Origin of the sequence: Neorhizobium descurainiae, assembly GCF_051400715.1 — a bacterium.
Taxonomy (GTDB): domain Bacteria; phylum Pseudomonadota; class Alphaproteobacteria; order Rhizobiales; family Rhizobiaceae; genus Neorhizobium.
In genome coordinates this window covers 1-56,680 of record NZ_JBLFFK010000030.1, presented here as the reverse complement: position 1 = coordinate 56,680, position 56,680 = coordinate 1, and the positions used below count along the sequence as shown (strand labels likewise).

The 56,680-nt window shown below is 60.7% G+C and carries 49 protein-coding genes and 4 pseudogenes; 20 read left to right on the top strand and 33 right to left on the bottom strand.

Annotated elements, in window-relative coordinates; all coding sequences use genetic code 11:
- Positions 1 to 6 precede the first annotated feature (6 nt).
- From ACMGE0_RS30590 to ACMGE0_RS30515, 16 genes are all read right to left on the bottom strand, one after another.
- On the bottom strand, positions 7 to 567 hold the full coding sequence (locus tag ACMGE0_RS30590) for a hypothetical protein (RefSeq protein ID WP_436819652.1): 561 nt from the start codon (positions 565 to 567) through the stop codon (positions 7 to 9).
- Between the two features lie 129 nt (positions 568 to 696).
- Complete coding sequence (locus ACMGE0_RS30585; RefSeq protein WP_436819651.1) at positions 697 to 1,359, bottom strand: transcriptional regulator; 663 nt, start codon at positions 1,357 to 1,359, stop codon at positions 697 to 699.
- Between the two features lie 644 nt (positions 1,360 to 2,003).
- On the bottom strand, positions 2,004 to 2,966 hold the full coding sequence (locus tag ACMGE0_RS30580; RefSeq protein ID WP_436819650.1) for a LysR family transcriptional regulator: 963 nt from the start codon (positions 2,964 to 2,966) through the stop codon (positions 2,004 to 2,006).
- A 122-nt stretch (positions 2,967 to 3,088) separates the two neighbouring features.
- Positions 3,089 to 5,155: an acetate--CoA ligase family protein gene (locus ACMGE0_RS30575; protein ID WP_436819649.1), complete on the bottom strand. Its 2,067-nt coding sequence runs from the start codon at positions 5,153 to 5,155 to the stop codon at positions 3,089 to 3,091.
- 48 nt (positions 5,156 to 5,203) lie between these two features.
- Positions 5,204 to 6,022 (bottom strand): enoyl-CoA hydratase/isomerase family protein, encoded by an 819-nt coding sequence (locus ACMGE0_RS30570; RefSeq protein WP_436819648.1) that lies wholly within the window; start codon positions 6,020 to 6,022, stop codon positions 5,204 to 5,206.
- A gap of 177 nt (positions 6,023 to 6,199) precedes the next feature.
- A complete protein-coding gene (locus ACMGE0_RS30565) occupies positions 6,200 to 7,276 on the bottom strand; it encodes an ABC transporter ATP-binding protein (protein ID WP_436819647.1) in 1,077 nt (358 codons plus the stop codon).
- Between the two features lie 28 nt (positions 7,277 to 7,304).
- Positions 7,305 to 8,150: a phosphosulfolactate synthase gene (locus ACMGE0_RS30560; RefSeq protein ID WP_436819646.1), complete on the bottom strand. Its 846-nt coding sequence runs from the start codon at positions 8,148 to 8,150 to the stop codon at positions 7,305 to 7,307.
- Positions 8,151 to 8,163: 13 nt separating this feature from the next.
- Complete coding sequence (locus tag ACMGE0_RS30555; RefSeq protein ID WP_436819645.1) at positions 8,164 to 9,525, bottom strand: ABC transporter substrate-binding protein; 1,362 nt, start codon at positions 9,523 to 9,525, stop codon at positions 8,164 to 8,166.
- 144 nt (positions 9,526 to 9,669) lie between these two features.
- Complete coding sequence (locus ACMGE0_RS30550; RefSeq protein WP_436819644.1) at positions 9,670 to 11,013, bottom strand: ABC transporter substrate-binding protein; 1,344 nt, start codon at positions 11,011 to 11,013, stop codon at positions 9,670 to 9,672.
- A gap of 112 nt (positions 11,014 to 11,125) precedes the next feature.
- Positions 11,126 to 11,986, bottom strand: a complete 861-nt coding sequence (locus ACMGE0_RS30545; protein ID WP_436819643.1) for a carbohydrate ABC transporter permease — start codon at positions 11,984 to 11,986, stop codon at positions 11,126 to 11,128.
- Positions 11,976 to 12,926, bottom strand: coding sequence for a carbohydrate ABC transporter permease (locus tag ACMGE0_RS30540; RefSeq protein WP_436819642.1), 951 nt, complete (start codon positions 12,924 to 12,926; stop codon positions 11,976 to 11,978). Before ACMGE0_RS30540 ends, ACMGE0_RS30545 begins: the two co-directional genes overlap by 11 nt.
- A complete protein-coding gene (locus ACMGE0_RS30535) occupies positions 12,923 to 13,876 on the bottom strand; it encodes a hydroxymethylglutaryl-CoA lyase (RefSeq protein WP_436819641.1) in 954 nt (317 codons plus the stop codon). Before ACMGE0_RS30535 ends, ACMGE0_RS30540 begins: the two co-directional genes overlap by 4 nt.
- On the bottom strand, positions 13,873 to 14,895 hold the full coding sequence (locus ACMGE0_RS30530; RefSeq protein ID WP_436819640.1) for an NAD(P)-dependent oxidoreductase: 1,023 nt from the start codon (positions 14,893 to 14,895) through the stop codon (positions 13,873 to 13,875). Before ACMGE0_RS30530 ends, ACMGE0_RS30535 begins: the two co-directional genes overlap by 4 nt.
- Before the next feature lie 10 nt (positions 14,896 to 14,905).
- The gene (locus ACMGE0_RS30525; RefSeq protein WP_436819639.1) at positions 14,906 to 16,072 is read right to left on the bottom strand and encodes a mandelate racemase/muconate lactonizing enzyme family protein; all 1,167 of its coding nucleotides are present in this window, start codon (positions 16,070 to 16,072) and stop codon (positions 14,906 to 14,908) included.
- Positions 16,073 to 16,093: 21 nt separating this feature from the next.
- On the bottom strand, positions 16,094 to 17,227 hold the full coding sequence (locus ACMGE0_RS30520) for a mandelate racemase/muconate lactonizing enzyme family protein (protein ID WP_436819638.1): 1,134 nt from the start codon (positions 17,225 to 17,227) through the stop codon (positions 16,094 to 16,096).
- A gap of 101 nt (positions 17,228 to 17,328) precedes the next feature.
- Positions 17,329 to 18,258, bottom strand: coding sequence for an alpha/beta fold hydrolase (locus ACMGE0_RS30515; RefSeq protein ID WP_436819637.1), 930 nt, complete (start codon positions 18,256 to 18,258; stop codon positions 17,329 to 17,331).
- 465 nt (positions 18,259 to 18,723) lie between these two features.
- Between ACMGE0_RS30515 and ACMGE0_RS30510 the strand changes: the two genes are divergently transcribed.
- The 4 genes and pseudogenes from ACMGE0_RS30510 to ACMGE0_RS30495 form a co-directional block, all read left to right on the top strand.
- Positions 18,724 to 19,782, top strand: coding sequence for an ABC transporter ATP-binding protein (locus tag ACMGE0_RS30510; RefSeq protein ID WP_436819636.1), 1,059 nt, complete (start codon positions 18,724 to 18,726; stop codon positions 19,780 to 19,782).
- A complete protein-coding gene (locus ACMGE0_RS30505) occupies positions 19,775 to 20,671 on the top strand; it encodes a carbohydrate ABC transporter permease (protein WP_436819635.1) in 897 nt (298 codons plus the stop codon). The genes ACMGE0_RS30510 and ACMGE0_RS30505 overlap by 8 nt, the downstream gene beginning before the upstream one ends.
- The gene (locus ACMGE0_RS30500; protein WP_436819634.1) at positions 20,668 to 21,558 is read left to right on the top strand and encodes a carbohydrate ABC transporter permease; all 891 of its coding nucleotides are present in this window, start codon (positions 20,668 to 20,670) and stop codon (positions 21,556 to 21,558) included. Before ACMGE0_RS30505 ends, ACMGE0_RS30500 begins: the two co-directional genes overlap by 4 nt.
- A gap of 203 nt (positions 21,559 to 21,761) precedes the next feature.
- A pseudogene (locus ACMGE0_RS30495) lies at positions 21,762 to 22,057 on the top strand (ATP-binding cassette domain-containing protein); the annotation flags it as partial.
- 422 nt (positions 22,058 to 22,479) lie between these two features.
- Here the strand turns inward: ACMGE0_RS30495 and ACMGE0_RS30490 are convergent.
- The gene (locus tag ACMGE0_RS30490) at positions 22,480 to 22,785 is read right to left on the bottom strand and encodes a DUF1236 domain-containing protein (RefSeq protein ID WP_436819633.1); all 306 of its coding nucleotides are present in this window, start codon (positions 22,783 to 22,785) and stop codon (positions 22,480 to 22,482) included.
- Between the two features lie 231 nt (positions 22,786 to 23,016).
- On the opposite strand from ACMGE0_RS30490, the gene ACMGE0_RS30485 reads away from it, so the two are divergent.
- Positions 23,017 to 23,409 (top strand): DUF1236 domain-containing protein, encoded by a 393-nt coding sequence (locus tag ACMGE0_RS30485; protein WP_436819632.1) that lies wholly within the window; start codon positions 23,017 to 23,019, stop codon positions 23,407 to 23,409.
- 474 nt (positions 23,410 to 23,883) lie between these two features.
- On the opposite strand, the gene ACMGE0_RS30480 is transcribed toward ACMGE0_RS30485, so the two are convergent.
- The 3 genes from ACMGE0_RS30480 to ACMGE0_RS30470 all read right to left on the bottom strand — a co-directional run bounded on the left by ACMGE0_RS30480 (position 23,884) and on the right by ACMGE0_RS30470 (position 27,586).
- Positions 23,884 to 24,138, bottom strand: coding sequence for a helix-turn-helix domain-containing protein (locus tag ACMGE0_RS30480; RefSeq protein ID WP_436819631.1), 255 nt, complete (start codon positions 24,136 to 24,138; stop codon positions 23,884 to 23,886).
- A 125-nt stretch (positions 24,139 to 24,263) separates the two neighbouring features.
- On the bottom strand, positions 24,264 to 26,474 hold the full coding sequence (locus ACMGE0_RS30475) for an amylo-alpha-1,6-glucosidase (RefSeq protein WP_436819630.1): 2,211 nt from the start codon (positions 26,472 to 26,474) through the stop codon (positions 24,264 to 24,266).
- 17 nt (positions 26,475 to 26,491) lie between these two features.
- A complete protein-coding gene (locus ACMGE0_RS30470; protein WP_436819629.1) occupies positions 26,492 to 27,586 on the bottom strand; it encodes a glycosyltransferase family 4 protein in 1,095 nt (364 codons plus the stop codon).
- 232 nt (positions 27,587 to 27,818) lie between these two features.
- On the opposite strand from ACMGE0_RS30470, the gene ACMGE0_RS30465 reads away from it, so the two are divergent.
- Positions 27,819 to 29,369, top strand: coding sequence for a phospholipase D-like domain-containing protein (locus ACMGE0_RS30465; protein ID WP_436819628.1), 1,551 nt, complete (start codon positions 27,819 to 27,821; stop codon positions 29,367 to 29,369).
- Positions 29,370 to 29,598: 229 nt separating this feature from the next.
- Here ACMGE0_RS30465 and ACMGE0_RS30460 read toward each other — a convergent pair.
- Positions 29,599 to 29,800 (bottom strand): annotated as a pseudogene (locus tag ACMGE0_RS30460) (transposase); the annotation flags it as partial.
- A 544-nt stretch (positions 29,801 to 30,344) separates the two neighbouring features.
- Between ACMGE0_RS30460 and ACMGE0_RS30455 the strand changes: the two are divergent.
- Both ACMGE0_RS30455 and ACMGE0_RS30450 read left to right on the top strand, forming a co-directional pair.
- A complete protein-coding gene (locus ACMGE0_RS30455; protein ID WP_436819627.1) occupies positions 30,345 to 31,562 on the top strand; it encodes an MFS transporter in 1,218 nt (405 codons plus the stop codon).
- Positions 31,563 to 31,625: 63 nt separating this feature from the next.
- A complete protein-coding gene (locus ACMGE0_RS30450) occupies positions 31,626 to 32,372 on the top strand; it encodes a DUF899 family protein (RefSeq protein WP_436819626.1) in 747 nt (248 codons plus the stop codon).
- Between the two features lie 303 nt (positions 32,373 to 32,675).
- On the opposite strand, the gene ACMGE0_RS30445 is transcribed toward ACMGE0_RS30450, so the two are convergent.
- Both ACMGE0_RS30445 and ACMGE0_RS30440 read right to left on the bottom strand, forming a co-directional pair.
- Entirely contained in the window at positions 32,676 to 33,650 is a 975-nt protein-coding gene (locus tag ACMGE0_RS30445; RefSeq protein WP_436819625.1) for a helix-turn-helix domain-containing protein, read from the bottom strand.
- 376 nt (positions 33,651 to 34,026) lie between these two features.
- On the bottom strand, positions 34,027 to 34,989 hold the full coding sequence (locus tag ACMGE0_RS30440; protein WP_436819624.1) for an aldo/keto reductase: 963 nt from the start codon (positions 34,987 to 34,989) through the stop codon (positions 34,027 to 34,029).
- Between the two features lie 263 nt (positions 34,990 to 35,252).
- On the opposite strand from ACMGE0_RS30440, the gene ACMGE0_RS30435 reads away from it, so the two are divergent.
- From ACMGE0_RS30435 to ACMGE0_RS30420, 4 genes are all read left to right on the top strand, one after another.
- On the top strand, positions 35,253 to 35,705 hold the full coding sequence (locus ACMGE0_RS30435; protein WP_436819623.1) for a nuclear transport factor 2 family protein: 453 nt from the start codon (positions 35,253 to 35,255) through the stop codon (positions 35,703 to 35,705).
- A gap of 26 nt (positions 35,706 to 35,731) precedes the next feature.
- A complete protein-coding gene (locus tag ACMGE0_RS30430; protein WP_436819622.1) occupies positions 35,732 to 36,781 on the top strand; it encodes a Bug family tripartite tricarboxylate transporter substrate binding protein in 1,050 nt (349 codons plus the stop codon).
- A 99-nt stretch (positions 36,782 to 36,880) separates the two neighbouring features.
- Positions 36,881 to 37,327, top strand: coding sequence for a tripartite tricarboxylate transporter TctB family protein (locus tag ACMGE0_RS30425; RefSeq protein ID WP_436819621.1), 447 nt, complete (start codon positions 36,881 to 36,883; stop codon positions 37,325 to 37,327).
- A 4-nt stretch (positions 37,328 to 37,331) separates the two neighbouring features.
- Positions 37,332 to 38,837, top strand: a complete 1,506-nt coding sequence (locus ACMGE0_RS30420; RefSeq protein ID WP_436819620.1) for a tripartite tricarboxylate transporter permease — start codon at positions 37,332 to 37,334, stop codon at positions 38,835 to 38,837.
- Positions 38,838 to 39,501: 664 nt separating this feature from the next.
- Here the strand turns inward: ACMGE0_RS30420 and ACMGE0_RS30415 are convergent.
- From ACMGE0_RS30415 to ACMGE0_RS30405, 3 genes are all read right to left on the bottom strand, one after another.
- Positions 39,502 to 40,701 (bottom strand): patatin-like phospholipase family protein, encoded by a 1,200-nt coding sequence (locus ACMGE0_RS30415; RefSeq protein WP_436819619.1) that lies wholly within the window; start codon positions 40,699 to 40,701, stop codon positions 39,502 to 39,504.
- A 153-nt stretch (positions 40,702 to 40,854) separates the two neighbouring features.
- Positions 40,855 to 42,129, bottom strand: a complete 1,275-nt coding sequence (locus ACMGE0_RS30410) for an MFS transporter (protein WP_436819618.1) — start codon at positions 42,127 to 42,129, stop codon at positions 40,855 to 40,857.
- Positions 42,086 to 43,612: an FAD-dependent oxidoreductase gene (locus ACMGE0_RS30405; protein ID WP_436819617.1), complete on the bottom strand. Its 1,527-nt coding sequence runs from the start codon at positions 43,610 to 43,612 to the stop codon at positions 42,086 to 42,088. The genes ACMGE0_RS30410 and ACMGE0_RS30405 overlap by 44 nt, the downstream gene beginning before the upstream one ends.
- 44 nt (positions 43,613 to 43,656) lie before the next feature.
- On the opposite strand from ACMGE0_RS30405, the gene ACMGE0_RS30400 reads away from it, so the two are divergent.
- A complete protein-coding gene (locus ACMGE0_RS30400) occupies positions 43,657 to 44,151 on the top strand; it encodes a MarR family winged helix-turn-helix transcriptional regulator (protein WP_436819616.1) in 495 nt (164 codons plus the stop codon).
- A 192-nt stretch (positions 44,152 to 44,343) separates the two neighbouring features.
- Here ACMGE0_RS30400 and ACMGE0_RS30395 read toward each other — a convergent pair whose 3' ends face one another.
- Positions 44,344 to 45,276: an NmrA/HSCARG family protein gene (locus ACMGE0_RS30395; protein WP_436819615.1), complete on the bottom strand. Its 933-nt coding sequence runs from the start codon at positions 45,274 to 45,276 to the stop codon at positions 44,344 to 44,346.
- A gap of 103 nt (positions 45,277 to 45,379) precedes the next feature.
- Between ACMGE0_RS30395 and ACMGE0_RS30390 the strand changes: the two genes are divergently transcribed.
- The 3 genes and pseudogenes from ACMGE0_RS30390 (at position 45,380) to ACMGE0_RS30380 (ending at position 47,975) form a co-directional block, all read left to right on the top strand.
- Positions 45,380 to 45,781 carry a winged helix-turn-helix transcriptional regulator gene (locus ACMGE0_RS30390; protein ID WP_436819614.1) on the top strand — a complete coding sequence of 134 codons (402 nt, stop codon included), beginning with the start codon at positions 45,380 to 45,382 and terminating at the stop codon, positions 45,779 to 45,781.
- Positions 45,782 to 45,879: 98 nt separating this feature from the next.
- Positions 45,880 to 46,386: pseudogene (locus ACMGE0_RS30385) on the top strand (HEPN domain-containing protein); the annotation flags it as partial.
- 770 nt (positions 46,387 to 47,156) lie between these two features.
- Positions 47,157 to 47,975: an IclR family transcriptional regulator gene (locus ACMGE0_RS30380; protein WP_436819613.1), complete on the top strand. Its 819-nt coding sequence runs from the start codon at positions 47,157 to 47,159 to the stop codon at positions 47,973 to 47,975.
- A 291-nt stretch (positions 47,976 to 48,266) separates the two neighbouring features.
- On the opposite strand, the gene ACMGE0_RS30375 is transcribed toward ACMGE0_RS30380, so the two are convergent.
- The 5 genes from ACMGE0_RS30375 to ACMGE0_RS30355 form a co-directional block, all read right to left on the bottom strand.
- Positions 48,267 to 49,358 carry an ABC transporter ATP-binding protein gene (locus ACMGE0_RS30375; RefSeq protein WP_436819612.1) on the bottom strand — a complete coding sequence of 364 codons (1,092 nt, stop codon included), beginning with the start codon at positions 49,356 to 49,358 and terminating at the stop codon, positions 48,267 to 48,269.
- A gap of 22 nt (positions 49,359 to 49,380) precedes the next feature.
- On the bottom strand, positions 49,381 to 50,256 hold the full coding sequence (locus ACMGE0_RS30370) for a carbohydrate ABC transporter permease (protein ID WP_436819611.1): 876 nt from the start codon (positions 50,254 to 50,256) through the stop codon (positions 49,381 to 49,383).
- Entirely contained in the window at positions 50,249 to 51,121 is an 873-nt protein-coding gene (locus ACMGE0_RS30365) for a carbohydrate ABC transporter permease (protein WP_436819610.1), read from the bottom strand. Before ACMGE0_RS30365 ends, ACMGE0_RS30370 begins: the two co-directional genes overlap by 8 nt.
- Before the next feature lie 74 nt (positions 51,122 to 51,195).
- Entirely contained in the window at positions 51,196 to 52,437 is a 1,242-nt protein-coding gene (locus ACMGE0_RS30360) for an ABC transporter substrate-binding protein (RefSeq protein ID WP_436819656.1), read from the bottom strand.
- 123 nt (positions 52,438 to 52,560) lie between these two features.
- Complete coding sequence (locus ACMGE0_RS30355) at positions 52,561 to 53,316, bottom strand: SDR family NAD(P)-dependent oxidoreductase (protein ID WP_436819609.1); 756 nt, start codon at positions 53,314 to 53,316, stop codon at positions 52,561 to 52,563.
- A 134-nt stretch (positions 53,317 to 53,450) separates the two neighbouring features.
- On the opposite strand from ACMGE0_RS30355, the gene ACMGE0_RS30350 reads away from it, so the two are divergent.
- From ACMGE0_RS30350 to ACMGE0_RS30335, 4 genes are read left to right on the top strand one after another with little or no spacing between them, the layout of a single operon-like run.
- Positions 53,451 to 54,302, top strand: a complete 852-nt coding sequence (locus tag ACMGE0_RS30350) for a DUF6772 family protein (protein ID WP_436819608.1) — start codon at positions 53,451 to 53,453, stop codon at positions 54,300 to 54,302.
- Positions 54,302 to 54,640, top strand: a complete 339-nt coding sequence (locus ACMGE0_RS30345) for a hypothetical protein (protein ID WP_436819607.1) — start codon at positions 54,302 to 54,304, stop codon at positions 54,638 to 54,640. The genes ACMGE0_RS30350 and ACMGE0_RS30345 overlap by 1 nt, the downstream gene beginning before the upstream one ends.
- Before the next feature lie 2 nt (positions 54,641 to 54,642).
- Entirely contained in the window at positions 54,643 to 55,473 is an 831-nt protein-coding gene (locus ACMGE0_RS30340) for an HpcH/HpaI aldolase family protein (protein WP_436819606.1), read from the top strand.
- On the top strand, positions 55,470 to 56,339 hold the full coding sequence (locus tag ACMGE0_RS30335; protein ID WP_436819605.1) for an SMP-30/gluconolactonase/LRE family protein: 870 nt from the start codon (positions 55,470 to 55,472) through the stop codon (positions 56,337 to 56,339). Before ACMGE0_RS30340 ends, ACMGE0_RS30335 begins: the two co-directional genes overlap by 4 nt.
- 225 nt (positions 56,340 to 56,564) lie before the next feature.
- Here the strand turns inward: ACMGE0_RS30335 and ACMGE0_RS30330 are convergent.
- Positions 56,565 to 56,680 (bottom strand): annotated as a pseudogene (locus ACMGE0_RS30330) (IS3 family transposase); the annotation flags it as partial.

The window sequence follows — 56,680 nt, the reverse complement described above, 5'->3', positions numbered from 1 at the left end:
GCGCGGTCAGCGTTGGAACCGCTCCAGCATCTTTTTCAGTTGTGCATTCTGCAGCAGAAGCTTGCGCGCCAGTTGCTCGCGGAGCAGCCTGATCTCTTCATCAAGGCCGATGGCATTGTCAGAAACGGTGGGGACGCCTGGAGAGGGCGGCGGAATGGCTTCACCCGTCGCCGCTGTCTTGCCCCGTCTGCGGCGCTTTCGCGTTACACCTTTGCCAGTCGGCGGGGGTTTTTGTGCGTCGCGTGCGACCCTACCGGCGTCATTGGATAAGGCCGGACCAGTCGCCTCCACGGGCCCGGCGCCTTCGATATCCGCCGCGCCATGAACACCAATTGCCGCCTCTTCGGAATGATCTTGATCCGCTGGGACCGCCTCCGATTGGTCGTGAGGGACCAGCTTTTCATCGACCCGAGGTTCCGCAGCATTCAATCCATCATCGGCTGCCGTTTCTGTCGGCTTGGCGATGGCCAATACGTCCGGCTTCACATCATCGGTCGAGCCGTGTTCTTGGCGCTGCTGGCGTCGCGGTGACACCAGCCGAGCAAGAAGTTTCCAGGGGGACGCCATTTATTCGACCTCGAATTCTAATCCGCATGCAGGCTGCGCGCAAAAGCGTTGGCGGCAGGATTACTGCCACCAAAATGTTCATCCCGATAAGCATGAGAATGCGGCCAGCGCTTGGCCGAATGCTGCCGATCAACCGAGGTTGAGTCGCTTTCGCAGATCGGCGTTTTCAGCACGGAGCTTCTCGGCCAACAGCTTGCGCAGTCTTTGGTTTTCCTCCTCCAGCTGCAGAAGATCCGCAAACTCATCAACTGCCGCCACAGACGGTGCGGTCGCTTCCTGAACAGCCTTCGGAGCACGTTTGACAGGCACGCGCCTGGCGCTCGCCGCACCTTCGTCAGACTTTGCCTTACGCCCTCTCTTCTGCTTTCCAGCTGCGGCATTCGAAGCTGCTGCCGGTTGCGCCGAAACAGCAGCTGAAGCCGTTTCAGGCGCCGCCTTCCTGCCGCGCGGTTTGCGCTCCTTCTTCGCTACATCAAGCGCCGCTAAGGGGGGCGTGTCAGCATCAGTCATCGTATTGTTTTCGTCGGCCATTATGGTCTCCTGTAAAGCCGATGCATTTGTCTCCTGCTCAATCGGCACTGTCAACATCGCCTCGGCCTGATCTTCTCCAGCAAAAGACATCCCGCTGCTGCTAGTTGGAGAAGCTTCTGGCCAAATTGGCATTGCCTCGCCCTGCAGATCTTGTGCAACGGACTTGAGATCCATGTCTCCCCAGATCGAGTTCGGGTGTGAATTGAGTTTCCGTCGACCAGATCGATATTCGACGGCAAAGCTGCGCTGGACTTTTTTCACTTTGAGAGGCCTTAGGTGTCTGCGGTGATGTTTCGGCGATGTTTCAGCATCGCAACGGGCAAGAAATAGCGAGTACCACGTTGACGGTCCAGGTAAATGACCTGTAGTGGCCTACCGCTTTTGATTCATTGGGATAGCACGGGTGCTATACTGACTGATTGCAGGTGGTGTCGGAGGCGCAGATGGACCGGATATGTCGGGTATTTCCCATTCTCTGAACACGACCGGTGGGTTTTGAGCGGCATCCCCGTCGTCTTGCGCAACACTGGCATCTTGAACCGCATCAACATAGTTCTTATGCCGTCCGCCACGGTTACGACGATCTGGAATTGGCGATGTCTCGCCCGTTTCGCAAGCATGGGCGTCAGTTTCAACATGAAGCTGCCCCTCCCTGACAACTGGTCCCGAACCGTTGTTGAGCCAGTCGATCGATCCCTCAACTTCGCGCCGACCTCGCCTGCTGACCCACCGGATTGGCCGACCCGATCCAGTTTCAAACGCTCGTCAGGCTTCGCCTGGATAGTCGTTCTTCAGCAAGTCCGCGGTCGCCGGGGAATTGGAGGGACTGTCCTTGTGTATTGCAATATCGTGCGGCGCGGCAAACCGCAACGGAATAAGAGAAAGACGTTCCCGAGGCGCACCGTTTATCGAGCCTTCATCCCGGCGAGGTCTATTACATTATTCCTGCGCGCCGGGCGCTCCTCGGATTTTTGAACTAGTGGGAGCTTCAGAGTACTAAGCGACAATATAGCCAAAAAGCGCGCGTTCAGTCGCGAGAGCGGCCGTCCCCCGTGATAGATCACCTGCGGCCGGATGACAATTGCGGGCCGGAAAGCCTTGACCACCACGTCATGGACCCGATCGGCGTTGAAGAACAGCGGCTCGACAATGGCAATACCGACGCCCGCTTCCACCAGCGAATAAGTCATTAGCGAGTGATTACATTCGATACGGGTTCGCGGCTTGACGCCGGCCCGCTCGAAGGTTTCGGTAATCAGCAGCCCGCAGGGGGAATGGGGATTGACGGAGATGAAGGCTTCCCCATCGAGATCCTCCGGAGTGATCTCGCCCTTCTCCGCAAGCCGATGGCTGCGCGGTACCACCGCGACGATCTCGGTGACGCAGAGATCCTTGACCATCAGCGCCGAATGGCCGATCGGCCCGTAGAGAATGCCGAGATCGACTTGCTGGCGCGCAACCCGGTCGACCACCTGCTTGGTCGGCAGAACCTTGAGCCCGATATTGACGCCCGGCCGCTGCTTCATGAAAGAGGCGATCGGCGCCGGCAAAAGCTCGGTCGCAAGCGTGGGAATGGAGGCGATCTTGATGCGCCCCGACAGGCTGTCCTTGAGCTCGATCGCCGCACGGCGGGCGAATTCGACGTTCTCGAAGATGTTGTCGATGATCGGGAACAGGGCCTCCGCCTCCGCGGTCGGCTGAAGCCCGCCGCTGGTCCGCTGGAAGAGCTGCATGCCGATCTGGTCCTCGGTATGGCGGATGAACCGGCTGATCGCCGGCTGCGAAATCCCGAGCAGCCGGCCCGCACCGGTCATGCTGCCGGTGCGCATGATTGCCCAGAATATTTCAAGTTGGCGCATGTTCAGCATAAGTGCTCCTCCCAGACCACTTTTAAAGCGCGCCACGCCGGAACGGACGCGAGCCGGTGCGCTTCAAGCTCTTAGTTTGGGATGCGGACGCTCCTATCGTCCACATCCCATGGATAGTCTCTTCAGCTCGTCGCCTTGCGGGGTACGACCAGTCCGTCGACCGCCATCACGCCGGCCTTGCCGATGACCAGCGGATTGACGTCGACCGCCTCGATGCGATTGCCGGCCCACAGCCCAAGCGCCTGCAACGAAAGTAGGGTATCGACCAGCGTATTGAAGGACCTGAGCGATGTCCAACGCGGACTTTGCAGAACCCGGCCGAGCGGACTTGCGGCGAGTTTCTTCTCGATCGTCGCGCGGCTTGCCGGCATCGAGAAAATGGTGATGTCCTTGAGCGCTTCCGCGTAGATGCCACCAAGGCCGGCCAGCAGAATCGGCCCGACATCCGGCGACCTGGTGACGCCGGCGATCGCCTCGATCTCGCCCTTGACGAAGCTTTGGACCACCGTGCTGGCGGGCGAACCCATGCTGCCATAAGCGGCTCGCAACTGGTCGGCATCGCGAAGGTCAACGCGCACCATGCCGGCATCGCTCTTGTGGGCAAGGCCGGGCACGACGCCCTTCAGCACCACCGGCCAGCCGACCTTTTCAGCCGCGGCAATGGCCTCGTCCAGCGAGGCACAGACATGCGAGGCGACGGTGCGGATGCCGAAGGTTTCAAGGATCGACAGGCTTTCCGGCTCGGTCAACGGCCGGTGGAGCGACAGGAGCGCCTCCTGCTCTGCCGGGACGAAGGGAAGCTTCGGCGGCGTAACGTCCTCCTCTCCGGTCTTCAGGATGGCTGAGATGCCCTGCAGCGTCGCATGGCTATCCTTGAAGACGCGCAGCTTCGCCGCGTCGCAATCCTCCCGCTGGCCAGCGCTCAGGCCGCCCGGCGCAAGGATCAGGAACGGCTTGTCGGATGTCGTCAGCGTATGCGTGATCGCCGCCATGGTTGGGATGCGCTGCCAGTCGCGCTGGGCATGCACCTGGGCCATCAGCATGCCCACGCCCGGATCGGCGGCGACGATCGACGGCACGTCCCGCGCCTTCGATCGTTCGCCGAAAATGCCGAAATCGATCGGATTGCCAAGCTTGGAGAATTTGCGGAAGGTCTCGAGCTTCTCCACCGTCTCCGGCGTGAAATCTGTCAGCGGCACATGAAGCGTTTCCGTCAAATCCGCCAGCAGCGCCGCGCCGGCGCCGGAGGTCGAGAAGACAGCAAGCCCGCCTTCGATCTTGCCGTAATGGGAAAGCATGGCGGCAGCAGTCGTCAGGCCCTCCAGCGTCGAGACGAGCGGAATGCCGCAGGCGTCCATCAGGGCCTCGTAGGCGCCGGGACCGGATGTCAGCCGGCTCGAATGGGCCATTGCCGCGTCCGCGCCCTTTTCGGTGCGGCCGATCTTCAGCGCGACGATATGCTTGCCGGCTGCCTTGGCGCGTCTGGCGAGCGCGCGCAGCCGCTCACCATCCGAAAGCGAGTCGAGCAGCATGGCGATCACCTTGGTCGCACCCTCCTCGATCGCGTATTCGAGATAGTCGAGCACGTCGAGATCCGCCTCGTTGCCGGCCGAGACGAAGAAGGACAGGCCCGCGCCGGCCTCGATCAACTGGCTCATCATCGTGTCGAAGAGCGCACCGCTATGGGAGATGACAGCGACGTCGCCTGCGGGCAGATGTTTGGCATGCGCGGTGTTGTAGCCGAGGGCGAGGCCGATATTGGCATTGTAGATACCGTTGCAGTTCGGACCGACGATGCGGATGCCGTATTCCTCGACGAGGGCGCCGAGCCGAGCCTGCCGCCCCGCCCCCTCCTCGCCGCTTTCGGCAAAGCCCGCCGAGCCGAGGATCGCCACTTTCACGCCGGCTTTGGCGCAATCCTCCAGGGCTTCCAGCGTCGCTTCGGCCGGAATCGCCATGAACACCACGTCCACCTGTTCCGGCAGATCGGCCGGGGTCGGATAACACTTGATCCCATCGATATCGGGAAGCTGGCGGTGGATCGGATAGACATTGCCCTTGAACCCGTTCGACGTGACGTTGTCGAAGGCGATGCGATTATGCTTCGTCTTCTTTTCGGAAACGCCGAGCACGGCAACCGCGCGCGGATGGAACAGCGCCGAGAGCGCCTCGTTGACTGCAGCTTTCATGTTCGAATTCTCAAATCCATTGATCGGAAATTGCCATATGCGAGAGGCTCAGCGTCCCTGCCATTGCGGTTCGCGCTTTTCGATATAGGCCCGCACGCCTTCCTTGCGGTCCTCGCTGAGATAGGGGTTGAGGCCTTCGTTGAGGCGTAGCGCCGAGACGATCGGCATGCCGGAAGACTTGGTCGCCGTCTCCTTCATGCGCCGAACGGTGACCGGCGCATTGCTGGCGATATTGATGGCGATCTCCATCGCCGCGTTCAGCGCCTCGCCCTTCGGCACGACGCGATTGAGCAGGCCGTACTGGTGGGCCTTTTCGGCGGTGATGTATTCACCACCGAACAGCATCTCAAGCGCCCAGGCGCGCGGGATGATCCGCGGCAACATGATCGTCGAGAAATGTGCTCCCATGCCGCGTTTGGCTTCAGGCAGGCCGAGCTTGGCATGCTCGCAGGCGACGCGCAGGTCGCAAGCGAGCGCCGTTTCGAAGCCGCCGGCCACGGCCGAACCGTTCAGCGCCGCGATTACAGGCTTATTGGTCTCCAGAATGACTTCGAGGAGATAGCGGTAGGGCGTTGCCATCTTATAGCGGAAGGGTTTGCCGGCGTCGTCGGCTTCCTTGCGTACCTTCATGTCCATGCCGGACGAAAAGGCCCGATCACCCGTGCCGGTCAGAACGATCACGCGTACGTCGCCGTCATGCTCGGCCTCGATGAACTCGTGCGACAATTGCCGCTGCAGGTCCGGCGTGAAGGCGTTCATGCGCTCCGGCCTGTTGACCGTGAAGATGCGGACGTGATCGCGCGTCTCGATGATCAGTTCGCGCGGATCACTTTCACCCGTGGCCGTGGTTTCGTTTTGCTCTGACATCTTCTATCCCTCCCTCGATCCCGTCAGGAACCTGCTTGCCATTTTCCGACCAGCCCATTGATCGGAAAAGAGAATTTAAAATCCATCCCGGCTTTGAATCTCGCATCGAACGCTATAACCGTCCAATGCTCAGTCGGACCCTCCCCATAACCGGAGCGCATAGGCTGCCGCTCACGCTCAGTGGGCGAGCGTCTGCCCCGTCGCCGGATCGAACAGCCGGATCCAGTCGCGGTTGAAGCCGAGATGGACGTTCTGACCGGTGGTCAGGCTCTCGTTGTCATGCAGGATCGCGGTGAAGGGCGTGCCGCCGACGGTGGCGGTCACATGGACCTCTGCGCCGGTCGGTTCCAGCACTTCGAGCCGCGTCTCAAGCCCCTCGCCCGCCGACTTCAGCTCCACATGTTCGGGCCTTATGCCGACCGTCACCGGCTGGCCGTGCCGCCCGGCCATCTCGGGGCCAAGAGGCACCGACTTTCCGTCGGCCAAGTCGACCGCCAGCGAAACCGCATCGCGGCGCAACGTGCCGCTCAGGAAATTCATCGCCGGCGAGCCGATGAACCCGGCCACGAAAATATTCGCCGGATTGCGATAAACTTCGCGCGGCGCACCGATCTGCTCGATCCTGCCGTCCTTCATGACGACGATCCGGTCGGCCATTGTCATAGCCTCGATCTGGTCGTGGGTGACATAGATCGAAGTGGTGCGCAGGCGCTGATGCAGCCGCTTAAGTTCGGTGCGCATATGCACACGCAGCTTGGCGTCGAGATTGGACAGCGGCTCGTCGAACAGGAATACCTTGGGATCGCGTACGATCGCCCGACCCATGGCAACACGTTGCCGCTGGCCGCCGGAAAGCTGGCGCGGATAGCGATCGAGAAGCTGGGTGAGGCCCAGCGATTCCGCTGCTTCCCTGACCTTCTGGTCGATTTCCGCTTTTGGCACGCCGCGCAGCTTCATGCTGAACGCCATGTTGGCATAGACGGTCTTGCGCGGATAAAGCGCATAGCTCTGGAACACCATGGCGATGTCGCGGTCGCGCGGGGCAAGATCGTTGACGATGGTCTCACCGATGCTGATATCCCCGCCGGTGATTTCCTCAAGGCCCGCGACCATGCGCAGAAGCGTGGTCTTGCCGCAGCCGGAAGGTCCAACGAGGACGACGAATTCCTCGTCCTCGACCGAGAGATTGACGGAATGCACGACTTCCAGCGCACCGAAGGCCTTGCGGATATTGGACAAGGTTACGGAAGCCATGGCGCGCTCCCCTCACCGTTTCGCCTGCTCATTGGCCCATCTCCGTACGGAAGCCGGCCACTCGGCCCCAGGTATCCTCGCGGCCCCAGACGCCGGTGCGAAGCCCGGTCAGCGCCATCAGATCGGAGGGATCGACGAAAATGTTGACGTCGCAGCCGAAGGTGCGGATCAGCCAGTTGAAGGTGGCGTTGTCGCTTGCCTCGAACATCAGCCGATCGAGACCGATGGTGCGGACCAGCTTGTAGACGAGATCGTAGGCCGGCTCCTTCACGTAGCGGAAGACGCCGTCTTCCTCGATGGTGATCTTCCAGGCACCGGCCTCCAGGCACTTCTCGCATTCGTCGATGATGATGTCCACGTTGGCGGGCGGGATTTCCGGATTGCGGCCGACCGGGCTGTAGGCCATGGCGACTTCAGGCTTGGCCTTCAGCCCCGCATCGACGACGGCGCGGATGAGGTCGAGCTTGTCGGAAAGTGGCAGGATCGCCGAGCCGCTCGACACCTCGATCGTCGTGAAGCCGAGCGTCTTCGCCTCCTCGATGAAGCGCCGCGGCGCGGTGCCGCCCGCCAGCAGAACCCGCTCCAGGAAGCCTCCGCTCGATACGTCGATGCCGTTGCCGCGAAGATAGGCGTTTTTCGCCTTTACGAGTTCGGCGCTGACGAGCCGCTGGCCGCCGGACGTCCATTTGACGGAGTCGACGTAATAGCCCATCACCTCGACGATATCCTGGAGCTGACGCAAGCTGATCGCCTTGTCGCGCAGCTCGGTCAGGCCCGTTTTCCGCGGCTTGGGCCACGGTTCGACGATCGGGAGGACGCTGGCGAATGCCAGTTCGGAACGGGAATTGTCATTCGCCATTGTCTTGTCTTTCATCTGCGATGCCGGATCACTTCAGGTCGGCGACGGTCTTTTCGAATTCCACCTGGCCCCACTTGGCCGCATCAGCCGGCGACATCTTCTCGATGAGCACCTTCTGCACGGCGGTTGCAGGAATGTTGCGGGCAATCACCGCGGCGATATAGGGGTTGAGCTGGCCGCCCGACTTCGCGGTGCCGCCCGAGAAGGTGGCACCGGCATCCGCGTCGAAATCGAGCGTGTTGGAGACGTCGAAGGCGACCTTGGCGAGATCAGGGCGCTTGCCGTAGATCGCGGTTTCGGCAATCAGGCCTGGGTCGGCGACCAGCGATTTCAGCGGCGAGATATCCTGTCCGCCGCGGGCCAGCAGATAGTCACGATAATATTTGCTGCCGAGAAAATAGGTGAGGAATTTCTTGGACTCGGGGATGTGCTTGCCGCCGATCTTTTCCGAAGCGAGCGCCATGCTGTTGGTGCCGGCGAAGAAGAACGAGCCGGCCGAACCGGCGGGGAACCGCACCGCCTTGGTATTGGCAAACATGTCCGGTGCGTTCTGGATGACGCGCAGCGCCAGCGCGCCCGAGGAAATCGCCATCGCCGCCTTGCCAAGCGCAAAGGCATCCGCGACTTCGTTGGTGCTGTAGGAGCCGAGGGCGGGCGGTGCGAAAGCCGCGAGGTCGCGCATCGTGTTGAGCGCCGCAACCGTGCCGGGATTATTGAAGGTGACCTTCATGTCCTTGTCGAAGAAGGTGCCACCGTTCGACCACATGAACTGCGCGAGCTGCAGGCTCGTCTGGCGCACGTTGGAGGCCGGATAGGCGATGCCGAACTGGCTGATCTGGCCGTTGGCACCCTTGACGGTCAGCGCCTCGGCCGCCTTCTTCAGCTCGTCCATATTGGTCGGCGGCTTGATGCCCTTGGCCTTCAGAAGGTCGTCACGATACCAGAGAATGCTGAAGTGGTTGATGACATAGGGAAGGTCGTAGACCTTGCCGTCGACCTTCACCACCGTGCCCGGAACGAAGGCGTCCTCGCCGATCGATTTGTAGACGTCGTCGAGCGACGCGAAATAACCTTGGCTACCCCAGACGAGGCGCTCTTCCGGAACGATCTTCACCACGTCGGGCGCGTTGCGCGCGTTGATTTCCGCCTGCAGCTTCTTCAGGCGCGCGGCAACGGCATAGACTTCCAGTTCCACATGAATAGTCGGGTTTTTCGCCTCGAATTCGGCGACCGCCCCCTTCAGCGCCTCCACCTGCGCCGGTTCGTTGTCGCTAGTCAGGAAGCGGATCGTGGTGCGCTCCTGCGCGAAGGCCGCGCCGCCGGCGGTCATCACCAGGGCGACGGCCGCACCGGCAAGAAGGGGCTTTGATATCGATGTCTTCATGGTCATGTCGGTTGATCCTCCCAGATCCTGTCAGTCTCGGGCACGAGCGGTCCGGTTCGCGCACGAGGGCTCGTTCGCATCCAGTCGATCTCGGTCTCGGGTTGCGGCCGGCTGCCTCACATTCAGCCGGCCCGTTCAGTCAGGCCTTCGTCAGTGCTTCTTCAACTCGTCGACAACAGCCTGCATTTCCTCCTGGCCCCACTTGGCGGCTTCCCTCGGATCCTCCCCCTGCAGCAGGACCTTCTGGAGCACGACGGCCGGAATGCTGCGGGCGATGATCGCGCCCATATAGGGGTTGGTGACGCCGGACTTCGTGACCTTGCCGTCCTTGATGATGGCACCCGCCTCGGATTCGAAGTCGAGGCCGTTGGCCGTCTCGAAGGCGGCGCGGGCGAGATCCTCGCGGCCCTTGATCTGCGGAATGCCGGCCTTGATGACGCCGTCCTGCACGCTCTTCAGCGGCGGGATGAGATGCGGGAAGGCGGTCAGCGAGAAGTTCTTCAGCCGCTCGCCGGTAACGAGGTACTTCAGGAACTTGGCCGCCGCTGCCGGCACCTTGGCGCCGACGGCGGGCGTCGACAGCGCGAAACTGTTGGCGCCGACAAAACGGACGTTCGCGCCGCTCGGGCCGACCGGATTGGAAGCCGCCTTGGTCTTTTCAAGCAGGTCCGGCCGGTTGGCCGCGACGTTGGCGACAAGGCGTCCGGCATAGATGTCCATGCCGAGGGTGCCGGTCATGTAGACGTTGATCATGTCCGGATGCGAATAGGAGCCGATGCCCTGCGGCGAATAGGCAGCCATCTTCTTCAGATATTCCAGCGTCTTGACAGTCGCCGGGCTGTTGAAGGTGACGTTCAGGTCCTTGTCGAAGAAGGTGCCGCCCGCCGACCAGATCATCTGGGCAAAAAAGATGCTGTTGGCGCGGTTCTTGCCGGCCGGAATGATGAAGCCCTTATTCGAGCCGCCGGTGATCGCCTTGGCGGCGGCTTCCATCTCGTCCCAGGTCTTCGGCGGCTGCAGGCCCTTGGCATCTAGCAGGTCCGACCGGTACCACATGACCCCGTAATCGCCTAGCGCATAGGGCATGTCGTAGACCTTGCCATCCACCTTGGTCAGAGAACCATTGGCGAAGTCATCGGCGCCGATCTCGTTGATCATGTCGTCAAGCGGCTGGATATAACCGTTGCGCGCGAAATCGAAGCGCTCTTCCGGCAGGATCTTGAAGACCTCGGGCATGGTCTTGGTATTGAGGCCGGCGAGAACCTTCTGAAGACGGCCATCAGTGTTGATGACCTCCATCTGCACGTCAATATCCGGGTTCTGCGCCTCGAAATCGGCGATCGCCTTGTTAAAGAACTCGATGCTCGGCGGGTCCGTCTCATTGTGCAGAAAGCGCACGACGTCCTTGGCATAGGCGGCGGAGGACATGCCCGCCACCAAGGCCGAAACGGTCAATGCCATGCGTATCGAAGTCAGTTTCAGCGTTGTTTTCATTGGTTTCCTCCCAAACCATTTCGAAAAGTATGCGCCCCGGTCCCTATTCGCTCAAATGCTGATTGCTCGTTCCGGCATAACCCCATGTTATCGGGCCAATGTTGTCGGAAGCTCATCCTTTCATCGCACCGTCCATGAGGCCGGCCATCATCCAGCGTTGCACCAGGAAATAGATGGCAAGCACCGGCAGCGTCATCAGCACGGCAGCGGCCAGAAGCATGCCCCAGTTGAACAGCACGTCCTCACCGATCCACAATGATAGGCCGAGCGGCAGGGTGCGATAGCGTTCCGACGAGATGAAGACGAGCGCGAACAGGAACTCGTTCCAGGCGGCTGTGAAGTTGATCGCGCCGACCGCGATGACGCCCGGAATGGTCGAAGGCAGCACGATGCGGAAGAGGCCGCCGATCCGCGAACAGCCGTCGATCCAGGCGCTTTCCTCGATATCGACCGGAACCGCATCAAAATAGGATTTGAGCAGCCAGACGGTAATCGGCAGCGTGAAGCTGGTATTGGCGAGGATCAGCGACAGCGGCGAATTCATGAAGCCGAGCGTCACCACGTAGACATAGAGCGGCACGACGAGCAGCGCTGCCGGCAGCATCTTCGAGATGAGGATGAGCTGACCGAAGCGCACGACATAGGTCATCCTGAAGCGACTGAGCGCATAACCCGCAAGCGAGCCGGCAAACAGCGCGAGCACCGTCGAACTTGTTGCGATGATGACGCTATTCAGGAAATAGGTGCCGAATTCCGTCGTGGTGAACAGCAGCCGGTAGTTTTCCAGCGTCCAGGTGACGGGGACAAGCGTCGGCGGGATCTGGTAGAGACCGACCTTGTCCTTGAAGGAGGTCACCAGCATCCAGTAGAACGGGAAGGCGTTGGCGGCGATCGCAATCCAGATGAGGAGCTGCCATCCGCCTCGCCAGGTCTTGCCAAGCATCTTGCTTTTGGCGCCGGGTCTATTTGTCATAGGCTTTGCTTCGCGCGGTGAACCAGCCGTGCAATGCCAGCGGGATCAGCATGATCAGGAACATCAGGATCGCCACGGCGCCTGCCCGGCCAACTTGGAAATCGACGAAGGCCTTGTTGTAGATCAGCACCGGCAGCGTGGTGGTAGCGTTGACCGGACCACCGCCGGTCAGCAGGTAGATGATGTCGAAGCTGTTGATATTGTAGATCATCCGGATGATGGCGGTGACGAAGAGCACGGGCAAAAGCGCCGGCAGCGTCACATGGACGAACTGCTGGAACGGCCGGGCTCCGTCGATCGAGGCCGCTTCATACTGTTCCTTCGGGATGTTCTGGAGCATGGCGAGCAGGATGAGCACGACGAAGGGGAAATGCTTCCAGGCGCCGATGAAGATCACCGAGGGCATCGCCCAGTTGGGGTCTTCGAGCCACAGGAGCGGCTGGCGGATTGCGCCGATCGTCATCAGCATATGATTGATGATCCCGACCAGGTCGTGGAACATATAGCGCCAGACGAGCACGGCGACGATGGTCGGCACGAGATAGGAAAACAGCGTGATGGCCCGCGCCAGCCCGCGCATCTTCAGCGGCTGGTTGAGCGCCAGCGCAAAGAGCAGGCCGAGCGCCATTTCCCCGAAGACGGTGCCGCCCGTCCAGATCAGCGTATTGATGAGACCCGAGGAGAAGTCCGGGCTGGCCAGCGCCCAGAGATAGTTCGAGATACCGTTCCACGGGCCGGAAAGATCGCCAGCATTGATGCGCTGGAAGCTCATCGTGATGACGTGGAAGAACGGTAAGAGCACGATCGCGCCGAGCAGCAGCGCAGCGGGCGCCAGCAGCAGACAGGCGATCAGGTTGTCGTTGGCGCGGCGGCTGCGCTTCGCCACTTTGGTGGCGAGGCGAGTCTTGACTTTGCTGTCGGTGACCGTGATGCTGCTCAAAGCGCCGCCCTCAGCCCCGAAAGCGTCCCGCCGCGCATCACGCAGCCCGGCAGTGGATGGCCGACCACCCGTTCCGCCAATCGCGCCGCCTCGATCAGCGCGTCGAGGTCGAGGCCAGTCCGGATCCCCATTTCCTCGCACATGAAGGCGAAATCCTCGGTGCAGACATTGCCGGCGGCACCCTTGTGGGCTGCGAACGGGCAGCCGCCGAGCCCGGCGATCGAGGTATCGAACATGGTGACGCCCATGGTGAGCCCGGCATAGGCGTTGGCGATGCCGAGGCCCCGCGTGTCGTGCAGATGCAAGCTCACCGGCAGGCCCGGATGGCGATCCTGCACCTCGCCGACCAGCCGGCGGATGGAGGCAGGCGTGCCCCAGGCCATCGTGTCGGCAAGCGACAGCATCTCGATCGGCAGTTCATACTCCCGCGCCAGCGACTGGATCCAGTCCACTTCTTCGAGCACCGTCTTGACAGAAATATCGCCCTGGAAATTGCAGCCGAAGGCGGCGGTGACCGACGCTTCCGTTACCAGAATGCCGAGTTCCTTGTAGCGGGCGATTTCCTGATGCGTATGCGCTAGATGTTCTTCCGGCGTCCGGTTGAGGTTGCGCTTCAGGAAGGCTTTCGAGGGATAGGAGCGGATCTTACCGGTGATGGTAAGGCCCTGCGAGGCGAGCGCCCGCTGCAGACCGCGCTCGTTGAACCAGATCGACGTATATTCGACCCGCGGCTTCATGGTGATGCCGGTGACGATCTCCTCTGCATCCGCCATCCCGGGAACTCGGCGCGGATCGACGAAGGAGGCGACCTGGATGCTCTTTAAGCCCGTGCGGGACAGCGCGTCGATCAGTTCGATCTTCGCGGCAGTGGAAATCGGTCCCGGCTCGATCTGGAACCCTTCGCGCGGGCCTTCTTCCGAAATCAGGACGGCTGATGGCAAGGCTGTCATGCGGGCACTCCTTTCCGGCTGCGAAGCGCGTCGGTATTGATCCCGTCGCTGATGGGAAGACCGGCCTCCAGCTTCTCGATATTGTCGATGATGAATGCGGCGCGCCGCTCCAGCACATCCGGCCCGCCGCCGGCGACATGCGGAGTGACGATGACGTTCGGCAGGCCGAAGAGCGGCGCTCCTGTACCAGCACGCTCGTCTGCGACCACGTCCAGCGCTGCAAAACCGAGCACGCCTTCCTTCAGGCAGCGGGTCAGCGCCTCCTGGTCGACGATCGCGCCGCGCGCCGTGTTGACGAGCAGGCCTTCCGGTCCGAGCAGGCGCATTCGCGCTTCGGTGACCAGATGCTGCGTTTCCTCCGTCAGCGGCACATGCAGGGTGACGATGGAGGAGCGGGCAAAGAGATCATCGAGATCGTCCGCGAAGGCCAGCCGCCCATCGGCCTGCTCCGCTTCAAACCCGTGCCGTGAGGCCATCTCGTCATAAACCAGCACATTGCAGCCGAAGGCTAACAGCAATCGCGCGACCATCCGGCCGATGCGACCGAAGCCGACAATGCCAGCCGTCCTGCTGCCAAGCTGCCGGATATGGGCGCGGATTTGCCAGGTCGGCCATTCGCCCTTGCGGCGGATTTCGTCATCCCCCTGTGGGATGCGTTTCAGGACCGAGAGGATCAGCGCGAGCGCATGTTCGGAAACCGCCTCGGCAAGCCCCGCCGGACAGACAGCAAAGGCGATGCCCTGCTCGGTCAGCGCGTTGACGTCGATGTCGTCGTAGCCGACACCGAACTTGTTGACCAGTTTCAGCTTCGGCGCCTCAGCGACGAGCGGCCCCGTCACCCGCGTCGCCGACACGACCATATAATCGAGCTGCGGCAGGGCAGCGCGGAACTCCGGCGTATCGGCGGGGCCGTTGCTCATCACGAAATTCCACCGGTCGCCGATGAGGCGCGTGAACAGCGTCTCCACTTCCGAGCTTGGCTTGCCGAGATAACCGATGGTTTTCTTCGAAGCGCTCATGGTTCCGGCTCTATGCATCATACCAGGCGACCGCATCCGGCGGCCGGATCTGCGTCAGCTTGCCGGAGAAGTGGCGGAGCTGGTGCATCTGGTAGGGGTGTTTCTTCGCCTGTTCGAGATCGATCCGGACGCCCAATCCCGGCCGGTCGGAGATTTCGAGGCAGCCATCCTTGAAGGTGCAGGCCTCATCGGCGACCTCGCGCCGCCAGGGTACGTCGGTGACCATGATTTCGAGGAAGCTCACCGCCGGCCAGGCCATCGCCGCATGCATCGAAGCGGCATGGCAGATCGGGCCGTTCGGATTGTGCGGCGACATGGAAAGGCTGGCGCTTTCGACCAGTCCATTGACGAGCACCATTTCCGTAAAGCCGCCGATATGAACGACGTCGGGCTGCAGGAAATCGACCGCTTCCGCCTTCAGGAGATTCTGCACGTCGAAGCGCGAATAACAACGCTCGCCGGCGGCGATCGGCACGTTGACGGCACGGCGCACCTCGGCCATCTCGAAAGGCCGGCCCGGCGGAATGGGCTCCTCGAGCCAGGAGACTTTGAACTCTTCCAGTGCCCGCCCGATCTCGATCGCCGTGTTGACGTCGAAACGGCCATGCGCCTCGATCATCACGTCGGTATCCTTGCCCACGGCGCTGCGCACCGCATCGACATGTTCCATCGCGAGATTGATGCCGGACCGTGGCATGGCGCGGTAAGCGGCGCCGAACGGGTCCCACTTCAGCGCGCGGAACCCTTTGTCGACGATCTGCTTGGCCTTCTCGCCGAACTCTTTCGGCGTGTTGGCGCCGACATACCAGCCGTTCGCATAGGCGGGGACGGGGCGTCTTGCACAGCCGCCCAGCAGCGTATGGACCGGAACACCGAGCACGCGGGCCTTGGCATCCCACATGGCCACGTCGAGGGCGCTGATCGCCGCCGACATGACCGGGCCGGTCAGCCAGTAGCTCTCGCGCCGCATCCTGCCCTGCAGCACCGAAACGTCGAATACGGATTCGCCGACGAGGCGGGCACCCCACATTTCGATCATCGCAGCAACCGCAGGCTCGGTGCCGATCAGGGTGGATTCACCGAAACCCACCGTGCCGTCCTCAAGGGTGATCATGGCGAACACCCAGTTGGTGCGGAAATTGTCGACGGTGATGCAGGAAACGTCTTTGATCTTCATGTCTTCTTTCCAGGAATGGGATCAGGACCAGGCGTCGACCGCATAGCGCTCGACCACATCGGTCTCGAAGTCGAAGCCGAGGCCGGGTTCGGTCGGTAGCACGAGTTCGCCGTTCCGCAGCTCGAACTGCCGGTCGGCGAGCTGGCGGAAGGGCACGATGCTGTCGTCGGCAAAATATTCGGCGAACAGCGCGTTCGGGGTCGATGCGACGAGATGCGCATGCAGGTGATGAACGGAATGTGGCGCGACCGCGACGCCGAAACTCGCAGCGGTCGCCGTCACCCGGCGGAATTCGGTAATCCCGCCGCAGACCATCGCATCCGGCTGCAGTACGGCGATCCGACCGCGCTCGATCAGCTCGCGATGGCCCCAGCGGCCGCCGATGATCTCGCCGGTGGCGATCGAGATCGGCAGCGCCGCTGCCAGCCGCGCGTGATTGTCGAGATCGTCCGGCCCGAAAGGTTCCTCGATCAGGAACGGTCGGTGCTCGAGAAGCGGCGCAATGTAACGCAGCGCGGACGGCAGGTCCTTCCAGGCATTGTTGGCATCGAGGAGCAAGATGCCATCCGGGCCCAGGACCTGCCGAGCCGCCGCCACGCGCGCTTCCTCCACTGAAGGCGCGAGCCCGCCGATCTTGATCTTCACCGCCTTGAAACCGGCTTTCACATACCCTTCCACCTCGGCGGCGACGAGATCGGGCGGCGAGTGTGAGCCGTCGCCCTTGCCGTAATACCCGCCGCTTGCATAGGCGGGCACCGTCTCCTTGCGATAGGCGCCGAGAAAGCGCCAGAGCGGCAGGCCGACGGCCCGGGCGTTACGATCCCAAAGAGCCGTATCGACGGCGCTCAGCGCCCGCATGACGGCGCCGGTCCGGCCGTTGAGCAGCGTTTCCTGGTGGAGTTCCTGCCAGAGACCTTCGGTGCGATGCGGATCTTCGCCGATCAGGCCAGGCGCGAGCATGTGGCGCACCGCATCGGTTGCGAGCCTGCCGTATTTCGTGCCGCCATGGCAGAAGCCGAGGCCGTAGCTATCGTCCGAACAGGAGATGCGCACCAGCGTATAGTGCCGGGCATCGACCTTGCGGGTCGAGAAGGAGACCGCCGATCGAAGCGGAATGCGGACGGTGCGCGCTTCCACCTTGGTAATGTGAACCATGTCAAACCTGCATTTTCGTTATGAATTGGCGCCGGCCGGCCTCGTTTCACGCGACCGGCGCCGAGGTTCCGGAGGGGCGGGACAAACGACCAAACCTGCGCTCAGAGCGCCCTGTTGGCCTGCTGAACGAAGGCCTTAAGATCGGCATTGAACCGGTCCGCGTCATCGACGAAGAGGAGATGGCCGGCGTCCTCGTACCAGAAGAGCTTGGAGCCCCTGATGGTCGAGAGGATGTACTGGCTAGTCGCCTTGGGGTTCACCACGACATCCTTGGCGCCATAGAACAGCGCAGTCGGAACCTTCACCTTTTCCAGCACGTCGCCATTGTCGACGTTTCGGACGGAAAGGATTGAGCGGACATTCGGCGGCACCTGCATGTTGAAGGCGACGATGCGGGCATATTCATCCCGCGGCAGCGGCTTGGCGGCCATGGACTTCACGAAGTTCAACGTGCCGGTGATATTTTCCTCCGAGCGCTCCGAACGGAGGTTGCCGGCTGCGGAACCGGTACTCGATCCGGCGCCCTTGAAGTTCGCCGCGGAAGGAACGCCGCGCTTGGTCGAGCTGGCGATGAAGCCGAGGCCGGACAGATCGCCGTCGCCGTATTTGCGCAGATAATCGCAGATCACGAAACCGCCGCCAGACCACGACACCACGAAAGGCTTCTTGAGGTTGAGGCTCTTGATCACGGCGTTGATGTCGTCGGCATTGTATTCCGCTGTGTTATAAGCGGCCTCGTCGAGCGGCTTCTCGGACTCGCCGTGGCCACGCAGATCAAGCGCGACAATCCTGAAGTCCTTGGCGAGATCACTCGCATACTGTCTGTTCCAGATGAGATGGCTTTGGGTCGTGCCGTGGATGAACAGGATCGGCGGGCCGTCCTGCTTCCCCCAGGAATAGACGGCCAGCTTCAGATGGTTGCCGCCTTCCACCTGCTTGTAGGTGCCGACCGGATCCATCGCGCACGACGGCTCGGCCATCAGCGGCAGACTTACCAATGCAGCCGCCATGGACAATGCGAAATGCCTCATCTCAATCCTCCCTTGCTATTCGAAACTTTCGAAAGCCCAAGACGCATCGTTCCCATCATCGCTGAGGGGCGGCTTCTTTCCTCATAGGCTTCTTGCTTCGAAACGGCCGCTCCCTGCAACGCGTTGGCAAACTATCCCATCCGTTTCTCGAAAGTGTCCAATTCCAAATCCGGGCAGCCGCATAACCGGTAGTTATCAGGCAGGGCGCCATAGGCGTGCTCCGCCAGGCGGACAGACCAATAACCTGAGGTTATGCGGGCAGCCCGGAAACGCACTTGCCGTATCGGCTTCTGCATGTGAGCATGACCATGAGCACGTCTGCTCCGGGCGCCGCAGTTCCGTCTTCGGCCGTCCGACACGGGAGGAAGACGGTACGAACGGCATGTCGAAGCCTGCATTTGCAGGCGTGAGATCGCATGTCCGGATGACCACTAGAAGCGAGGCGCCGCGCACGCGGCGAACGGGATGGCCAAAGTCAGTATTCGTGGACTGTGCAAGGCGTTCGGCGCCTACAACGCCGTAGCCGACATTAACTTGGAAGTCGCGGAGGGAGAATTCGTCGTGCTTCTCGGCCCGTCGGGCTGTGGCAAGTCGACCCTTCTGCGCATGCTTGCTGGCTTGGAGATGCCGACCTCCGGCGACATCCAAATCGGCGACCGCTTGGCGACACGGTTAAAGCCAAAGGACCGCAACATCGCGATGGTCTTCCAGAACTATGCGCTCTACCCGCACCTGACGATCTACGAGAACATCGCCTTCCCGTTACGCGTCCACGGCGTCGCATCGTCCGAGATCGACAAGAAGGTGCGCTGGGCCGCGTCGCTGGTCGATATCGAACGGCTGCTGCAACGCAAGCCGCGCCATGCGTCCGGCGGGGAGAGGCAGCGCACGGCGCTCGCTCGGTCGCTGGTGCGCGATCCGGATCTCTTCCTGCTCGACGAACCGCTTTCCAACCTCGATGCGAAGCTGCGCCATACGGCCCGAGACGAATTGAAGATCTTCCAGAAGCGCGTTGGGCTGACTTCGATCTACGTTACCCACGACCAAGTCGAGGCGATGGGGCTCGGCGACCGAATCGTCGTCATGGAGGGCGGGCGTATCCACCAGATCGGCACGCCGGAGGACATCTACCAGCGTTCAGCCGATACGTTCGTCGCGACCTTCATCGGCTCGCCGCCGATGAACCTCATCGACGACGGCAACCGCAAGATCGGCTTCCGGCCGGAAACCTTCCTGCCCGAAAGCTTCTTCGGCAGCCGCGGCGGTGTCATCCGCATCCCGTTCCGCGTCGACCGCATCGAATATCTCGGCGGTGAGCGGTTGCTCTACGGTGTCACCCAGGCGCCTTTCGCAAGCGGCAATGCCATCGCCCGCCTGCCGATCAGCGTCGATGCCGCCATCCGGCAGGATACGGTCATGCCGTTCGCCGTGCTCAATGAGAGTCTCCGCTTTTTCGACAGCCGGACCGGGCTTGCTACCGATCTCGATGCGGCCGCACCGGTGCAGAGGGTTGCGCATGTCTGAGAACCGCACCACGCTTCCCGGCGACCGCGCGGTCGCCTACGGCGCGCTCGCTCCGAGCGCCCTCCTCCTCATCCTGCTCGTCGCGGTTCCGACCATCACGGTCATCGCGGTCAGCATGCAATCGGTCGGCTTCGGCAAGACGAGCGGTCCCTTCGTCGGCTTCAACAATTTCATCTGGGCCTTCAAGAGCCGTGATCTCGCCCGTGCGCTGGGCAACACCTTTGTCTGGGTGTTCGGCAGCGTCGCGCTGGAAATGATCCTAGGCCTTGGCTTCGCACTGCTGCTCAACAAGACTTTTGTTTTTCGCGGGATCGCCCGCGCCATCATCCTCGCTCCCTATCTGGTACCGACAGTGGTCGCAGTGCTCGTCTGGCGCTATATGTTCCACGACATCATCGGAGTGATGAACTACATCCTGATGGAAATCGGCGCAATTGATGCGCCGATGCTGTGGCTGAACAGCCAGGGCACCGCCATGCTGACGGTCATCATCGTTGCAGTGTGGAAATTCTTCCCCTTCGTCGTGCTCGCGATCCTCGGCATCCTGCAATCAATCCCGCAGGAGCAGTATGAGGCGGCCCAGATCGATGGTGCGAACGACTGGCAGCAGTTCTGGCGCATCACGCTCCCGCATATCCTGCCGGTCTTCCTGCTGACGGCGCTGCTCCGCACCATCTGGACCTTCCACAAGTTCGAGATCATCTACCTGCTGACGGGCGGCGGTCCGGTCAATGCCACTACCACGCTGCCGGTGCTCGTCTATCTCAAGGGCTTCGTGGATTTCGAACTCGGACGCGCCGCGGCGATCGCCCTTCTTACCATGGGCATCATGTTCATCCTGATGCTTCTCTATACGAGAGGCCTGAAATGGGCGGAGTCACGTCAATGAGCACAGTTCAGGCCCTGCCCGCCTTTGCCCGCTCGCGCAGTTGGGACCTTCAGGACCTCCAGGATGTCAGTCGCCGCTTCGCATTCTACATGCTGGTCATCACCGGCGTGACGGTGATCGGCTTCCCGCTCTTCTGGATGCTCGTCTGCTCCTTCAAGGGCGGCGGCGAGCTCTATATCTTTCCACCGACCTTCCTGCCGCAGCAATGGACCCTGCAGAACTATCGCGATCTGTTCATACAGACCAACTTTCTGACCTATTTCGCCAACAGCCTGATCGTTGCCTGCGGCGCGACTGCCGCTTCGCTCTTCATTGGCGCTTTCGGCGCCTATAGCCTCAGCCGCTTCGATTTCATCGGCCTCAAGTCGTTCTCCAAGGCGGTTCTGGTCTGCTACATGCTGCCGGAAGTGCTGCTGGTCATCCCGCTCTATGTCTTCGTCGTCCAGTTCAACATGGCCGATACGCTGATCTCGCTGATCATCGCCAACACCGCTTTCACGCTGCCGCTGACGCTTTGGTTCATGCGCTCCTATTTCAACGCCATTCCGGTGAGCCTGGAAGAAAGCGCAATGATCGACGGCTGCTCGCGGATCGGCGCGCTTTGGCGCGTGACGCTGCCGCTCGCAGCACCCGGCCTCGTGTCGGTAGGCATTTTCAGCTTCAACCACGCTTGGAACGAGTTCCTCTTCGCGATCGTCTTTACCTCGTCGGAGACCAACAAGGTGCTGTCCGTCGGCCTGGCGACCTGGATCGGCGCGGACAATATCTATTCCTGGGGCATGCTCCTATCAGCCGCCGTGCTGATCACCATTCCGGTGGTCGTGCTCTACCTTCTGGTCCAGAAAAGGCTGGTGGTCGGATTGAGCGAGGGCGGCACGAAAGGCTGAGAGATGAGTTCATGTCAACGCTCTTGAAGGGAATCGAACCTGAGGCCCATTTTTCATCGATGCCGTCGAATTAATGCTCGGGTCTGGAGACTGAAGCGAATTTCCCAGGCGCTAATGCCACAACGCCGAGATTGGCACGGCGGATAGGCGTTCCCCAAATGGGATCACGCTTTGTATACATGCATTCAAGGCTCCTTGGCTGCTCAGCCGGCCAACGACAACGCATCGCACTGGCAAGAGCTCTGGTGCGCGATCCGGAAATCCTGATCCTCGACGAGGCCACGAATGCCATGGACGGGTTGTCGGAGGCCTCGATCGTGGGGACCTTGAAATCAGGGCCGGAGGCCGCACGACAATCGTCATCGGCCATCATCACAGCACCATTTCCTTCTGCGACGAGGTGGTCATCCTCGGTGGCGGCCGCGTCCGCGATCAGAAGTCCTTTGCAGAAGTGGCCTCATTGAGCATGGACCAGCTTTACGAACATGGAAACCCCTGATCGTAACCCCGGGCCAGCGGCCGGTTTCGTCACTCTGTAGCGCGTTGGCCTCTTGCTTTTCTATTTCAACATTGTTGCAAATAGGCGCTCGCCTCCCTCACCCTTGGCTGCTTCACTACCCGGAGAATAGGGTTGAGGGCCGACTTGGTTTACGAATGGATACCCGCAAGGCTCGCAGGGCCTCCTCGATGACCCTAGTACCCTATGCAATCGGAGCTCTTCCCCGTGCCATTGTGTTGGGTGTGATCCCGCTCGTTCCGGCAGCCCTGTGCCAGGCGGTGGGGACTTTACAAGCAGACGCGCGGCGATCATTGCATTCTTCCAACAATGTTGACGAAAGACGGCGCGGCGCCCCGCCGCGCCAGTCATGCTGTGTTCTTCATTTCATTCGGTCGGGATGCTCACCCTCATACGGGTGAACATCAGTTGATCACATGGACGACCTTGCGGGTGTCGGGTTCCACGAGCACCGTCTTGCCGCTGACGACCGCATAGCGGTATTTCACGTCGGGGACGTCGACGGTATGGAGCTCGACGGTTTCGGGAAGCGTCGCCCCGACGCTGACAGTGAGGTCCGGCACGTCGACCGACTCCACCTTGTGCTTGGTGACATATTCCTTGATGACGGTCTCCTGCTCTGGAGCAATGACCACGGTCTGAGCCGATGCCGCGATCGCGCCGGCCGTGAGCATCAGTGCGGAGACAGCCGAAATCATGAGCTGCTTCATCTTCTTATCCTCTTGTCCTTATTGATGTTTCTCGTCTCGCGAGATGCGCATCGAACACGCCTGGCAAAATCAAGTTCCCGACCTCGGACTTCAGTCCCAGTAGCCTCCGACCAAAGCCCGTGTGGCATCGCGTCTCCCGTAGGACTGAAGCCTGACCGTGGGAACCGGGGTCAACATACGACGTTGCTGAGCGCACGGCATGATGCCGCAGCAATGAAGGAGAACATGACGATGAAGAAGCATCTCATCCTGACAGGCATCCTGTCCCTGGTCGCCGGATCAGCCTATGCCCAGTCTTCGACCGTCAACGGAGCGGCGGGCGGCGCGGTCACCGGTGCGATCGTCGGCGGACCGGTCGGCGCCGCGGTCGGTGGCGTCGTGGGCGCAGTGGCTGGCACCGCCATCGATCCTCCGCCGCCGACCGTTGTGACCTATGTCCGCGATCTGCCTGAACCCGAGGAGCAGGTCGTGGTGAAGGAAAAGCTGGCCGTCGGTCAGCCCCTGCCCTCGAGCGTCGTCGTCAAGACGGTCCCGGACAACCCTAAATATGCCTATGCGGTCGTCAACAAGCAGCGGGTTATCATTGAACCTTCGTCTCGAAAAGTCATTCAGGTAATCGACTAGGGATGCTGGGGCGGGATACCCCACTCCCAATTTGGATGAAAAACATGGCATACCGTCGCCAACCAGCCGCCAGCAGCCGAAGCCTCCCAATCCTGTTGACCCTGATGATGATGGCTGGGATGGTCGCCGCACTGATTGTGCTGAACGACCCATCCAAGATGGCTCCCGCGCGCGTATATGTTCCTGAGCTCGACCGGCAACCCAAACAGCCGGTCGAGACGGGTAAATGGCAAGGCGTTCGTAGACAGTCGCCTCATTAGCATTTGCCCATTAGAATTTGTAGGATGGCGGCTCCTGGCTTGCAGGGTGGGTCTCCAATTCGGTGTTCATGGCGCGGTAGATGGCACGCCTACCTCCGCCTGCTGTTGGACGAATCTCAACCGCCTCTCAATTTCAGCGCGCATGCACCACAGAGGCGGCAAGCAGTCCAAGGCTGCTGAAATAATCATTAGGTCTCCAGACAGCTACATCGGCTTAGGACGGATAAAGTTGACGGCCGAGCTTGCTGACAAGCGACTGCAGTTGCGGCGATAACCCAATGACATTCATCCTGTCAGATGCGGACTGCAGACGTATCATGTCAATTGCCAGGGCGTAAAATCCCGGGGCTTCGGCCTCACCATCTTCGATCGCCTGGATTGTTTGCAGTGGCAGGCCGAGTTTTTGGCTGAATGCCAACTGGGTCAGGCCTACTGCTTCGCGCGCCGCAATGAACTCCTGAGCTCTCATTTGCACTCCTCCTTCCAAAGGAACGCCGCAGCTACAAGAATGTTTCAGGTCCGCATGGGTATGGACCGAACTGGCGGCATGGCCGCGATCCACAGCGTCATGGCCCACACACGACGGCGCTGACCCTATACCGTCGTCAAGAGGTGCACCTTGCCTTTCCGGTCAAGAACGTCGACGACGACATGACGACCCGAGCGGCGGATGGCGACATCCGCCGAGCCATCGCCGATAAGGAGATGCCGCAAAGTCACCTCGTCCAGAAACGCCGGGAGTTGTGGCTCGTTGAAGCTGATCTGCAGCGCTTCGGGCCCGAAGTGCAAGCCCAGGCAGGACTGGAGGAGCGACAGAGGAGCAGCAGCCGCCCAGGCCTGCGGAGAGCAGGCGACCGGGTAGAAAGTCGGTCCGTGGGCTCGCTGGCGTGGCATGCCACAGAAAAGCTCCGGCAGGCGGCGCAAGTCGATATAGGTCGCCGCGGCGAACAGGCCTTCGAAAATCCGGGCCGCTTCCCGGCGATATCCGTAACGGGAAAATCCGCTGGCGATGATCGCATTGTCATGCGGCCAGATTGAACCGTTGTGGTAGCTCATGGGATTGTACCGCGCCTCCGTGGAGGCGATGGTGCGAATGCCCCAGCCACAGAAAGACGAAGCGCTCATCAGCGTACGGACGACGAGCTTGGCCCGCTCGGGATAGGCTATGCCGGTAAAGAGCGCGTGGCCGGCATTCGAAGATCGCACGCGGCAGGGACGTTTGTCTCCGTCGAGCGCCAGGACATAAGTGCCGAGTTCCTCGTCGAAGAAGCTGATGTCGAATGCCCGACGCAGGCCCTCCGCCCTTGCGAGAAGGCGTGCGGCCCGCTCAGGCGGGCCAAGCACGCGGAAAATCTCCTCCCCCGCCTGCCAGGCGCCATAGACATAGGCCTGGACCTCGGCAATGGCGATCGGACCCTTGGCCAGCGTTCCGTCGGCATGGAAGACGGAATCGTAGCTGTCTTTCCATGCTTGGTTGATCAGTCCTTCTTCCGTCAGGCGGCCGTATTCCACGAAGCCGTCGCCATCCCTGTCCCCATGCTCGTCGATCCATGTCAGCGCCGCTTCGATATGCGGCAGGAGCCTCCGGATCATCGCAAGATCGCCCGTCCGTTTGAGATATTCGCCGGCGAGCATCACGAACAAAGGCGTGGAATCGATGCTGCCGTAGTAACGCCGGAAAGGGACTTCGCCAAGTTCGGCCATTTCTCCAGAGCGTACCTCGTGCAGGATTTTTCCGGGCTCGGCGTCCGAGGCGGGGTCCATTTCCATTGCCTGGTTCGCCGCCAGATGCCCGAGAACCCCGCGGGCAATCTCCGGATCGAGCCAGAGCGTCTGCAAGGCCGTGATGATGGCGTCCCGGCCGAAGACCGTGCTGAACCATGGAATGCCGGCATAGGGATAAGGTCCCTCCGGTGTATCGGTGATCAGCATGTAGAGATCGGACACGCTCCGCCGTGCCATCTCGTTGAAGATGTCGTTGGAGGTGACGATCGAAGCCGCCCTCGACGACGAGGCGCGCAGGGCCCGCCGGGCATCACGCAGTGCAAGGAAGAAGGAACGGTGGTTCGGTCGATGTCCTTCGGTTTCGTCGCAGCCGATTTCGATGAACAGCGGCCGGGTTTCATGCGGCGCCAGGTGAAGGTCATAATAGACGAGATCACTGCCAAGCTCATCGGGCTGCGGGTCGAAAGAAAGGCGCGTCGATCGCTTGCGATTGTCCAGGCCGACATAGGAGAGCAAGATCGAATCCTGCTCTATGATGGCTGGGAGATACCGCCCCCTCCTGGCTCTGGCGGTTCCTCGGACTTCGAAGAGATCGGCGAAATCGGCCCAAAAGGCGATCTCGATGCGGACATGCTGCGGCCGATCGTCATAATTTCTCACGCTCAACCGTTCATGACAGCGCGCGTTCCAGAGGAAGCGGGATCTGCGCAAGTGGATCAGGTCGTGGCCGAGGACGAGCTTTTCGGTGTCGTCGAACAGATCGGGATTGGTGAGATCGCAAGTGAGCGTGGCGTTGTCGTCGCGCAATATCGACGACAGCAACATTGGCCGCTTGCCGTTGATCGTCAGGTAGAGATGCGAGAGGTAACGCGTGTCCCGATGGAAAAGGCCCTCCGGGCTGCCCGGCCCGGAAAGCACGTCGCCATTGTGATCGAAAACTGCGAATGTGTCCGCGTGCTTTAAGGTTCTCGGCCGCCGCTCTTGGAGCGAAGCGGCAGCCGGAATGAAGAACTGGGCGATCGGCGCGCTTGGGCGTTGCTGCTCAGGATTGGGCTTGCTGCCGGCCGAAGCGATCGACATGGCATCCTCCTTGACGGTTACGCGACCACCTTTCGGTCGAACGGTTGATCGTTGGCGCGGGGCAGCGGCGCGGCCTTGCTGCCGGTCCCCGACAGTTGTCGATAGATATCCATATAGTCCCTCGCCATTCGATCGGCGGTGAAGCGTCGTTCGAAAGCCGCTCTCACCTTGCCGCGATCGAGGATCAGCACGCGTTCGACATTCTCGGCCGCCTCGAGGACGCTATCGACCAGGATGCCCGAGACGCCCTCGTCGATCACTTCCGGTACGGAACCGCAGCGGAAGGCGATGACGGGCGTGCCACATGCCATGGCTTCGATCATCACCAGTCCGAAGGGTTCAGCCCAATCGATCGGAAAGAGCAGTGCCCCGGCATTGCCGAGGAAGTCCGCCTTCTGGGGTTCATTGATCTCGCCGACGAATTCCACATTCGGATGGCTCTTCACCATCGGCTCGATCACCTTCTCCCAGTATGCCGTGTCCACCTCGTCGACCTTGGCGGCGATTTTCAGCGGCATGCCGGCGCGGGCCGCTATGTCGATCGCACGGTCGGGTCTTTTCTCGGGCGAGATGCGACCGAGGAACGCGAGGTAGTGGCCTTTCGGTTTTTCGGTGAAGGGGAGGATGTCAATCGGCAGGCCGTGATAGACTGTACCTCTCCAGTTCACAGGTGGCATCGGCCGGCGCTGATTATTTGAGATCGACACGAGCGGGATGTCAGGAAAGGTCTCATAGACCCGATGCAGGTCCGGCAAGTCAAGGCGCCCGTGCAGGGTCGTCACGGTCCGATCGGCGAAGTCCCGGATGAGCGGAAAATGCAAGAGATCGATATGGAAGTGCAGCACGTCGAATTCATGCGCCCGCCGACCGACCTCCTCCAGCATCACCAACTGATGCGGCAGGTGCTCCTTGACAGCAGGGTTGAGCCTCAAAGCAATGTCCGAACACGGAACTAACCTGGCCCTGGTGACGGAATCGCCACTGGCAAAAAGGGTCACGTCATGGCCCTGACCGACAAGTTCTTCGGTGAGATAGGAAACGATCCGTTCGGATCCCCCGTAAAACTTGGGCGGGACACTCTCTGCAAGCGGAGCGATCTGAGCGACCTTCATCGACAAAACCTTTATCAATCCCCGTCTAAGTCATGCCGCCGATCGAGGGGATGTAGGGTTTTGGGATAACTGTCAGGAATGCACGACGTTCCGGTCGCTGCTAGTTCCGGGGAGTTGTCTGACCATTAGGTCATAAATCTGGGTGGTTCGGAAGGTTAACCCCGATGTCCCTGGTCACTCTACAATGATGCTCGGCCTGCCCTAGATGATGCCAGGTTGGCAGGTGATCCAGATGAAACGGCAAGCAGACCTGGGCGAGATCGATCGGCACGGCTCATTTGAGCCGATCGTCGTTGAGGGGAGGAATTGTTGGCGGATCGAGCGTGCAGAGAAGGCCGCCGTCGTCGTCGATGCCGCCGCCTATTATCGCTGCATACGCGAGGCGATGAAGGCGGCCCTTGCGCGCATCATGATCCTCGGCTGGGATTTTGACACCCGCATCGAACTCAATCCGGAGGATCATCGTAAGGAAACCTTGGGGAATTTCATCCTGGACCTCGCAAGAAAGAACTCCAGGCGGCGCATCGAAATCCTCAAATGGAGCTTCGGAGCGAAGAAGCAGTTCTTGCGACCTGCGGCCGTCTGGATGCTGTGGAAATGGCAGCGCACCCGCGCCATCGATTTCCGCTTCGACGGCGCGCATCCAGCAGGCTGCAGCCATCATCAGAAGATTGTTGTAATTGACGACCGTTTCGCCGTGTGCGGCGGCATCGATATTTCGACTGCGCGATGGGACACACCAGAACACCTCGATGACGACCCGCGGCGAAAGCTGCCCAGCGGCAAACCTTATGAGCCGTGGCACGACGTGACAATGATCGTGGCCGGTGAAGCGGCCAAGGCGCTTGGTGAGCTTGGCCGAGAGAGGTGGGAGACCGCAACAAAATCTCCCCTCACGCCGCTCTCCATTCCTGAACACGAGATCTGGCCGAATGATCTCGCGGTCGAGTTCGAGAATGTCGAACTCGCCATTTCGCGAACCAAATCGGCATACGAGAACTGCGAGGAAGTACGGGAGATCGAAGCGCTCTATCTCCATATGATCGCTGCCGCCAAGCGATTCATCTACATGGAAAATCAATATCTGACGTCCGGCAAGATAGCGGCTGCCATCGCCAACCGGATGAAAGAAGCGAGCCCGCCCGACATTGTTCTCGTGATGCCGCGGGTCGCCAGCGGGTGGCTGGAACAAAAGGCGATGGACGCGGCTCGGGTCCGTCTGGCGCGCGAGATCGCCAAGGTTGATTCCGGCAACCGCTTCCGGATCTATGTCCCCGTGACCGATGGCGGCAAAGACATTTACGTCCATGCGAAGGTCGCCATTGTCGATGACCGATTTCTACGGGTTGGCTCGTCGAACCTCAACAATCGATCGCTCGGACTCGACAGTGAATGCGACGTGTCGATCGATGCGGCGCTTGATGCAAACCGGCATACACCAGACGCGATCGGACGCGTCCGTACCAGACTCCTGGCCGAACACCTCGGGGTGAGCTGCGAGGCATTTACCACCACATTCGACAAGACGAGCTCGCTCGTCGACGCGATTGAGGCCCTCAGAGGTGACGGAAAGAGCCTTGCCCTCCTGGATCTCGTCAAACCCGGCCCCCTCGACGAATTCATAGCGGACAACGAATTGCTCGATCCCGAATCCGCCGATGGGTTCTTGGAGCCCCTCAGCAAGAGAGGATTGTGGAAGACCTGGGCCAAAGGCAAATGGTTGGCTCGTTCCCTTCCGGGGAATAAGAACGGCGGTCGCAAGCGGCCGTCGGCCTCAGGGTAGTGGTGCAGGTTCCTGCCCGATCATGCGGATCAGGGCGAAAGAAACTGCGGCAGTATCAATAGCGGGCGGCGCGATCGACCGTTTTGGCCGGCCTGTTGCATGGTATCCACCGCGTTTGCGGGATCGTCCAGCTCCGTGGATTGTATCCCCACACCCAACCACGAGACCGTGGCAATAACAATGATAGCTATGCGTGAAATGAAAGATGCAGACACTAGAGCGTTTTTGATTAATCTGGATCATAGCCGCACGAACTGAAGTAATTGGCGCATTCGTTGGACTGGAAGATGTCGACGAGCCCGCCAATCAGGTTCGAGAGGCCATCGACGGCGCTCGCCGATCTTCCTGAGCATGGCCTTGAGGCGAGAGAAGGCCTTTTCAATCGGATTGAAGTCGGGACTGTAGGGCGGGAGGAACATCGCGCCGCAACCCTTGAGGCATATCGATGGTCCTATGTAACGCAAAGAGCTAGATTGCCGCGCCGATCGCAAATAAGCGATCGCGCGGCACTTCAAACCTCGTATTGAAGGGCGTCCCGTCAGCCACGCGCGTCGGGAAAAGCGGCTGCGAGATGATCGCATCCTTATCGGCGCAGCCAGCATGCTCTTCGGAACGTCAAATCTGAGCCATCAATGCCGCGAGCGGGATCGGGCCAGCCGCTCGATGACAGCTTGCTAGACCTCGGGGCCGAAAGCGGTCGGGCAGCAAAGTCCCAAAGCCGGTCTTCTGAGGCGATCGGAAGCGACGGGTAGCGAACGGCAGCTTCAGGGATTGACGATCTGAACATTCAACGACCGGGATGAGGACGCACAACCGCCTAGGCAAACTCTGCCTGAACTGGGTGAAGTGCGATCGGGACAGACCCTCCCATGGGCCGGTTAAATCCCGACACATTTGTCACTCTCGCTCGATGTCGCGCCTGCGTTAGCCTTGTGCAACTGCCACGAACGGCGACAATCGAACTAGGAGGACAAGATGTCTGACCCGATCCCCAAAAGCAGCGCCTGGCCTGTATCGACCTGGCTGTCGGTCGGTTCGCTCACTTTCGGAAGCTTCGCTCTGATCAGCAGTGAATTGCTGCCCATGGCGGTACTTACGCCTATGGCTGCTGATCTAGGCGTTACGGAAGGCGCCGCCGGTCAGGCGGTAACCCTTACGGCAATCTTTGCCGGCATCGCAGCGCCCACGGTGGCACTCATCATCGGCCGGCTGGATCGCAAGCTGATCAACCTCACGCTCTGTGCCTTGGTGGTTGCCTCCAACATCGCAGTCGCGCTTGCGGCAGATTATCTTGTGCTGCTTGCCGCCCGTACGCTGCTCGGTATCGCTATCGGCGGTTTCTTTGCCCTAGCTGGCGCGACCATGGTCCGGCTCGTGACCATGGAGGACATGGGCAAGGGCATGTCGGTTGTATTCATGGGCCTTTCCGCGGGCCTAGTCGTCGCGCCGGCGACGAGTACCCTCATCGGGGAAGCATTCGGCTGGCGAGCGGCGTTCATGGCCGCAGCCGGGGCCGGTTTGCTCGCGTTGCTATTACAGACCATCTGCTTGCCGAGCGTGCCGGCGACGAGTGCAACCAGTCTTTCGAGCCTGTTCGGCTTGCTGAAGCGGCGGCACGTGCGGGTAGGGTTGGTCGTTGGGCTTCTGTTCTTTGGCGGAGAAGTGTGCGGCTTCACTTTCATGCGGCCATATCTCGAAACCGAAGGCGGGCTTGATGCGACTTCAATCGCTCCCGTTCTATTGGTGTTCGGTCTTGCCAGTCTGCTCGGGAGCGCGATCGCCGGCGTGTTCGCCGATCGCATGCTTCGCGACGGCTTCGCTACTACGTTCCTGGTGCTTGGCATCGCCACCATGGGCCTATTGACCCTTAGCACTAGCTACGTCGCTGTGCTTGCCTTCGCCTCTGCCTGGGGCATCGCCATAGGCGCGGGACCGGTGATGACCCAGACGTGGATGGGTCGCGCCGCGCCCGATCAACTCGAAGGCGTGGGTGGGCTCTTCCTGGCCGTCATTCAGTTCGGCATCACTCTGGGCGCCATGGCCGGCGGTATCGCTGTCGACAACTTTGGAACAAGCGCACCGCTCTATGTGACCGCCACCTGTGCTCTGCTTGCAGCCATCCTGATTGTCACGCAACGGACCCCCCATGTGGTTTCGCAGACGTCTGCTTCGCCGTTGGCCCCTGCCGAGTGAGCGCAGAGGCCAACTCTCGACACACCAGCTCGAGCGCCACCCATCAAACAACAGGAGACGATCATGTCTGACGACAAAGTAAACTCTGCAGCACCTGAGGTAGTCGATCGAGCGACGTTTCAGGCCAAGTTGGACGCATTACGCATTCGGGAAAAGGCGTACACCAGAGAGGGTGACGCAATCGCGGCGGCCCGCCGGCGACTTCCGATGGTAAAGGTCGACGGTACCACGCCCCTTATTGGCAAGAACGGGCCAGCAACGTTGCTGGACGCGTTCGAGGGGCGCCAGATGCTCATCGCCTATTATTACATGTGGCTCCAAGGCCAGCCCGCACCCGAGCAATGCGAGGGTTGCACCTTCTTCACGACACAGGTGCACGAACTCTCCCATATACACTCCCGCGACGTCACTTATGCCACCTTCAGCCAAGGGTCTTATGAGGAGAGCGCCCGATACCGCGACTTCATGGGTTGGAAGATTCCTTGGTACTCGGCCCAGGACTCACTCGATACGCTGCTCGCCGGCCGTCGCATCGGATTGATGTACCTCGTTTGCTATTTGAGGCGTGGGGCCGACGTGTTCGAAACCTACTGGACTACCCGTCGCGGCGTCGAAGCGATGGATAACAGCTACCGTCTGCTCGACCTGACCGTCTATGGGCGGCAAGAGGATTGGGAAGACTCGCCAGCTGACTGGCCACAGCACTGGGGCGAAACCCACCATCCGTTTCGACGCGGCGGCCGCCCCATCTCTCAATGGCGTCGCTTGGAGGCGGGGCATTCCGACGATCTAGGAGCAGCTAGGCACTGAACGGCGCTAGCGTTGCTTGTGAGGAGCGTCTCGTCTGGGGTCGGTAGTCCGGACGTCACGCATTATCCTGCAGGGGCCGGCCGGATCCTCTCACTGTCGCTGCTTCCGCCCCTGCGGAAAAACGATCGGCGCCGTCGGCTTCCAGCCCGGACACACCGAATCCGAGCAGCATCCAGTCGTTCGAGCATTCACCCGTCTCGGGCGCGCTCGGCCGAGAACATGCTCTCGCATGGCCAGCCAGCCGACGAGCTTGGATCTGATCTAGCCCCGCCGAGCTTAATTGTCGCGGCGGCTTATACTCGATCAAGATCGAAACCAGTTATCATTTATGTTGCTGGTCACAGCCGGCGCAGGCGCTCCGCCGCGCCGCATGAAGATGATGACGGCTTCGATCTTGTTCACCGTTTCCTTCAAAGGCTCGATGATCCGTTCTTCGACCTTGTTGCGAGGAACCGCGCTGATGAAGAAGCTGACTGTGATTGACGCGAGAACCGTGTTTCCGTGACGGATGGGAACTGCAACGGTGGTATTGCGGCGGGGCTCCGTTTGCGGTGCCCTCAGGGCAAAACCGTTTTTGCGCACGTTGGCAAGAAGCACGTTGTGCTGTGTCTCCTGCTCCGGCCCGAAGCTCCCGCCGCTCCTGGCGCGGATCATGGCGAACAGCGACGCCCGCTCCTCCTCGCCACAAAAGGCCATATAGGCTCTTCCCATGGCCGAGGTGAGCAAGTTCGGCCGGTTATGAAGCAATGTACTGGTATGGACCCAGGGGCTAATCGCGCCAGTCCAGAAATGCACGGCGAACGCATCTCCGTCCATCGTGCCAATGCCGACAGGCCATTTGATACGGTTGGTCAGATCGATCGCGAAAGGCCGCGATGCTTCGATCACTTCGGCAATGCCTTCATAACCAGCATGAAGCTCTTCCACGCGATGGGTGACGCGATAGCCACCGCACATATTGTCGCGGACGACATAGCCGTCGATGATCAGGGTATCGAGCATCCGCACGATGGTCGGCTTGGGCAGTTTCGTGGCAGCGTGTAGGTCGCCGACGGTCGCAATGCGCAAGCGATTGAGAACCCGCAGGATTTCCAGCGCACGGCGCACCGACGCCACCGGAGGATAGGAGGGCTTGATAACGTCTGTCATGCCGCGCCGAGAATTGGCCCGGCGACTCGGCATCTCGACGCGGGACGTGCCTTTCCAGACCGCAAGACGCTCGCCTTCGGCAAATGCGCCTTCGTTGACCGCATCGCCGCTCCGGGTGCTCAGTTCCATGATAACCTCCCCACGTCTTTTTTCGCGGTGCCGCGGTGCCGCGGTCCCCGCTAGACAGTCCCGGTCCTTCCGGTTCGTCCCACAGACCATGCATCCCAGCAGTGCCTGCTCCCCCTGCGTCCTTTCCCCAGCGTTGAACCGCTCTCACAGGATGGGCCTGACACTTGATCGGCGGCAATGGGCGGCCACACAAATTTCGCATCGCGAAATCTATCGCGATCCTCGAACAATTTCCAATACCTAGCAAGGCTCCACGCATCACATGACGTAAATTGAGATATCGCATAAGTAACCGCATGACGTGGCAAGGAGCGCAACCATTGGCGATCGGCGCGCTTTGGCAGGCCGGTCTGCCAGAGGGATCTCAAAAGAGCGGCTATTCGATATCGCCCGTGGCGGACGTGACTTTTCCGAAAGCAGCCGACAGCTTTTCCAGAACGTGTGCCGGCAATGGCTCGCGATTGATCGCCGCAATATTCTCTTCGAGATGTGCGAGGCTCCCGGTGCCAGTCATGACTACGCTGATGCCCGGTAGATGACGGCAAAACCGATAGGCAGCGTCTGTCAGCGATCCGGACACGCCCTCCTCCAACAAAAATCCTAGCGGATCGTTCGGATCGAGCGCCTCCGGCGGGACTTCGCCTTGGCCGATAAGCTTCGCAACCAGGCTGTCCAGTGTCTCCTTTCGGGCCAGCGCGCCGCGCACGGCATACATGGCCATAATGGCGATGTTCTTTTCCGTCGTTTGCGGCAGGACGAAACGAGCGATCGAGGAATTGACGAAATTGCAGCCGAGCATCAGCACGTCCCAGACGCCGTCTGCGACGGCGCTTTGCGCCACTTTGTGTTCACGGTCGACGCCGAAGGATTCGGTCACGCCGAGGAATCGCAGCTTACCTTCCTCGCGCAGCTGCTGCAGTTCGGGCAGCAGCTCGTTGCGGCAAAATTCGTACTGATGCGGACGCACCCCGTGCAGCTGCAATATGTCGATATGATCGGTACGAAGCGCCTTGAGACTGGCTTCCACGCTCCGGCGCATGTCGCCGGGCGCAACGAATTCACGGCTTTCGTAGGAGCTACCCTGGACAGTACAGCGCGCTTTGGTGGCCACGATCACGCTGTCGCGTCGCCCCTCGATGCCGGCACCGACAACCTGTTCCGTCCCATAGACCGGCGCCGTGTCGATAAAATTTATGCCTCGATCGAGTGCCGCCCGGACCAGGTCGATCGCTTCCGTCTCGCTTCCTCCGCGGCGTAGGCCGAGCCGGCTATTTCCGCCGGTGCCAAGAACCACCACGCTGACTTTCAGCCCGGTCCGACCCAAGGTTGTCGTATCCATCATCTTCCACCTCAGCCAGGGGCATCGGATAATCATCCCCGTTGGGGCCCCGGCTCGGTTTTCCCGAGAGATCGTAACGGGCCGGCGCTGACATATCAATCAACCGGATGGTGCCAACCGACGCCGTCAATCTTTTCGCGATAAGAAATAAACTCCGTCTTCCGGGACGCGACCAAAGCGCTGTCCTAGAACAACGGGAACGGGTCGCGTCACATGCTTCCGACAGGTCGATCCAGCCCATACCCTACACAAAGGAGCCGATATTGCTCAGTGCTGAAGACCGGATGAACCTTGCCGGAGAGCTGGAGCGCCAGCTCCACGATTTCTGGCATGATGTCGATACCAACTGGGGACGGCGGGCAGCTGATTTCTATACCGAGGATGGCGTTTTCGAAGCGAGCGAACAGACCTATCGCGGACGTGAGAAGATCCGGCAGTTCTATGAATACCGGATCAGCCGGGGACCGCGTGTGGCGGCCCATACCGTGACCAATTTCCGGATCGTTTCCGGGTCTTCCAAGGAAGCCACGACAACCTGGTATCTGATCCTCTACGCGCATGATGGAGAGCCGGTGCTGGAATCCGCACCGCCGATCCAGATCGCACTCGCAACCGATCACTGCGTGAAGGGCGATGACGGCGTCTGGCGCTACAAGAAACGGAAGTTCGAGACCTGGTTCAAGGGCGGAGTACCAACGACAACCTTCAAAGGATAAGACCGGAACGCGTTTCTACCAGACGTTTGCAAGAGGCCGCGAGATCGATCACCTGGCAAACTACAAAAATAGCGAAATCCATTCAAGGAGGAGAGGGAATGGGACAGATTATTCGCATCTTGACACTGGCTGCCGCCGTGGCAGTCACGTCTGCCATATCGATGACTGCGGTCATCGCTCAGGATGCTTATCCGACAAAGGCGATCAAGCTGATCATTCCCTATGCGCCCGGCGGCGGGACGGACGCGGTCGCCGCCGTGTTCTCGGACAAGCTGGGAAAAAAATTTGGCCAGCCGGTGGTGAAAGAGAACCATGCAGGCAGCAATTCCGTCATCGGAACGGCCCTGCTTGCTGAATCTGTCCCCGACGGCCACACTCTGCTGGTCGTGACAGGCGCCATCGCCAACAATCCTTTTCTCTATGCCAAACTGCCCTACAGGACGCCGGAATCGTTCGTTCCGGTGTCCATCCTGACCGCCTATCCGTTCGTGCTCGGCATTCGCAGCGGTCTGCCGTTCAAGAACATGCAGGAGCTTATCGATTACGCCAAGGCCAATCCCGGCAAGCTGACCGCCGGCACGCCCGGCCGGGGCGCCGGCGCGCAGCTTGCGCTCGGTCTCCTGAACAAAAGCGCCGGCATTCAGATCCGCGAAATCCCGTTCAAGGGCGCCGGCGACAGCCTGAACAACGTGGCCGGCGGCTTCGTCGACATGGTGTTTTCCGGCTATGAGACCGTGCGGCCCTTTGTCGAAAGCGGAAAGATGAAGGCTTTTGCCCATACGGGCATCGGGGCGCTGGGCAGCGAGAATATCCCGGCGATCGCCGACACCATTCCGGGCTTCGAATATCAGAACTGGCTAGCGCTGATCGCACCTACCGGCACACCTCCTGCAGTGACCGACAAACTTAACGCAACGCTCAAGGAGATTTTCGCGGAACAAGAAGTCAAGGATCGGTTGGCGGGCCAGAATATCACGGGTATTGCCAGCAGCTCCGCCGAAGCGAAGGAATACCTCGTCAAGGAGATGGCCACCAGCAAGGCCATCATCGAAAGTATCGGCCTGAAGCCCCAGTGAGATTTCACCATATGGCTACACTCGATCAGGGCGTTCGATGTCTTCAGCATCGGCGCCGGATCGAACCAAAATCATCGCATGGGCGTCGGGAGGTTCAAGGTGTCTTTCAGGCTAAACAACAAGGCCGACGTTGAAGCGGGTCTGTTCTTCGCGCTGTTGGGGGGGATGACGGCGGCATTGTCGCTGCAATACGAGATAGGCACTATCGCCGCGATGGGACCGGGGATGTTTCCCCTGATTCTGGGCGTTCTGCTGACAATCCTTGGCCTGGGGATCCTGGTAAAGGGCATGTTCAGCGGCGAGGTTGCCAAGACTCTGCTTTGGAAACCGGCGATCCTGGTGATCCTGGCGCTCCTCGCTTTCGCTTTCCTCGTTCTGTCAGTGGGTCTCGTCGCAGCCGTACCGGCACAGGTCTTCATCGCCTTGCGGGCTTCCGATCATTTCACGTTGAAACGCGCGATCGCGCTCAGCATCGGGCTGCTGCTCTTCTGCTACATCGTCTTCATCTATTTCCTCGGCATTGCTGTGCCCATGATCGCGGTCTGATCCCATGGACTTTCTGAACAATCTTGGCCTCGGTTTCGAGGCCGCCCTTTCCCTGAATAACCTGACCTTCTGCTTCATAGGCGTCATGGTCGGCACCGCCATCGGCATCCTGCCGGGGCTGGGTCCGCTGGCGACGATCGCCATGCTGCTGCCGCTCACTTATTCCCTGGAACCGGTCACTGGACTGATCATGATTTCCGGCATCTACTATGGTGCTCAATATGGTGGCTCCACGACTGCAATCCTTGTCAACCTGCCGGGAGAATCGTCCTCTGTCGTCTCCTGCCTCGATGGTCATCAGATGGCGCGCAAGGGCCGCGCCGGCGCCGCCCTGGCCATCGCTGCATTGGCGTCCTTCTTCGCCGGAACGATCGCGACAATGATGATCGCCGCGTTCTCCCCCGTTTTGGCCGAGGTGGCCTTCCTCTTCGGTCCCGTCGAATATTTTGCAATGATGGTGTTCGGGCTGACGGCCGCAACCCTTCTTGCACATGGTTCGTTCATCAAGGGGGTCGCCATGGTCCTGACGGGGCTGATCCTCGGCCTCGTAGGCGCCGACGTGAACAGCGGCACGTATCGCTTTACCTTCGGCTCCTTCTCGCTGACGGAGGGCATTGAGTTCGTCGCGGTGGCAATGGGGCTCTTCGCATTCACCGACATCGTCACCAACATTCGGAACGACCAGGCGCGCGAAGTCACCACGCCCGCCCTGCGCAATCTCTGGCTGAATGGCAGGGAAGCCAGGCAAGCGATGCTCCCGGTCATGCGGGGCACCGCGATCGGATCGATCCTAGGCCTTCTTCCCGGAGGCGGCGCGATGATTTCCTCGTTTGCATCCTATGCTGTCGAGAAGCGCCTTGCGAAAAGACCTGAGGAATTCGGCCATGGCGCCATTGCCGGCCTTGCCGGTCCGGAAGCCGCCAACAATGCCGGCGCCCAGACCTCCTTCATCCCGATGCTGACGCTCGGCATCCCGAGCAATGGCGTAATGGCGTTGATGATCGGCGCGCTGATGGTGCACAACATCGCTCCCGGTCCCTATGTCATGGTTTCCAATCCGGAAATCTTCTGGGGCCTGATCGCGTCGATGTGGATCGGCAATACGATGCTCGTCGTCTTGAACCTGCCGCTCATTCCGCTGTGGGTCCGGCTGATTCAGGTCCACTACTGGATTCTCTATCCCATCATCCTGACAATCTGCTGCGTCGGCCTGTTCAGCATCGAGAACCGTGTGCTGCCGATATATTTCGCGGCCGGCTTCACGCTCGTGGGCTGCCTGTTCTGGCGTTTCCGCGCCGAGGCCGCTCCTCTCCTTCTCGGCTTCATCCTAGGACCGCTGATGGAAGAACACTTCCGCCGTGCGCTTCTCCTTTCGAATGGCGACTTGGCGATCTTCTACCATAGCCCTCTTTCGATCGCGATGCTCTCCATCGCAGCCGTCATGTGTTTGGTTATTCTGCTCCCCCAAATCCGTCCCGGTCGCAGCGTGGCGTTTACCGAGGAAGCGTGATCCTTAACCGCATCGGAGTCGATTTCGCTTCAAAAAGCTTACACGGCTTCAGTCAGGGCCGGTGGTTCGTACCTCATCAATCGCGAGTAATCCTGTCAAGAGAGCGCGATAGACCGCGGAGACGGCGAAGCCGTCCGCGCTCGGTAGATGGACACAAGGCCGAATGGGGCAGAAGCTCGTGCTCGGCCCGCGAAACTTAATAGCGGCGCGCAGGCGGAACAGATGTAGCCCACGCGACGGGCCCGCCAGCGCCGGCCCGTCGCGGTATGGGACCTTCATCTTGTAAGCGCTTTACCAAGTTAACCTCGTCTTGAAGCATGATCAGAAAAACATGGATCCTCTTGGAGAGAGTAATCCTTTTAAATGTAACGTTGAAAGAAAGTCATTCGCGATGACGGAGAAGCGATCTATTGCATCGAGAAATTCTACGATCCGGAGCATCAACAAAAATGTCTTGAGCGTGAGGCCGAACTTATTCGTGAGCTCACCAGCCCCACGACCTCTCCGTGGTCTGGCAAACCAAGCTCTGTCGGCTCAGCTCTTCTTGTTGATCCTGTAGCACTTGCCAAGCTTTCACGCTCGCTTGTCCAGACTGTATTGCTCAAGGATCGCGACTGCGCCGCCATTGAAGCGGAGACGGCGAGATTGCGGGAAGCGACTTTAACTATCGCAAATCTTTACCACTCTGAACGATGCGAGCGTCATCGAACTCATCCAACGTTTCCTCACGGTTTCCGCCTGGATTCGTGAATACGGGGCGCTTCGTCCAGAGGCGTTTGTCGAGTGTCTTCTGATAGCCGATACGATAGACTGAAGTCATATACTGATGATTGAGAGGATCGGTCATGGAATAGGGTACCTGGGCATCGATGGAAGCAATATCGAGGTCCACGCCTGTGCGCTGTGTGAAGTTATAGAGCGCAATCAGCCCCTGCTTGGTATGGGTTTTCAGAAGTATGGCATAGGCCCGCCCCATAATGGGGAGCGCCCGTTCAGGCGACATTGCAAACTCGGGGATGAGGGCGTTGTTTATGATGACATAGATATGCAGGATCACCTTGCCGGCGTGGCTTGGCGCAACGATCAGTTGCTCCGGCAGAGTAAAGAACTGCGCGGAGCTACCGCCGTCGGAGTGCAGCTCCTCGATCTGCTTTCCATCCACCACGGCCTTTACGGAGACGGGCGGCAAGACACCGGGGACACTCGCGGACGCTATCAGTACCTGACGAACCAGGTCCAAAGCATCCGCCCTGCCGCTGGCTGCGATCGCGCCTATGTTCCAGATAACCGCGCGTTGGGTGTCGAGATTTGTCGTCATGACAAGAAGCCTGCGTCCGGCACGATGTTCACGGGCAATGCGGTGCAGGATCTCTTCCGTGATGTTCTCTCCCACCACGCGACGCAGGGCATCTCCCCGAAGGAGACTGGGGGAAAGAATTCCGAACCCTCTCCAGTTGATGTCTACGAGATCACGAGCTTGATCGGAAAGATAAAGTCGTCGTAGCCGCTGGTCATATTCAGGGCCGAGGAATGCAAGAGGCGCTATCAGGGCCCCGGTGCTGACGCCGGTTACGACATCAAAGTTTGGCCGGGTTCCAAGTTCGCTCCAGGCAGAAAGAATGCCGACAGAGAAGGCCCCACCCGCGCCGCCACCCGACATGGCCAGCATGGCAGGCCTAGCCTTGCTGGTGACTGGCCTCCAGGGATCATAGACTGATTTGGGAGGTCGCGGGTCATCGGCGTGAACCCTGATATTCTCAAATCCGACAATCTGCGCCCGCTCGGCTTCGGATGCGTTGTAGGCTTGGCGGGCAGGTGCCGCGCACCCGCTCAAAATGAGCGATGCGACGACGCAAAGGCTCATGAAGCTCATCCACGCCGACACTATTGTTGGCTCGCGGCCAAGCCACGCCCGGATCATGCATCTCATCAAACAGACCCTTAGCGGAGGAGGACGGCTTGGTGGCCGAGGTTCGTCTTGCCTTGGTTTGGCTTTGATCACGTGAGGGCGTCCCTCTTACGCCTCGCTGGCGCGCTGGCGCGGAAGTCGCGTCGCCGCTAGAACTGCTCCTGTGATGGCCATGGCCACGGCGAAGCCGATCCAGACGCCGTACAATGCGTAGCCCAGGATGAAGCCTCCCAGGACTGGCGAGGCGATATCGGCTACAGCGACGAGAGACTGTGCTGCACCGAGGACGACCCCCTGTCGCTGCAAGGGCACGTGAGTTGACAGTGCTGCCATATAGGTGGGCTTCGCCAAAGCATCGCCGGTGCTGACACACAAAACGGCAAGGAGAAGAACAGGGATGGTCGTGGCAAGGCCTGCCATCAGGAAGCCTGCGGAGATGAGTGCGAAGATCAGAAGGATCAGGCTGCGCTCTGTCAGGTATTTGCCCAGCCAGCCAAGCAGAAAGATCTGCGCAAAGACATTGATCCCACCATCGACCATGACGAGATAACTCAGCTCCTTCGCTCCGAACGCATGGCCGTTCCAGATGAACGTATCGCCAAGGAAGACCGGCATCTGTGAGATATACATGCCATAAGCGAGGAAGTGGCAGAGGATCACCCCGATGAGAATCCGGATCATGGGAGACGCCAGAATCGTTCGGAACGAGGTCTTCTCGCCCAAGGGCTGGTCGTCATGGCACGGTGCCGCCTCCCTATCGTCCAGCCGGAAAACCGTCACGATGATCGACAGGAGCACCAACCCGAATGCGGCAAGGATCGGTGCGGTCAATGATGTGCCGGACAGAAGGCCAGAAAGCCCTGCGCCGATGATCCCACCCACACCGGCGCCCCCCATCACAATACCCATGGCCTGCCTCCGGCTCCCAGCGTCCGTATGATCGGCGACATAGGCTGCGGTGACCGAGATGTTACCTGCCGTCAGGCCGAACAACGCGCGGGCGAGCAGGATGAAAGCGACGCTGGGGGCAAAAGCGAGCAGCAGGAGGCTCGCCGCCGCAATGATCTGGCTCGCCATGAGAATACGCTTGCGACCGAAGCGGTCCGAAAGCTGGCCAAGCGTGGGGGCCGAAGCAACCTGACCGACGGCTTCCGCCGCGATGACGATGCCAAGGACAAGGGGGGATCCTCCCATCGAGCGGATGTGGAAGGGCAGAACCGGTAGGACCGCGGCCGAGCCCGCCGCATAGGTGCAAACGAGCACGAACACAGGCAGGATATGTCGCCAGTCAAGTTTCCTTGTCACCGCGGCGCTCTCGGATTGGGATTGAGTGGCCATGTCATGCCCCTTCCCTGTCCGTCGCCAAGCCAGTGCCGTGAGCACCGATCCGGTTCAGATAGTCTTCAAGGCGTGCGGCCCCCTCTGCGTCGAGGGGCAGGATCGCGGCGACATATCCGTCAGGCCGGACCAGCGCGCATTCGTTCGGCGCCAATCCGTAAGTTTCGCGGATGTGCCCGAATGCGTCGACGATGTCGCCCTTGTCGCCTAGACGATGGATGTGCAGGCCGGCTCGTGGCGCGGCGGCCCCTTGTCCGTCAACGAGCAGTATCCAGTGCGTTCCCCTGAACAACTGGAACAGCCGTGAGGGCTGGCCCGCAGCACCCTTGATCGGCGCGTCCGGGGCACGATCTCCGGCCCGGAGCCCGTTCCTCTTGGGACCGCATTCCACCGAAAGCGGCGACGCCGGATAGCCGATATCGAGCTGCCGCACCTCGCGCCCACGCGTTATCTCGCCCTGCTTGCCGGCGCCGAGCAGCCGGGTCGAGAGGCCGAGCATGGCCTCGGCCACCGGGCGGCGCTCGATCTCGTAGCTGTCGAGAAGGTCTTCCCGAGCGCCATCCAAGACAGACGCCAGCTTCCAACCAATATTATAGGCGTCCTGTACACTGGTGTTCAGTCCCTGGCCGCCGGTCGGCGGATGAATGTGCGCCGCGTCGCCGACGAGGAAGACCCGGCCGACACGGTAGCGAGCGGCCAACCGAGCGTTCATGAGATAGGCTGAAGCCCAGTTCACCGAGTGCACCCGGATATCGCGACGGCCCGTCCGTTCGCCAATCATCCGTTCAAGTCCCCCGGCAGAAAGATTGACCTCGCCCTCCAGCGGTACCGGGCCTTGAAGCTGAAACAGGTCGGTTCCTGCCAGTGGGCAGATCGAGATCATCCACTGCATGTCGCCGTCGTTGAACTGATGCCACCAGCCCCGGTCGAGTCCGGTCAACGCGACATCGGCGACCATGGCACGCACACCCAGGGTCTTGCCCGGGAAGCCCACCCCGAGCGCGCCGCGCACGAAGCTGCGTCCGCCATCCGCCCCGACGAGATAGCGCACGCGTACTGTCTCTTCTCCATCCGGCCCGGATAGTCGTGCCGTGACGCCGTCCTTGTCCTGTTCGAAGCCGACCAACGCGCTGCCGAACTCGACTTGGCCGCCCAATTCGACCAGCCTCTCGCGCATGATGCGCTCCGTCAGGAACTGCGGGATCATCAGCGGAATCTGATAGGGCTCCGCCGGCGTGGGTTCCGGCCTCTCGCCGAAATCCTTCTCGACGAAGCTCCCGTCCTCACGATATTCGCGAATGAGCGGGTAGACACCGCCGGCGGCGACCACCGTGTCGAGAATGCCGAGATCCTCGAAGACCTCCTGCGTCCGCGGCTGGATGCCCTTTCCACGCGAGCCGTGGAAGGGGCCCACCATCTTCTCGATCAGCCGGAAAGCTACGTTCCGTCGCGCCAGGTCGATTGCCAATGTCAGGCCAGCCGCTCCCGCGCCGCAGATGAGCACATCTGCGGCAAAATTGTTTGTCATATCGGTCTCCATGTGTGTATTATGCATATAATAGGAGAGACGATATGCCGTCAACAGGAAATGTGCAAAATACACACATCAGCGCGAAAATTCGCGAACTGCATGGATCGCTGATCGATATCGTCGGCCTTATGAACCAGCCGCAGCGTGATGAGGCGCTCGTGCGTGAGGCCGATATTGCGCTCGATCGTGCCCTGTTCCCATTACTGGTTGGGATCGAGCGGCGCGGGCCGATCGGCATCGTCGATCTTGCCGAGCGGGTCGGGCGGGACTACACCACCGTCAGTCGCCAGGTGGCGAAGCTGGAAAGCCTTGGCCTTGCCGAACGCAGGCAAAATGCGAGCGACCGTCGTGTAAATGAGGCGGTGGTCACAGCGAAAGGCAAGGCGATGACCGACAAGATTGATGCGGCACGCGAAAGGATGGCCCTTGCCGTCTTTGCAAGCTGGGATCCAGACGAGATCGACGAACTTGTGCGGCTGATGCGAAAGTTTGCCGACGCGATGGGAGATGGGCCCGAAAACTTGGTCGCTCCCTGAGCCGCCAGTTCTTTTGCCAGATCCTCGGCATTCTCCCGTCGGTCAACAGGCCTGGTGAAGCAGGCCGTTTGCAGCATGCAGTATCAAGTCGGCTAGGAGCGGCTGCGCACTCCCCACCGGGACCCCGGCCGTGGCAAAACTGTTGGGCCCGGCTATCGCAGTAGATCGGCGTATGTGGCTTGCGTGTTAGCCTTAACGCCTCAGGTCAGCGAAGCGCCACAGCCGCCAGGGGGCCAGAAGGGCGTTTTGCAGAAGCGGTTTTCCCGGGCCGGCAAGCCATGCCTCCAGGGTCATCAGATCGCCGAACTCCTGGCGGAGTGCATTGATGTCGGCGGACCCGGCGCAGCGGCCATCGTCCACCAGTTCAGCCAGACGCCCGAGGAAACGGTTTTCCGCAAGAAGGCTGTCCGGGAAGCGTTTATAAGTGATCGGCTGTCGTGCGGCACGGCTCAGCGCATCCTGCAGGTCGAGGCCCGTGACTTCGTCGCCGGCGATCTCCAGGGTTCGCCCGGCATAAAGCTCAGGAATGTTCAGAATGGCGGCAACGATCTTCCCAATATCATCCACCGCGATGACCTGCATGGCCTGATCCGGTCGCATGAGGAAGTTGAATTCGCCCTGATCCAAACCCATGCCGGGCAGCATCAGCATTTCCATGAAGGAACTGGGGCGGACGATCGTGTATTGGAGGTCCAGACGACGGATATGATCTTCGATCTCCGTCTTGCTGTCGAAGTGGCCCATGCCAGTGACGCCCTTACCCGCGGCACCGACTGAGGAATAGACGAGATGACCGACGCCCGACGCTTTGGCGAGATCGGCAACCGTCTTTCCCCAAACGACCTCCTGTTCGTCCGACACGCCATGGGCTGCACCTTGGCCGGAACTGGGCTGAACGCTGAACACTGCCTCGACGCCGGACATGGCTGCCCGGATGGAGTTCGGATCCGCGAGGTCGCCATGACGCAGCTCGATGCCCTCTGCCGCGAGCGCCTCCGCCTTGCGGCCTTGAGGATCCCGCACAAGCGCCCTGACGACCCAGCCCCTCGCGTCCAGAGCCCTTGCCACCGCGCCGCCTTGTTGACCGGTGGCTCCCAGCACCAGTGCCGATCTTCCTTCGCCCATCTAAAAGTTCCTTTTGGTAACCGTTGATTGGCAGAGGATGGCATTGCTATATCTCCCTCACAAGACGGCACTGTTTCGTGCGCCGGTCACACGGAGGTAACTCTTGAAGACGATCCACGGGAGGCCCTACCGCGACGGGCTGAAAGGTCCGGTGCTCACCCCGTGCGCGCCTCATAGCGTCCTTGCCCGGATGGGTGACAAATGGACGATCCTCGTGATGTCGATCCTGGCACTCGCTCCAGAATCTCCACTGCGGTTCTCCGAGATCAAGAACGGAATTCCAAAGATCTCACAGCGCATGCTAACGCTCACCCTGCGAAACCTTGAACGCGATGGGCTGGTGAAGCGGCACTACTACCCCGAGGTGCCGCCGCGGGTGGAGTATGAGCTCACGCCGATCGGAAAGACGATGCTGCCGGCGCTCGAAGGGTTCACGTCGTGGATCCGAGAAAACTGGCAAGCGATTGAGCGCTCACGTGAGCAGTTCGACGCCGCGGAAATGTAGCTTGGCATCGTTGCAGCCCTCCTCCTTCGCGGCGACGAGCTTGCCCTTGATCTCGTTCATTCTTGGTATTTAGCCCGCTATTTGCACCCGGCGCACGAGGCATCGTCCTCTACGAACTGGATGATGAGCCGCTGGCCGAGCCAAAGCCGCTCTCGCCGGCGGATCGACTACGGTTGGCACAGGGACACTTTGCTGACAGGTATGCGCTGGCAACGACCTTTCTTAAAGGCTTCCGCTTTTATTTAGGCGAGGAGGAGTTTCGCGTCGGGGCCTTTGAGCTCCATCAATCGCTTGAGCAAGCCTATTCCTGCGTGCTCCTGACGCTCACGAACTACGGGCCGCCTTCCCACAACATCAAGTTCCTGCGCTCGCTCGCCGAGGAGCAGGATCGCCGGCTGGCCGAGGCCTTCCCTCGCGATCAGCATCGCGAACGGGCCTGGTTCAACACGCTCAACGAAGCCTATGTGAAGGCCCGCTATTCCAAACATTACGAGATCAGCGCGGAGGCGCTTGCCTGGCTGGGAGAGCGGACCGCGATCCTACTTGAAATCGTAAATCAGGTTTGCCGCGACCATCTGGAAGCGCTGCAGAAGCGCGCCGGGTAGAACCTTGAGGCCGCAGGATGGAGGTCTTGAAAGGGATCAGAACCAACGACCCTGTTGTTACAAAAGCCTTCCACCCCAAATTTCCCGTAGTGGACATTGGTCGTTTTAGATGAAATGACCAATTTAGGCCGATAGCGGTGGTTCTGCTCGTAACACCGCGAATGCAGAGAGCGCCCGTTGGCTCGAACTCCTCGAGCAACAGCGGAGTGAACCTGGAAGTGAAATCGATCAAGGTCGCGCCCAGCGCCAGTTCACGTAGCAGGCGCTCATGAATGGATTGCATCGACATTCGGCTTGATCAGTTGAGCAATCAAACTGCTCTTGCCTATGCCAGGCGCTCGCAAAGAGTGCGGCCAACGCACCGCACATGCGATCTTATACGAAATTTACTTTCTTATATGAACCAACCATCTCGAACGCGAACAACGATCGACGGCGTGCCGGTCCGCTTGGCAGATGGCCTCAACGTCGATCGCGACAGTCTTCACGACCAGCCCACGCCATTGTCACCGCCGACCTGCGACAGCGGCGCGCCAAGGCACGCCCAATGCCGCGGCGCCGGCGAGCCAATCGGCGCAAAGTCGCGCGTGCTGGATGGCATTCGAATATCCTTGAGAGCACATCGACGATGTCCGTCAGAGCGTATTTCACCGTCCAGACCTGAGCGCGGGGGCAACTAGCTTTCTTGTAGAAAACAACGATGGAGCTGGCGAACCTCTGGCATGCAACCTCTGGAAACGCTACATGCAAACTAGCAAAAGGAGATTTGGATGGCGCGAGCCCCTGAGACAGAGGTGCCGGAGCTTGACGAGGTTGCGGAACGGCAGACGCGTTACCGCGTCCCGGCTGTCGACAAGGCATTGGACATCCTTGAGCTGCTCTCGACGGAAGCCTCCGGCCTTCCGATGGCCACGCTTGCTGAACGGCTGAATCGCACGATCAGTGAAATCTATCGCACGGTACAATTGCTGGAGGCTCGCGGGTATCTCGAACGCAATGCCGACGGTGATCGCTATGCGGTAACGATGAAGCTGTTTCGGCTCGCCCATGCGATGCCGCGCATCCATTCGCTCTCGGCACTGGCGCTGCCAATCATGGAAGAACTGGCGATTGAAATCGAGCAGTCATGTCATCTGGCGGTGCTCGACGGGCTCGACATCCTGATCATCGCGCAGGTCGACTCGCCCCTGCCGCGCCAATATTCCGTAATGCTCGGAGCGCGCTTGCCGGTTTGGGAGGCAAGCTCGGGCAATCTGCTCCTGGCGCAACTCCCCGAAGCCAAGCGTGAGGCGCTGTTCAGGTCGGTAACACGCATGGTCGCACCAGAAACGATGCAGCAGTTTCGTGAGCGGGTGGCCGAGATTGGCAATTCCGGCAAGGAGGAGCGGGAGAGCTATTTCGTGTCCGGTCTTCGAACCATCAGCCGCCCGATCTATAATCACCTCGGCACGACGGTCGCCGCTATCACCGTGCCCTTCCTGCAGCACAAGCGGGTCGTGGTGACACCCTCTGAAGCCGGCGCTCGACTGGAACTAGCCGCAAGACGGCTGTCGCGGGAACTCGGCTATCGCGAGCCATCCGGCGACTGAAGCCAGCGGCCCGGCACATTCGCCGCACGCCGTTCTTTAGCCGAGCGGCAGGGGCGGATTTCGCAGTGGAGTACAGCCCACTGAACGCCCACACCCATAGAGAAGCGCACCGACTGACTGCCACAGGAGCGCGCCTGCACGAGAAGACGGCATCGCGCAGACCAAGCAGCATCTCGGCATCGGGCAGGTCGTCGGCGGAAGCCCCGACATATAGGCAAATCGACCTCGCGGTACCGATCTCGCCGGCCGCCACGGCGCCTTCCAACCGGGCGAGAAGATCGGCAGCGGTGCTCACTCGAGGCGCATCTGCGTCTTGGCGTCGAACAGATGCAGGCGGTCGGGATCGAGATGGAGCGTTAGTGCCTCGCCGACCCGAAACTGGTCCCTGTCGATACAGCGCGCCGTCAGGCTTGCATGTCCGGCCTTCATCGTCACGAGAATGTCGCTGCCCAGCGGTTCGAGCATGTCGATGATCCCTTCGATACGCGCGGTGGCGGACGCCGAGGGTGTGTCGCTGAGATGTTCGGGGCGCATGCCGGCAAGCACCACATCGCCGTTTGATACGTGAGACAGCGCTGCTCCCTTGGGAAGTGTGATGCGCCCGCCGCCCTCGAGAACGAATACCGGAGCGTGCCCGACGGTGCTGGCGGTTGTCGAGAGGATGTTCATGGTCGGCGATCCGATGAACTCGGCGACGAAGACGTTGGCAGGTCGATCGAACAGCTCGCGCGGCGTCCCCATCTGCGCGATATGGCCGTCGAGCAGGCAGATGATGCGGTCGGCCAGCGTCATCGCTTCAAGCTGGTCGTGCGTGACATACATGCTCGTGGTCTTGAGCGTCCGGTGCAGGCGCTTGAGCTGGACGCGCATCTCGGCGCGCAGCTTGGCATCGAGATTGGAGAGAGGCTCGTCGAACAGGAAGAGTTGCGGCTTGCGCACCATGGCGCGACCAATGGCGACGCGCTGGCGCTGGCCACCAGAAAGTTCGCGCGGCCGGCGATGCAGCAGATGGCCGATCTGGAGGATATCGGCAACGCGCTTCACCTGTTCCTGCCGCTCTGGCTTGGGAACACGGGCGAGCTCCAGCGAGAAGCCGATATTTTGCTCGACGCTCATATGGGGATAGAGCGCATAGTCCTGGAACACCATGGCGACCTGGCGTTCCTTGGGCGTGAGTTCGTTGACGCGGGTGCCGTGTACACGCAGTTCACCGCCCGAGATATCCTCGAGCCCCGCAACCATGCGCAGGATGGTGCTCTTTCCACAGCCGGACGGACCGACGAGAACGAGGAACTCCCCCTCCGCGATATCGAAGCTGATGTCATGCACAACCTCGACGCTGCCATAGCGCTTTACGAAGCGATCAACAGTGACGGCAACCATCAGTGGGACATCCTTTCCAAAATCAGCCTTTGACCGAGCCGGCAGTGAGGCCGGCGATCAGGAACCTCTGAGCAAACATGACGAGCAATGTGACCGGCAGAAGCTGCACGGTGACGCCCGCAAACAGCACACCCCAATTGGTGCCGCTCACGGCATCCATCACCTCGGAGATGATGAGCGGAGCCGTCTTGGCGTCCTGGGTGGTGAAGATGAGGGCGAAGAGATATTCATTCCACGAATAAACGAACACGAAGATGGCGCAGGCGGCCAGCCCCTGGAGCGACAGGGGCAGTATGACTCTCGTCAGCGTCTGCAGCGTCGTTGCGCCATCCACCACCGCGGCTTCATCGAGCGTCCGCGGGATCTTGTCGATGAACGTCTTCATAATCATCGTGCACAGCGACACCCAGAATGTGGCGTAGAGCACAATCAATACGATATGCGTGTCGCTGAGCTTGAGCGCGTCGACGACGGGAAACAGCGGCAGCGTCACCACAATTGGCGGCAGCAGTCGGATGGCAATCAGATAGAGAACCGAGCCGGCCAGGATTTTGCCTGTATAACGCGAATAGACGAAGCCGGAGAGGACGCTCACGAAGCAGGCGAGTAACGTGGCGCCGACAGCAATGATCAGGCTGTTGGCGAGCGTTGGAAAGAAGCCGGTCCACTTCGTCGCCAGAGCCGCATAGTGTTCTAAGGTAGGCGCGAAGATCAGGTCAGGCGGAAACTTGAAGATCTCCTTCTGCTGCTTGAAGGAGGAGATCACTATGTAGAGGATCGGGAATGCCGACCACACGATGATGATCGCAAACAGCAGCATTCGGATGAGCGTCCGCACGGCGGCCGCGACGCGACGCGCGGCCAAGTTGGGAACAATGATGGAGGCAGCGTCAGTCATTACCCTTGAGCATCCTTCGGTGCATTGCCCATAGATAGACGGAGGCAACCAGAAGCGAGCCGATCACCATGAGCCAGCCGGTGGCCGAGGCGGTGCCGAACTCGCCGTATTTGAAAGCGCTCTGGTAGAGATAGAGGGCCACCACTTCCGTGAAACGGGCTGGTCCACCCCCGGTCAGCAGCCAGACTTCCGAGAAGAGACGGAAGGCAAAGACGAAGCGGAAGATCAGTGAAATTAGGATCGCCGGAATCGTCAGTGGAAGGGTAATGCGCCAGAATTCCTGCCAGGACGTGGCGCCATCGATGCGCGAGGCTTCGTAGAGTGACTTCGGGATCGCCAGCATGCCGGCATAGATGAGCAGGAACGTGAATGGCAGGTGGTGCCAGATCGAGATCAGCGTCACGACGCCGAGCGCAAGGGGGGGCGACACGCTCCAATTGAGCATACCGAAGCCGAGATTCTCGATCGCGCGCGCCAGCACGCCGCTCCCGGGATTAAGCATGATCTTCCAGATCAGCACGCCGACAACTTCGGAGATGGCGTAGGGCATCAGCACGATCGCAAACATGATCCTTGGATAGCGCACACCACCCAGGAACAGCGCTGCCATGGCGAGCGCGAGGATCAGTTCGACATAGACTATGGCATTGACGACGATCAGCGTGTTGAGCGTCGAGCGCCAGAAATAGGGGCTGGAGAGAACGGTCAGATAATTGTCGAAGCCGACAAAGGTGAGGTCGGAGCCATAGGTGGATTGATTGAGGCTCAGCCAGAACACATAAATTGATGGCAGGGCAATCACCACCAGCAGCATCAGGTGGGTCGGCACCAGCATCAGTAAAGCAGCCGAATTCAGTCGCCTCATGTTTCAGTCCACCATGGTCTCGGTGAAGTTTGTCGCGCAGCAGGCGCCGCGCGACAGGATTGTCCTGGTCCAGTTCATCGGCGGGACTTGGCGACCAGCTCTTCGGTGCGGGTCTGCAGATCGGCTGCGGCCTGCGCCGGCGTCTTTAGACCGAGCAACGCCGCCTGCATCTCCTCGACGAAAAGGGTCGTGGCTTCCACCGCACCATCGAATGCAGGGATGGCGACCGACGCATCGCGCAGGCCAATCGCCTCGGCGGCGGCATAGGGAAGTGCCTCGATTACGCGGGGGTCGTCGTAGGCTGCCGGACGCACGGGACCGTTGCCGTTGAGGGTCGCCCGCACCGTAGCATCCTTGCTGGAAAGCTCCCGGACAAGGTCATAGGCAAGCTCTTTCTGCGAGGAATTGGCCGGAATGGCCCACGACCAAAATTCCGTGTTTGCCGAGGCCTTGCCGACTTCGTTGGTTGGGAACGGCATGGTCTCGATGTGGCCTGGATAGAGCGACGCGGCCGGATCATTGAGCGCGGTGTAACGCGAGAACGGGTTGATGGCGAAGACCGCCCGGCCCTCACGCATGAAGGCGATGAGTTCGTCCAGACCGATGGAGGTGACGTTCGGCGGGAGGACACCCTCCCGATAAAGATTGGCGAGCTCGGTGAAGCCGCGGATCATCTCGGGCGAGTTGGCATGGACGTTGAGATCGGAATCGATGTAGACGGCGCCGAACGCACTGAGGAACTGCAGGGCGGTCACATGCGTGTCGGCCGTGAGCACCAGGCCATGCACCCGGGCCCCGTCATCGCGCACATAGGTCGCCGCACGCGCAGCGGCGAGCAGCTCGTCAAGCGTGGTCGGCGCGGCAATGCCGCGTTCATCGAGAAGCTTTTTGTTGTAGTGCAGCGCGTTGGTGGCATGACGGTACGGGATGGCGATGCGCCGGCCATCGACTACGGTCGCATTAAGCAGACCCGACGAGAGACCCTCGAAATCCTCGATTGGATTGGCCTTCATATGTGCATCGAGCGGCTCGAGCAGCCGGGCTACGCTGGGAACGACGCGGGTGTTGAGAACCGCGGCCAGGTCGATGGCGGTTTTGCTCAGGCTCATCTCGCGCAGCAACCGGTCATGCAATGGGCCGATGTTGAGCGTGACCCAGTTGAGCGCGACGTTGTTCCGCTTGGCCCATTCGCCGGCAATATTTTGCGCATTGGCGAGATTGCCGCCGGTCGCGGCGGTCATGTGCACATTGTGCGATATGATCGTCAGGGTCCGCTGTTCCTGCGCCGAAACCACTCCCGTGGCAGCGAGGATCATGGCGGCCACTGCCAGAGACTTTCTCAGCATGGTTCTTCCTCCAGAGTTGACGGTCCTCACGCCGTCAATTTTTATATACGATACTAATTATCACTGGTGTCAAGATCATGTTGACATTCTTGCTTACGCGGACCACCCGCCATCGACCCGCACCGTGGCGCCGTTGATGTAGCCGGCAGCTTCCGAACACAGCAGCAGGGCGGCAGGGACGCAGTCGGCGACGTCGCCTAGCCGGCCGGCGGGTATCTTGGCGGCGATCCGGGAGCGATGGGCACTGTCCGCGAGCGCCGCGGCGTTGCGCTCGGTCTCGATGGCGCCAGGAGCAAGGGTATTGAACGTCACCCCCGCCGCGCCGTGCTCCCGCGCCAGGCTGCGCATGACATTGGCCTGCGCCGCCTTGCAGGCGGCATAGACCATGAAGTCCGGGTTCGGCACCTCCTCCTGAATGCTGCCGATCGAAAGTACGCGGCCAAAGCCGCGCTCCAGCATGGGCGGCACCAATCTCTGCAGGAGGAGCAGGCTAGAGCGAAGGTTGACAGCGAACTGCTGGTCCATGGAGACCGGAGGTGTGGCGCGCCAATCGCCCCGCACCTCCATCGACGCATTGAGAACCAGGATGTCAATCCGGCCGGCGAGCGCCATGGCCTCAGTCGCAAGCCGATCGCACTGCGCAGGATCCTCGAGATCCGCAGCTATCGTATGAACTTCGCCGCCAAAAGTGCGCATCTCGGCTTCCGCCGCGGCCAATAGCGGCGATTCCGGGCGGTCGTGCAAAATCACGTTCACGCCGCTCTCCGCCAGCCCTGCGGCTATGGCGCGCCCGATCCCCCGGGCGGCGCCCGTGACCAATGCACGATGCGACACTAAAGATTGTTGCATCCGACCCTCACTTGGATTGACACATAAGAAACTTACTTTTACAGAAGGAATCATCCGCAGACAATGGCTACCCATCTCTTTGCCAATAGCCACCACCTCCGTCATTTTTCACAGAGGCCTTCCGGCGTTCAATGATGAGCACACCTCGTACCGCGCAGCGACCCGACCTTCAGCTTAGTCGCTTTGATCCCTTGCCCCGCATCATGTTTTACGACGACTTCAGCCAGGGAATGTCCGGCTGGACCGAACTGCTGGGCAATTACACCGGGAGCCTGCGTACCATGCATCCGGGCTACCGCCAGTTCACTCCCCCCATGCTGAGCAATCTCACCCAGTGGGATGGCGGGACGCATGGGGCGCTGACTGGCTCCTATGCCCTGAAGCTGGCGACCCGGCCCGGACGGGGCGCGCAGACCGTGAGCCTGAAGCGCATGACCTTTCCCAAGGCCTGCACCATGCAGCTCGAATGCTTCTTCACCTTCAAGCCGGAGGCGATCGAACTGGAGCTATCGGACCGCGATGTTCGTTCGTTCGGCGTGGTGCTCGACATCCAGAACGACAAGCACCGCGTGCTGCCGCAGGTGCGATATCTGAATGCGCTCAATGGCGAAGCCCAGAACAAGTGGCAGTACAAACCGCGCAGCGTCGATTTCGAGAATGTCGGCGATCGCACGGTGACGATCTATCACTATGGCGAGGAAAACTGGATCGACATCCCCGGCGGTCACCAGCTGCTATGCTACAACGAGATTCCGACCAAGGTGAACTGGCACTATTTCCGCCTGGGATTCGATGTCCGGACGCTGCGCTACACCGAACTGCAGTGCAACGACACGGTATTGGATCTGTCCGACCTCGATACTCTCAAGTTCGATGCGATGCCCAACCTGCGCAACCTGTTCAACGTAATCCCGTTCGTCGATTCGGATTCGGACAAGCGCGCCTTTCTCTATTTTGATTCAATCCTGCTTTCGGGAGACTGGTGATGCTGGCTGAGAGCTACACTGCGGTAATCGCGCGTGGAGAAGACTGGAAGGACGGCTCGACCACCGAGCCCTACGAAGCGAGCTGGGCGCGTGAAGCAATCATCGTGCTGCGCACGCTCGAAAGCGGAACACTGACATCGGGTGCCAAGGCCCATGTGCAGATTTCGCTGGACGGCATGCGCTGGATCAATGAGGGCACGAGCCTCGACATTCCCACCGAGATCGACGGGATGAGCATGGCCCGGCTCGGCCATTTCGGCCATTATTTGCGTCTCAGGGCGGAGATGCCGGCAGGCGCTACAGGCTTCATGCTCGCCACACTCTCACTAAAGGCCTGATCATGCGCAGCAACCGCCTCAAGGAGATCTGGGCCAGCGGCCGGCATGTGAACAATGGCTGGCTAGGCATCCCCTCGTCGCATTCGGCGGAGGTGATGTCGCATGTCGGGTTCGACTCGCTGACCATCGATCTGCAGCACGGCGCCATCGACTATGCCGGCGCGCTGGCTATGCTCACCGCGATCTCGACCACGCAGGTCGTGCCGCTGACGCGCCCTGTCTCGCTCGATCCCCCGCAGATAATGAAACTGCTCGATGCCGGCGCTTACGGCATCGTATGTCCGATGATCGATACGCCGGAGGATGCTCGCAGGCTGGTGGCGGCGTGCCGATATCCGCCCATCGGCGAGCGGAGCTTCGGCCCAACGCGGGCCGCCATGTCGCAAGGGCCCGGATTCAATACCGATGAGGCCAACCGCGAGATCGTCGTCTTCGGCCAGGTCGAAACGCCGCATAGTCTGTCCAACCTTGACGCCATTCTGGCAACGGACGGCCTGGATGGTGTCTATGTCGGTCCTTCCGATCTGACGCTGTCGATGGGGCTGGGCGCCAATGGCGACAGCACCGATCCGCAGTTTCTCGCTCATCTCCGTCATGTGGTCGACCGCGCCCGGGCGACCGGCCGACATGTCGGCATGCATTGCGCCAATGGACCTCAGGCGCGCCGCATGGTCGAGATGGGCTTCGACTTTGTGACCGTCGGTTCCGATACGGGGCTGATCGCCGAAGCGGGGCGCAACCGCCTGGACATGGTGCGCGGCAACGAGGCGTCGGCCCAAACCGGTCAGGCCGCCAAGAATACCAGCGCCTATCCCGGCGTGAATACCCGATGAAATCCCTCCTTCCGACGCCCGATCTGCTGGGCGAATGCCCGATCTGGCACGCGCCGACCGCATCGCTGACCTGGATCGACGTACCCGGTCACGTCGTGCATCGGCTCGATACGGCAACCGGACGCAGGCTGACCTGGCCGGTTGAGGCCGAACCCGGTTGCGTGGCACTCGCCAGCAACGGCGTCGACATGATCGTCGCCGTTCGCAACCGCATCGTCCGGATCGATGCCGAGAGCGGCCGGCTGACTGAGATAGCCGTCGCACCGTTCGATCCCACCCATCATCGCTTTAACGACGGCCGTTGCGACAGTCGCGGCCGTTTCTGGATCGGCGTGTTCAACGAGCTGCGCGACGCGCCAAGCGCGGGGCTGTGGTGCCTCGAGCGTGACACGCTTCGCCAAGGTCCCCAGGGCGTCGTGCTTTCCAATGGCATTGCCTTCTCTCCGGACGAGCGCTGGCTCTACCAGTCTGATACGGTTGGAAAGGTGATTTTTCGCTATCCCTACGACATCGAAACCGGTACCTGCGGGGAGCGCCAACTGTTCGCCGACCTCGGTGTCGAAGACGGCACGCCCGACGGCGCCAGTGTGGATAGCGAGGGCCGACTGTGGGTGGCGCTCTACGGCGCCGGTTCGATCGTCGCTCTTTCGGGCGAGGGCAGGATCGTGGAGCGGCTAGCGCTGCCAGCCAAATGCCCGACAATGCCGGTTTTCGGCGGTGACGATCTGCGCACGCTGTTCGTCACCACGTCGCGCTTCAAGCGGCCGGCAGGCGAGTTCGCCACCACCCCGCTGGCGGGCCGGATATTTACCACTGGCATGGCGATTGCCGGGCTGCCGGAGCACCTTTACGGAGGCAGGGCGTGAGGTTGACAACTATCTTGCCTCCGGCGTACCGCGCCTCGCACTTGCAGAGGGGGACGACATCATCGATCTTTCGCTGGCTCCTGATGGTAATCCATCGACCTACGGCAGGCGCTTCGGGAGAAAACCGATCCTGCCGCGATCGCCTCGGGGTCCGAGCAGGCCGCGCGCCCCGCTTCGCACTTTTCGGGTTAGCCTCGCTACCGTGATCCCGCAGCCGGGCAAGGTGCGCTTCGGCGTCTTGTTCCGCAGCTGCAGGCCCAAGTCAATGCGATAGGTTCGCTTGATGTTGGTGCCCCAACCCTCGCGTTCCAACAGCACATGCACACGACGATAGCCATGGC

Excerpts from the sequence above, each read along its gene's own strand:
- ACMGE0_RS30365 (WP_436819610.1), bottom strand. The coding sequence starts at position 51,121 with ATGAGGCGACTGAATTCGGCTGCTTTACTGATGCTGGTGCCGACCCAC.
- ACMGE0_RS30340 (WP_436819606.1), top strand. The coding sequence starts at position 54,643 with ATGCGCAGCAACCGCCTCAAGGAGATCTGGGCCAGCGGCCGGCATGTG.
- ACMGE0_RS30375 (WP_436819612.1), bottom strand. The coding sequence starts at position 49,358 with ATGGTTGCCGTCACTGTTGATCGCTTCGTAAAGCGCTATGGCAGCGTC.
- ACMGE0_RS30490 (WP_436819633.1), bottom strand. The coding sequence starts at position 22,785 with ATGAAGCAGCTCATGATTTCGGCTGTCTCCGCACTGATGCTCACGGCC.
- ACMGE0_RS30520 (WP_436819638.1), bottom strand. The coding sequence starts at position 17,227 with ATGGTTCACATTACCAAGGTGGAAGCGCGCACCGTCCGCATTCCGCTT.
- ACMGE0_RS30440 (WP_436819624.1), bottom strand. The coding sequence starts at position 34,989 with ATGGATACGACAACCTTGGGTCGGACCGGGCTGAAAGTCAGCGTGGTG.
- ACMGE0_RS30485 (WP_436819632.1), top strand. The coding sequence starts at position 23,017 with ATGAAGAAGCATCTCATCCTGACAGGCATCCTGTCCCTGGTCGCCGGA.
- ACMGE0_RS30345 (WP_436819607.1), top strand. The coding sequence starts at position 54,302 with ATGCTGGCTGAGAGCTACACTGCGGTAATCGCGCGTGGAGAAGACTGG.
- ACMGE0_RS30335 (WP_436819605.1), top strand. The coding sequence starts at position 55,470 with ATGAAATCCCTCCTTCCGACGCCCGATCTGCTGGGCGAATGCCCGATC.
- ACMGE0_RS30535 (WP_436819641.1), bottom strand. The coding sequence starts at position 13,876 with ATGACAGCCTTGCCATCAGCCGTCCTGATTTCGGAAGAAGGCCCGCGC.
- ACMGE0_RS30590 (WP_436819652.1), bottom strand. The coding sequence starts at position 567 with ATGGCGTCCCCCTGGAAACTTCTTGCTCGGCTGGTGTCACCGCGACGC.
- ACMGE0_RS30560 (WP_436819646.1), bottom strand. The coding sequence starts at position 8,150 with ATGAAAGACAAGACAATGGCGAATGACAATTCCCGTTCCGAACTGGCA.
- ACMGE0_RS30480 (WP_436819631.1), bottom strand. The coding sequence starts at position 24,138 with ATGAGAGCTCAGGAGTTCATTGCGGCGCGCGAAGCAGTAGGCCTGACC.
- ACMGE0_RS30355 (WP_436819609.1), bottom strand. The coding sequence starts at position 53,316 with ATGCAACAATCTTTAGTGTCGCATCGTGCATTGGTCACGGGCGCCGCC.
- ACMGE0_RS30500 (WP_436819634.1), top strand. The coding sequence starts at position 20,668 with ATGAGCACAGTTCAGGCCCTGCCCGCCTTTGCCCGCTCGCGCAGTTGG.
- ACMGE0_RS30370 (WP_436819611.1), bottom strand. The coding sequence starts at position 50,256 with ATGACTGACGCTGCCTCCATCATTGTTCCCAACTTGGCCGCGCGTCGC.
- ACMGE0_RS30360 (WP_436819656.1), bottom strand. The coding sequence starts at position 52,437 with ATGATCCTCGCTGCCACGGGAGTGGTTTCGGCGCAGGAACAGCGGACC.
- ACMGE0_RS30575 (WP_436819649.1), bottom strand. The coding sequence starts at position 5,155 with ATGAAAGCTGCAGTCAACGAGGCGCTCTCGGCGCTGTTCCATCCGCGC.
- ACMGE0_RS30350 (WP_436819608.1), top strand. The coding sequence starts at position 53,451 with ATGAGCACACCTCGTACCGCGCAGCGACCCGACCTTCAGCTTAGTCGC.
- ACMGE0_RS30505 (WP_436819635.1), top strand. The coding sequence starts at position 19,775 with ATGTCTGAGAACCGCACCACGCTTCCCGGCGACCGCGCGGTCGCCTAC.
- ACMGE0_RS30510 (WP_436819636.1), top strand. The coding sequence starts at position 18,724 with ATGGCCAAAGTCAGTATTCGTGGACTGTGCAAGGCGTTCGGCGCCTAC.
- ACMGE0_RS30405 (WP_436819617.1), bottom strand. The coding sequence starts at position 43,612 with ATGACAAACAATTTTGCCGCAGATGTGCTCATCTGCGGCGCGGGAGCG.
- ACMGE0_RS30475 (WP_436819630.1), bottom strand. The coding sequence starts at position 26,474 with ATGTCGATCGCTTCGGCCGGCAGCAAGCCCAATCCTGAGCAGCAACGC.
- ACMGE0_RS30450 (WP_436819626.1), top strand. The coding sequence starts at position 31,626 with ATGTCTGACGACAAAGTAAACTCTGCAGCACCTGAGGTAGTCGATCGA.
- ACMGE0_RS30555 (WP_436819645.1), bottom strand. The coding sequence starts at position 9,525 with ATGACCATGAAGACATCGATATCAAAGCCCCTTCTTGCCGGTGCGGCC.
- ACMGE0_RS30580 (WP_436819650.1), bottom strand. The coding sequence starts at position 2,966 with ATGCTGAACATGCGCCAACTTGAAATATTCTGGGCAATCATGCGCACC.
- ACMGE0_RS30525 (WP_436819639.1), bottom strand. The coding sequence starts at position 16,072 with ATGAAGATCAAAGACGTTTCCTGCATCACCGTCGACAATTTCCGCACC.
- ACMGE0_RS30445 (WP_436819625.1), bottom strand. The coding sequence starts at position 33,650 with ATGGAACTGAGCACCCGGAGCGGCGATGCGGTCAACGAAGGCGCATTT.
- ACMGE0_RS30570 (WP_436819648.1), bottom strand. The coding sequence starts at position 6,022 with ATGTCAGAGCAAAACGAAACCACGGCCACGGGTGAAAGTGATCCGCGC.
- ACMGE0_RS30455 (WP_436819627.1), top strand. The coding sequence starts at position 30,345 with ATGTCTGACCCGATCCCCAAAAGCAGCGCCTGGCCTGTATCGACCTGG.
- ACMGE0_RS30465 (WP_436819628.1), top strand. The coding sequence starts at position 27,819 with ATGAAACGGCAAGCAGACCTGGGCGAGATCGATCGGCACGGCTCATTT.
- ACMGE0_RS30420 (WP_436819620.1), top strand. The coding sequence starts at position 37,332 with ATGGACTTTCTGAACAATCTTGGCCTCGGTTTCGAGGCCGCCCTTTCC.
- ACMGE0_RS30415 (WP_436819619.1), bottom strand. The coding sequence starts at position 40,701 with ATGAGCCTTTGCGTCGTCGCATCGCTCATTTTGAGCGGGTGCGCGGCA.
- ACMGE0_RS30515 (WP_436819637.1), bottom strand. The coding sequence starts at position 18,258 with ATGAGGCATTTCGCATTGTCCATGGCGGCTGCATTGGTAAGTCTGCCG.
- ACMGE0_RS30400 (WP_436819616.1), top strand. The coding sequence starts at position 43,657 with ATGCCGTCAACAGGAAATGTGCAAAATACACACATCAGCGCGAAAATT.
- ACMGE0_RS30545 (WP_436819643.1), bottom strand. The coding sequence starts at position 11,986 with ATGACAAATAGACCCGGCGCCAAAAGCAAGATGCTTGGCAAGACCTGG.
- ACMGE0_RS30550 (WP_436819644.1), bottom strand. The coding sequence starts at position 11,013 with ATGAAAACAACGCTGAAACTGACTTCGATACGCATGGCATTGACCGTT.
- ACMGE0_RS30395 (WP_436819615.1), bottom strand. The coding sequence starts at position 45,276 with ATGGGCGAAGGAAGATCGGCACTGGTGCTGGGAGCCACCGGTCAACAA.
- ACMGE0_RS30565 (WP_436819647.1), bottom strand. The coding sequence starts at position 7,276 with ATGGCTTCCGTAACCTTGTCCAATATCCGCAAGGCCTTCGGTGCGCTG.
- ACMGE0_RS30470 (WP_436819629.1), bottom strand. The coding sequence starts at position 27,586 with ATGAAGGTCGCTCAGATCGCTCCGCTTGCAGAGAGTGTCCCGCCCAAG.
- ACMGE0_RS30380 (WP_436819613.1), top strand. The coding sequence starts at position 47,157 with ATGGCGCGAGCCCCTGAGACAGAGGTGCCGGAGCTTGACGAGGTTGCG.
- ACMGE0_RS30530 (WP_436819640.1), bottom strand. The coding sequence starts at position 14,895 with ATGAGCGCTTCGAAGAAAACCATCGGTTATCTCGGCAAGCCAAGCTCG.